47 protein-coding genes (2 of these 47 cut by a window edge) are annotated in these 57,671 nt (G+C 68.6%); 32 read left to right on the top strand and 15 right to left on the bottom strand.

What is annotated here, in order from left to right; translation table 11 throughout:
- The 3 genes from AB0H49_RS04085 to AB0H49_RS04075 form a co-directional block, all read right to left on the bottom strand.
- Window positions 1–812, bottom strand: partial view of a diiron oxygenase gene (locus tag AB0H49_RS04085; RefSeq protein WP_357246943.1) — the 5' portion only. 178 nt of this gene lie to the left of the window's left edge; only the first 812 of its 990 coding nucleotides appear in the window; its start codon is at window positions 810–812; the stop codon falls past the left edge of the window.
- A gap of 122 nt (window positions 813–934) precedes the next feature.
- Window positions 935–1,630, bottom strand: a complete 696-nt coding sequence (locus AB0H49_RS04080; protein ID WP_355003483.1) for a WHG domain-containing protein — start codon at window positions 1,628–1,630, stop codon at window positions 935–937.
- Between the two features lie 35 nt (window positions 1,631–1,665).
- Window positions 1,666–2,349 carry a MerR family transcriptional regulator gene (locus AB0H49_RS04075; RefSeq protein WP_357246940.1) on the bottom strand — a complete coding sequence of 228 codons (684 nt, stop codon included), beginning with the start codon at window positions 2,347–2,349 and terminating at the stop codon, window positions 1,666–1,668.
- A 101-nt stretch (window positions 2,350–2,450) separates the two neighbouring features.
- Between AB0H49_RS04075 and AB0H49_RS04070 the strand changes: the two genes are divergently transcribed.
- Window positions 2,451–4,184, top strand: a complete 1,734-nt coding sequence (locus tag AB0H49_RS04070; protein WP_357246937.1) for a GMC family oxidoreductase — start codon at window positions 2,451–2,453, stop codon at window positions 4,182–4,184.
- Window positions 4,185–4,255: 71 nt separating this feature from the next.
- On the opposite strand, the gene AB0H49_RS04065 is transcribed toward AB0H49_RS04070, so the two are convergent.
- Window positions 4,256–4,912: a cyclase family protein gene (locus AB0H49_RS04065; RefSeq protein WP_357246934.1), complete on the bottom strand. Its 657-nt coding sequence runs from the start codon at window positions 4,910–4,912 to the stop codon at window positions 4,256–4,258.
- A 278-nt stretch (window positions 4,913–5,190) separates the two neighbouring features.
- Between AB0H49_RS04065 and AB0H49_RS04060 the strand changes: the two genes are divergently transcribed.
- The 4 genes from AB0H49_RS04060 (at window position 5,191) to AB0H49_RS04045 (ending at window position 10,351) form a co-directional block, all read left to right on the top strand.
- Window positions 5,191–6,354, top strand: a complete 1,164-nt coding sequence (locus AB0H49_RS04060) for a lipase family protein (RefSeq protein ID WP_357247925.1) — start codon at window positions 5,191–5,193, stop codon at window positions 6,352–6,354.
- A gap of 268 nt (window positions 6,355–6,622) precedes the next feature.
- Complete coding sequence (locus AB0H49_RS04055; protein WP_357246931.1) at window positions 6,623–7,537, top strand: serine hydrolase; 915 nt, start codon at window positions 6,623–6,625, stop codon at window positions 7,535–7,537.
- A gap of 76 nt (window positions 7,538–7,613) precedes the next feature.
- A complete protein-coding gene (locus tag AB0H49_RS04050) occupies window positions 7,614–8,948 on the top strand; it encodes a hypothetical protein (protein WP_357246928.1) in 1,335 nt (444 codons plus the stop codon).
- Complete coding sequence (locus AB0H49_RS04045) at window positions 8,948–10,351, top strand: PQQ-binding-like beta-propeller repeat protein (protein WP_357246925.1); 1,404 nt, start codon at window positions 8,948–8,950, stop codon at window positions 10,349–10,351. The genes AB0H49_RS04050 and AB0H49_RS04045 overlap by 1 nt, the downstream gene beginning before the upstream one ends.
- Before the next feature lie 29 nt (window positions 10,352–10,380).
- Here the strand turns inward: AB0H49_RS04045 and AB0H49_RS04040 are convergent, their stop codons facing one another.
- On the bottom strand, window positions 10,381–10,617 hold the full coding sequence (locus tag AB0H49_RS04040) for a hypothetical protein (protein WP_357246922.1): 237 nt from the start codon (window positions 10,615–10,617) through the stop codon (window positions 10,381–10,383).
- Window positions 10,618–10,830: 213 nt separating this feature from the next.
- Here AB0H49_RS04040 and AB0H49_RS04035 point away from each other — a divergent pair, with 213 nt between their 5' ends.
- Window positions 10,831–12,420 (top strand): GMC family oxidoreductase N-terminal domain-containing protein, encoded by a 1,590-nt coding sequence (locus AB0H49_RS04035; protein WP_357246919.1) that lies wholly within the window; start codon window positions 10,831–10,833, stop codon window positions 12,418–12,420.
- A 21-nt stretch (window positions 12,421–12,441) separates the two neighbouring features.
- Here the strand turns inward: AB0H49_RS04035 and AB0H49_RS04030 are convergent, their stop codons facing one another.
- Window positions 12,442–12,918: an HAD-IIIC family phosphatase gene (locus tag AB0H49_RS04030; protein ID WP_355003492.1), complete on the bottom strand. Its 477-nt coding sequence runs from the start codon at window positions 12,916–12,918 to the stop codon at window positions 12,442–12,444.
- An 873-nt stretch (window positions 12,919–13,791) separates the two neighbouring features.
- On the opposite strand from AB0H49_RS04030, the gene AB0H49_RS04025 reads away from it, so the two are divergent.
- Window positions 13,792–15,012, top strand: coding sequence for a helix-turn-helix domain-containing protein (locus AB0H49_RS04025; protein ID WP_355003493.1), 1,221 nt, complete (start codon window positions 13,792–13,794; stop codon window positions 15,010–15,012).
- 247 nt (window positions 15,013–15,259) lie between these two features.
- A complete protein-coding gene (locus AB0H49_RS04020) occupies window positions 15,260–15,919 on the top strand; it encodes an HAD family acid phosphatase (protein WP_357246914.1) in 660 nt (219 codons plus the stop codon).
- 81 nt (window positions 15,920–16,000) lie between these two features.
- Here the strand turns inward: AB0H49_RS04020 and AB0H49_RS04015 are convergent, their stop codons facing one another.
- Together AB0H49_RS04015 and AB0H49_RS04010 are read right to left on the bottom strand one after the other, a co-directional pair.
- Window positions 16,001–16,672: a hypothetical protein gene (locus tag AB0H49_RS04015; RefSeq protein WP_357246911.1), complete on the bottom strand. Its 672-nt coding sequence runs from the start codon at window positions 16,670–16,672 to the stop codon at window positions 16,001–16,003.
- Between the two features lie 46 nt (window positions 16,673–16,718).
- On the bottom strand, window positions 16,719–16,877 hold the full coding sequence (locus AB0H49_RS04010; RefSeq protein WP_357246908.1) for a hypothetical protein: 159 nt from the start codon (window positions 16,875–16,877) through the stop codon (window positions 16,719–16,721).
- Between the two features lie 227 nt (window positions 16,878–17,104).
- On the opposite strand from AB0H49_RS04010, the gene AB0H49_RS04005 reads away from it, so the two are divergent.
- The 19 genes from AB0H49_RS04005 (at window position 17,105) to AB0H49_RS03915 (ending at window position 46,557) form a co-directional block, all read left to right on the top strand.
- On the top strand, window positions 17,105–18,262 hold the full coding sequence (locus tag AB0H49_RS04005; protein ID WP_357246905.1) for an FAD-dependent oxidoreductase: 1,158 nt from the start codon (window positions 17,105–17,107) through the stop codon (window positions 18,260–18,262).
- 485 nt (window positions 18,263–18,747) lie between these two features.
- Window positions 18,748–19,560 (top strand): 2-amino-3,7-dideoxy-D-threo-hept-6-ulosonate synthase, encoded by an 813-nt coding sequence (locus tag AB0H49_RS04000; protein WP_357246902.1) that lies wholly within the window; start codon window positions 18,748–18,750, stop codon window positions 19,558–19,560.
- An 839-nt stretch (window positions 19,561–20,399) separates the two neighbouring features.
- Complete coding sequence (locus AB0H49_RS03995) at window positions 20,400–20,657, top strand: acyl carrier protein (protein WP_357246899.1); 258 nt, start codon at window positions 20,400–20,402, stop codon at window positions 20,655–20,657.
- A 4-nt stretch (window positions 20,658–20,661) separates the two neighbouring features.
- Window positions 20,662–26,598 carry an aminotransferase class III-fold pyridoxal phosphate-dependent enzyme gene (locus AB0H49_RS03990; RefSeq protein WP_357246896.1) on the top strand — a complete coding sequence of 1,979 codons (5,937 nt, stop codon included), beginning with the start codon at window positions 20,662–20,664 and terminating at the stop codon, window positions 26,596–26,598.
- A complete protein-coding gene (locus AB0H49_RS03985) occupies window positions 26,595–27,440 on the top strand; it encodes a hypothetical protein (RefSeq protein WP_355003501.1) in 846 nt (281 codons plus the stop codon). Before AB0H49_RS03990 ends, AB0H49_RS03985 begins: the two co-directional genes overlap by 4 nt.
- On the top strand, window positions 27,437–27,688 hold the full coding sequence (locus AB0H49_RS03980) for an acyl carrier protein (RefSeq protein WP_355003502.1): 252 nt from the start codon (window positions 27,437–27,439) through the stop codon (window positions 27,686–27,688). The genes AB0H49_RS03985 and AB0H49_RS03980 overlap by 4 nt, the downstream gene beginning before the upstream one ends.
- Window positions 27,685–29,406 (top strand): AMP-binding protein, encoded by a 1,722-nt coding sequence (locus tag AB0H49_RS03975; RefSeq protein WP_357246893.1) that lies wholly within the window; start codon window positions 27,685–27,687, stop codon window positions 29,404–29,406. Before AB0H49_RS03980 ends, AB0H49_RS03975 begins: the two co-directional genes overlap by 4 nt.
- Window positions 29,403–30,788, top strand: coding sequence for a cytochrome P450 (locus AB0H49_RS03970; protein ID WP_357246891.1), 1,386 nt, complete (start codon window positions 29,403–29,405; stop codon window positions 30,786–30,788). Before AB0H49_RS03975 ends, AB0H49_RS03970 begins: the two co-directional genes overlap by 4 nt.
- Before the next feature lie 43 nt (window positions 30,789–30,831).
- Window positions 30,832–33,567 (top strand): PEP/pyruvate-binding domain-containing protein, encoded by a 2,736-nt coding sequence (locus tag AB0H49_RS03965; RefSeq protein WP_357246888.1) that lies wholly within the window; start codon window positions 30,832–30,834, stop codon window positions 33,565–33,567.
- Complete coding sequence (locus AB0H49_RS03960) at window positions 33,568–34,872, top strand: pyridoxal phosphate-dependent aminotransferase family protein (RefSeq protein ID WP_355003506.1); 1,305 nt, start codon at window positions 33,568–33,570, stop codon at window positions 34,870–34,872.
- Window positions 34,869–36,269, top strand: a complete 1,401-nt coding sequence (locus AB0H49_RS03955; protein WP_357246885.1) for a nucleotidyltransferase family protein — start codon at window positions 34,869–34,871, stop codon at window positions 36,267–36,269. Before AB0H49_RS03960 ends, AB0H49_RS03955 begins: the two co-directional genes overlap by 4 nt.
- On the top strand, window positions 36,266–37,003 hold the full coding sequence (locus tag AB0H49_RS03950; RefSeq protein WP_357246883.1) for an HAD family hydrolase: 738 nt from the start codon (window positions 36,266–36,268) through the stop codon (window positions 37,001–37,003). The genes AB0H49_RS03955 and AB0H49_RS03950 overlap by 4 nt, the downstream gene beginning before the upstream one ends.
- Window positions 36,988–37,941: a diacylglycerol kinase family protein gene (locus AB0H49_RS03945; RefSeq protein ID WP_357246880.1), complete on the top strand. Its 954-nt coding sequence runs from the start codon at window positions 36,988–36,990 to the stop codon at window positions 37,939–37,941. Before AB0H49_RS03950 ends, AB0H49_RS03945 begins: the two co-directional genes overlap by 16 nt.
- Window positions 37,938–38,732, top strand: coding sequence for an SDR family NAD(P)-dependent oxidoreductase (locus AB0H49_RS03940; RefSeq protein WP_355003510.1), 795 nt, complete (start codon window positions 37,938–37,940; stop codon window positions 38,730–38,732). Before AB0H49_RS03945 ends, AB0H49_RS03940 begins: the two co-directional genes overlap by 4 nt.
- A 44-nt stretch (window positions 38,733–38,776) precedes the next feature.
- Entirely contained in the window at window positions 38,777–39,226 is a 450-nt protein-coding gene (locus AB0H49_RS03935) for a helix-turn-helix transcriptional regulator (protein WP_357246876.1), read from the top strand.
- Window positions 39,227–39,231: 5 nt separating this feature from the next.
- Window positions 39,232–39,642 carry a VOC family protein gene (locus AB0H49_RS03930; protein WP_355003512.1) on the top strand — a complete coding sequence of 137 codons (411 nt, stop codon included), beginning with the start codon at window positions 39,232–39,234 and terminating at the stop codon, window positions 39,640–39,642.
- A 227-nt stretch (window positions 39,643–39,869) separates the two neighbouring features.
- A complete protein-coding gene (locus AB0H49_RS03925; protein ID WP_357246873.1) occupies window positions 39,870–42,290 on the top strand; it encodes an excinuclease ABC subunit UvrA in 2,421 nt (806 codons plus the stop codon).
- A gap of 185 nt (window positions 42,291–42,475) precedes the next feature.
- Complete coding sequence (locus AB0H49_RS03920; RefSeq protein WP_357246870.1) at window positions 42,476–44,827, top strand: arylsulfatase; 2,352 nt, start codon at window positions 42,476–42,478, stop codon at window positions 44,825–44,827.
- Window positions 44,828–44,949: 122 nt separating this feature from the next.
- A complete protein-coding gene (locus tag AB0H49_RS03915) occupies window positions 44,950–46,557 on the top strand; it encodes an AMP-binding protein (RefSeq protein ID WP_357246867.1) in 1,608 nt (535 codons plus the stop codon).
- Here AB0H49_RS03915 and AB0H49_RS03910 read toward each other — a convergent pair.
- Window positions 46,524–48,524, bottom strand: a complete 2,001-nt coding sequence (locus AB0H49_RS03910) for an MMPL family transporter (protein ID WP_357247922.1) — start codon at window positions 48,522–48,524, stop codon at window positions 46,524–46,526. The genes AB0H49_RS03915 and AB0H49_RS03910 overlap by 34 nt on opposite strands.
- Window positions 48,525–48,700: 176 nt before the next feature.
- Between AB0H49_RS03910 and AB0H49_RS03905 the strand changes: the two genes are divergently transcribed.
- The gene (locus tag AB0H49_RS03905; RefSeq protein WP_357246864.1) at window positions 48,701–49,222 is read left to right on the top strand and encodes a MarR family winged helix-turn-helix transcriptional regulator; all 522 of its coding nucleotides are present in this window, start codon (window positions 48,701–48,703) and stop codon (window positions 49,220–49,222) included.
- Window positions 49,223–49,290: 68 nt separating this feature from the next.
- Window positions 49,291–49,497: a hypothetical protein gene (locus AB0H49_RS03900; RefSeq protein WP_357246862.1), complete on the top strand. Its 207-nt coding sequence runs from the start codon at window positions 49,291–49,293 to the stop codon at window positions 49,495–49,497.
- A gap of 286 nt (window positions 49,498–49,783) precedes the next feature.
- Here AB0H49_RS03900 and modA read toward each other — a convergent pair whose 3' ends face one another.
- Both modA and AB0H49_RS03890 read right to left on the bottom strand, forming a co-directional pair.
- Entirely contained in the window at window positions 49,784–50,575 is a 792-nt protein-coding gene (gene modA / locus AB0H49_RS03895) for a molybdate ABC transporter substrate-binding protein (RefSeq protein ID WP_357246859.1), read from the bottom strand.
- A gap of 100 nt (window positions 50,576–50,675) precedes the next feature.
- Complete coding sequence (locus AB0H49_RS03890) at window positions 50,676–51,884, bottom strand: molybdopterin-binding protein (RefSeq protein ID WP_357246856.1); 1,209 nt, start codon at window positions 51,882–51,884, stop codon at window positions 50,676–50,678.
- Between the two features lie 305 nt (window positions 51,885–52,189).
- On the opposite strand from AB0H49_RS03890, the gene AB0H49_RS03885 reads away from it, so the two are divergent.
- Window positions 52,190–52,594, top strand: a complete 405-nt coding sequence (locus AB0H49_RS03885) for a pyridoxamine 5'-phosphate oxidase family protein (protein ID WP_357246853.1) — start codon at window positions 52,190–52,192, stop codon at window positions 52,592–52,594.
- 147 nt (window positions 52,595–52,741) lie between these two features.
- On the opposite strand, the gene AB0H49_RS03880 is transcribed toward AB0H49_RS03885, so the two are convergent.
- From AB0H49_RS03880 to AB0H49_RS03870, 3 genes are all read right to left on the bottom strand, one after another.
- The gene (locus AB0H49_RS03880) at window positions 52,742–53,224 is read right to left on the bottom strand and encodes a hypothetical protein (RefSeq protein WP_357246850.1); all 483 of its coding nucleotides are present in this window, start codon (window positions 53,222–53,224) and stop codon (window positions 52,742–52,744) included.
- Between the two features lie 492 nt (window positions 53,225–53,716).
- Window positions 53,717–53,878, bottom strand: a complete 162-nt coding sequence (locus AB0H49_RS03875; protein WP_355003522.1) for a hypothetical protein — start codon at window positions 53,876–53,878, stop codon at window positions 53,717–53,719.
- Between the two features lie 1,106 nt (window positions 53,879–54,984).
- Window positions 54,985–55,734, bottom strand: a complete 750-nt coding sequence (locus AB0H49_RS03870) for a hypothetical protein (RefSeq protein WP_357246847.1) — start codon at window positions 55,732–55,734, stop codon at window positions 54,985–54,987.
- Window positions 55,735–56,303: 569 nt separating this feature from the next.
- On the opposite strand from AB0H49_RS03870, the gene AB0H49_RS03865 reads away from it, so the two are divergent.
- Window positions 56,304–56,771, top strand: a complete 468-nt coding sequence (locus tag AB0H49_RS03865; protein ID WP_355003525.1) for a hypothetical protein — start codon at window positions 56,304–56,306, stop codon at window positions 56,769–56,771.
- Window positions 56,772–56,785: 14 nt separating this feature from the next.
- Here AB0H49_RS03865 and AB0H49_RS03860 read toward each other — a convergent pair whose 3' ends face one another.
- A complete protein-coding gene (locus AB0H49_RS03860) occupies window positions 56,786–57,445 on the bottom strand; it encodes an SRPBCC family protein (protein ID WP_355003526.1) in 660 nt (219 codons plus the stop codon).
- Window positions 57,446–57,599: 154 nt separating this feature from the next.
- Between AB0H49_RS03860 and AB0H49_RS03855 the strand changes: the two genes are divergently transcribed.
- Window positions 57,600–57,671, top strand: partial view of a TetR/AcrR family transcriptional regulator gene (locus tag AB0H49_RS03855; protein WP_357246843.1) — the start only. 570 nt of this gene lie beyond the right edge of the window; 72 of the gene's 642 nt are visible here — the first part of the coding sequence; it begins with the start codon at window positions 57,600–57,602; its stop codon lies off the right edge, out of view.

Genomic DNA, 57,671 nt, shown 5'->3' with positions numbered 1-57,671 from the left:
TCGCGGAACACCTCGCGCGGGATGTCGAAGTCCTTGGCGAACGAGCGCGGCGGCACCATGATCTCCCCGGCAAGCCAGCGCATCGCCAGCGGAAAGGCCAAGGCGCACACGGCTTTACCCGCCGGGCTCATGCGTTCGATGTGCGCCTTCAGGAACTCGTTGGCGAAGGAGATGTGCCGCGCCTCCTCGGCGATGTGGATCTCCATGGTGCGCAGCACGGCGGGCGGAATGTTGCCGCCGTCGCGGATGATCGCCTTCTGGTAGTGGTCGATCGGTTCCTCGCCGCCGAGGATGCCGATGAACAGGATGACGTGCGCGTAGCCGCCCGCCACGCCGATCAGCGGAGAGAGCGCGCGGAAGACCGGCCGCATACCGGGCACATCCACGCCGATCCGGTTGACCAGCTCCTGGAACATCTGGATGTGGTTGCACTCTTCGGTCATCTCGTGCAGGCAGTAACGGAACTCCGGAGAGCCGTTGGGCAGCTTCATGATGTACTGCATCATTCCGCGGATCAGCACGCTCTCGAAGGCCGCGCCCACCTTGATCACGTTCGCGGTGCGCCATCGGCCGATCTCGATCTGCCGCTGCGGCGGCAGGTTTCGATACCAGTCGGTCGCGCCGAGCGGATCGAACTCCGGGGACAGGATCCATCGTGGATCGTCCTTGTCGATCGCGAATTCCGGTCCGTCCCAGTCGATGTCCAGGTAGGGGTCGAATTTCCGGTGCACCGAACCCTCGGACAGGGTGTCCAGCGTCTCCCAGTACTCCCGATCGAACAGTCCGGTACGAACCGATTCGGACAGCGTCATCGATGCCTCCTCGCTCAGGCCGACGCTGGGCGCCGGCACCGCGCACGCTCCTCGCGTGTTGCGATCCAGAATATATGGGACCGGCGGTCCCACACAATGGGCGAGAGAGGTTTGTCCGGCGGTCAGGCGGGGAAACCCAGCAGGTCCAGCAGGTTGTCCAGGACGAGCTCGAACAGCTCGGTGCGGTCGGCGAAGGTGTCGCGGCCGTACATGTCGAACACGTCGAAGCTCACCGCGCCGAACAGCGCGCTCCAGACCCCGACGCCACGCACCACCAGCCAGTCCGGCACGTCCAAGTCGAATTCGTCGCGGACACCGGCGAAGCTGCCCGCCAACGCGGTCGACACGCGGACCGGGCGGGTCGGCTCCCGCAAGCGGCCCGCCCCGTGCGCGTCGGCGAAGATCCTCATCAGCGTGGCGATCACCCGCACACCGGGATCGACGGTCTGCTCGGCGGGCGCCTCGTACCCCGGGACCGGCGAGCCGAAAAGCAGTCCGTACCAAGCGGGTTCGGCCAGCGCCCAGGCGCGCACCGCGCGGCCCGCCACCCGCAGCCGCTCCGCGGGATCGGTGGGCGCGGCGGTGAGGGCGTCGTCCACGGCGTCGCCGAGGGCGTTGTAGCCGTCCACCACGAGCAGGGTCAGCAACTCGTCGCGGCTGCGCACATACCGGTACACCGCCGAGGAGACCACTCCGAGATCGCGGGCCACCGCGCGCAGCGACAGCGCCGCGGCGCCGTGCGTGGCGAGATGCTCGCGGCCGATCCGCTTGATGTCCTCCATCGTCTGGGCTCGTGCCCGCGCGCGCGGCGTCGTCATGGGTGTCACTTTAGTGAACACCGCTCGCGGATCCGTCAGCCGTCCAGTTCGCGGACCGCGCGCTCGATCTCGTCGGCCAAGGTCGCGCCGCCGACCTCCCACGCGGCGGCGCGGAAACGTTCGCGGAACCGGCTCAGGTCCGTGCCGATGCCCTCACCGCCGTAACTCGTCGCGGCCGCGTCGCGGAACGTGCGCACCATCTCGTCGGCGAGATCGGCGATCCTGGCGCGGATGAGTTTGCGCAGCGCGCCGCTCAGGGTGATGTCGGTGCCGACGTCGTACAGGATCAGCGCGCCCTTGAGCATCGGCTGATCGGGAATGCGCCAGCCTGCCCCGCATCGCTCGACGTATTGGGCGGCGACGAGTTCGTCGAGGATGTCGGCGCGGCGATCGCCGAGCAGGGACGACAACTCGTCGTCGTCGATCACCACCGACTGATCCGCCGCACCCGGATACCGCGGATCGAGCACCGAGCGCCAGTCCGCGGTGGCGCCGCGCTGGGCTTCGGCGTCGAACACCTCCCGGATCGCCTCCAGGCGCAGTCCGCGCGCCTGCATACCGGAGATGTCGCGCAACCGATCCAAATGCTCGTCGGTGTAGACGGCCTCCTTGCCCGCGCGGCCGGGTTTCGGCAGCACACCGAGCGAGTGGTAATAGCGGATGGTGCGCGCCGGTACACCGCTGAGATCGGCCAGCTGAAGACGGCTGTATCGGGACACGCGACTCAGCATAGATACCCCGGTCGACTCCTCGTTGACAGCTCCTACTGTCCGCATTAGCGTAACGCGGGTCACTGCCGACCGTTCGAGGAGTTCCGCGCATGTCCCAGCGAGCAACCGACTTCGATGTGCTCATCGTCGGTTCCGGTTTCGGCGGCAGCGTCACCGCGCTGCGCCTGGTGGAGAAGGGGTACAAGGTCGGCGTGCTCGAGGCGGGTCAGCGCTTCGCCGACGACGAACTCCCCAAGACCAGCTGGGACCTGCGCAAGTTCCTGTGGGCGCCCGTGCTCGGCTGCTACGGCATTCAGCGCATCCACTTGTTGCGCGACGTGCTGATCCTCGGCGGCGCCGGTGTCGGCGGCGGTTCGCTGAACTACGCCAACACCCTCTACGTGCCGCCGGAGCCGTTCTTCCAGGACCCGCAGTGGCGCGACATGACGGACTGGCGCTCGGAACTGACGCCCTACTACGAGCAGGCCCAGAAGATGCTCGGCGTGGTGCGCAATCCGCACATGACACCCGCCGACGAGGTCTTCAAGAAGGTCGCCGAGGACATGGGCGTCGGCGACACCTTCGTGCAAACCCCGGTCGGCGTGTTCTTCGGTGAACCGGGCAAGACCGTGGCCGATCCGTACTTCGGCGGTGTCGGCCCTGAGCGCACCGGCTGCGTGGAATGCGGCGACTGCATGGTCGGCTGCAAGTTCGGCGCCAAGAACACTCTCGTCAAGAACTACCTGTACCTGGCCGAGCAGGCCGGCGCCGAGGTCGTCCCGATGACCACGGTCACCGCGCTGCGGCCGCTGCCCGACGGCACCTGGGATGTGGAGACCAAGCGCACCGGCAAGCTGGTCCGCAAGCAACCCAAGACCTACACGGCCGCGCACGTGGTGCTCGCCGCGGGCACCCGCGGCACCCAGAAGCTGCTGTTCGACATGCGCGACAAGGGCGTGCTGCCCGGCCTCTCCGAACGGCTCGGCGTGCTGACACGCACCAATTCCGAGTCGATCGTCGGCGCGGCGACCAGGAAGGTCACCCCCGGCGTCGACTTCACCAAGGGCGTGGCGATCACGTCCTCGATCCACCCGACGCCGGACACCCACATCGAACCCGTCCGCTACGGCAAGGGCTCCAACTCGATGGGCCTGCTGCAGACGCTGATGGTGGACGGCGGCGGCCGCATTCCGCGCTGGCTGCGGTTCCTGCTGCTCGTGCTGCGCCATCCGCTGCACCTGTTCCAGTTCCTGAGCACCAGGAACTGGAGCGAGCGCACCATCATCTCGCTGGTGATGCAGCACCTGGACAACTCGATCACCACCTACACCAAGCGCGGCGTGTTCGGGCGCAAGCTCACCTCGAAACAGGGCCACGGCCAACCGAATCCGACGTGGATCCCGGTCGGCAACGAGGTCACGCGCAAGGTGGCCGACGAGATCGGCGGCATCGCGGGCGGCAGCTGGGGCGAGATATTCAACGTCCCGCTCACCGCGCACTTCCTCGGCGGCGCCACCATCGGCGCCGACCCGGAGCACGGCGTCATCGACGGCTACCACCGCGTCTTCGGCTACCCGACGCTGAGCGTGGTGGACGGCGCGGCGGTCTCCGCCAACCTCGGCGTGAACCCGTCGCTGACCATCACCGCGCAGGCCGAGCGGGCCGCCGCCTACTGGCCGAACAAGGGCGAGGTGGACACCAGGCCGTCGCAAAGCGAGGGGTACCAGCGGATTTCGCCGGTCGCCCCGGTCGCGCCGGTGGTACCGGCCGGTGCCCCCGCCGCGCTCGTGTTGCCGATCGTTCCGGTGCGCCCGGCGAACCAGGAGACCCCGGCCGCCGGCTGAGCGCGGTCGGCCGACGGAGTATCGGCGGCCCGTGGTCGATTCGACCGCGGGCCGTCCTACGTATACCGGCGCTACCAGTCGGTCCAAGCGACGGCGCGCAGCGGAAACGAGCCGGTTCCGCGCACCGGCGCGGGCAGCGCGACCAGCTCGGCGCCGATGTCGGGCACCGCGTCGAGGTTCGTCATCTGCTCGATGATCGGGATTCCCGCGCCGAGCAGCGTGTGGTGACACGGCCGCGTCGGCAGGGACGTGTCGTCGATGTCGAGCGAGTCGATGCCGACCAGCGCCACATTGGCGGCGACCAGCGCGTCGGCGACCTCGCCGACCAGGAACGGATGTCCGGGGCCCTGGTACGAAGCCGAACCCCATCGCGAGGACCACCCGGTGTGCACGAGCACCGCCTTGCCCCACAACCGGGCGGGGTCGCCGAGCAGATTCGGTCCCACCGCGCGGATCCCCGCCGCACGGATCATCACGATCGGCACGTTGAACAGCCGTTCCAGCGGCAGTTCGGCGATGTCGCCGCCGTCGGCGTGGAAATGGAAGGGCGCGGCGAGGTAGGTGCCGGTGTGGCCGACCATGTCCACGCGGGCGATCTCGTAGGCCATGTCGATCAGCGGCGACTGCGTGCGCGGAATATCCGGGGTGATTCGTGGACGAGGCAGGCCAGGGTAGGTGAGCATGCCATCCGAGATCGGATGGGACAGCTCCACGACCGACTTGCTCATGCTGGCGACCGTACCGGCCGCTCCCGCTGTGATCTATCGATCCACACGCATCGTCGGATCGGCCTCCGAGGCGGCGCGGCCGAAACACGATTTTCCGGGGCGCTCGGACCCCTATCGGCGTGTCGCTGGGAGTTTGCCGACGAGGGCATTTGAATGCTGGTGGCTCGTCGACGTATCCGCGCTCCCCTTGGAGGTCAGAGGTCGTGACTCGTCCGTTTTCCCTGTTACCCAGCAATAGATGCCACCGTGTGACCCAGGTCATCGGCACCCTCGGCGGTATGGCGCTTGGTGTGCTGCTGGCAACAACGGCAACCGCGGCACCGCTGTATCCGATACCCGATCCGGACCCGTTCTACGCCGCCCCGGCGGACCTGGCGGCGCACCGACCCGGTGACGTGCTGGACGTGCGGGCATTGCCGCCGCTGCCGCTCTTCCCCGGCGCCACCGTCCGGCAGGTCGAGTTCCGGTCCACCAACTCACGCGGCACACCGATCGCCGCGACCACGACGATCCTCACGCCCCTCGGCAGCCGGCCGGACGCACCGCTGCTGTCGTATCAACATTTCATCAACTCACTCGGCACCCATTGCGCGGTATCGCGCAGGCTCTACGACGGCGATCTGAATCTGGGTATCACCACGCCGATTCTGAACGTCGCGTTGCAGCGGGGCTGGAGTATCGCACTGCCGGATCATCTCGGTCCGCAGTTCGCCCTCGGCGCCGCCCGTCTTGGTGGCCAGATCACCTTGGACGGCATCCGCGCGGCCAAGCGACTACCCGAACTCGGTCTGGCGAACAGTCCGGTGGGGATGGTGGGCTACTCGGGCGGCGGCATCGCCACTTCGTGGGCGGCGGCGCTGCAACCGACGTACGCGCCCGAGCTGAGGCTCGCGGGCGCCGCCATCGGCGGCGTGCCGATGAACTTGATGACCATGGCGGAGGCATTGGGCCCCGACCCGCACCCGGCCTTCGGGCTGGCCATGGCGGTGGCGATCGGTCTGGAACGCGAGTACCCGGACCGGGTACCGCTCAGCGCGCATCTCAACCAACGTGGCCTCGCGGTCCGTGACGCGATGGCCAACAGCTGCACCAATGAGCTGCTCGCCATCGGCGCCAACACCGGTGCGCGCGACTATGCCTCGAACCCCTCGATCTTCGACATGCCCGGCGACGCCAGGGCGGTCGTGGAGGAGAACAGCTTGGAGCTGTACCCCGGCGTGCCGGAAATCCCGATGTTCGAATGGCATTCGCCGAGCGACCCGCTGATTCCGATCGGTGCCATCGTGAACACCGACCGCCGTTGGTGCGAGTCGGGGGTGCAGTTGGAAATGCAGCGCGTGCAGATGCCCGAGCATCTGACCGCGGCGTTGATCGGCGCGCCCGCGGCGATGACGTGGATAGAGGCCCGGATCAAGGGTGAGCCGGCGCCGAGCAACTGCTGAGCGTCGATCGTCCGAACGTCATCGCCGGTCACGATCCCGATCGGCGTATCGCGCAGCGGCCCGTGTGGTGATGTCCCACCCGCGGGCCGCTGCGGCGTTTCGCAGGCCCCCGGGCACCCGACCGCGCGGTCGCCCCGTTCGACCGGAATTTCGCGCCGAGGGCCAGCGCGTGCGTGATTAGCCGTGCGTATGCTGTCGCCGGTGCCGTGCGGAAATACGGCCGGCGAAATCCCGCTCATCAGCGGGGATGAACGGCACAATGTGGGCCATGCGAACATTTGCCCGATTGTTGCAGGCTGCCGTCGTCAGTGCGTTGATCGTGGCGGCTGGTCATGGTGTCGGGGCCGCCCCCGCCGCAAGCATGCCCCATATCCAATTGCCCTGGCTGACTTCCGAACCGGACGGAGTTCAGGCGTCGGGGGCGGTGCTGGCGGACGGATTCACCGGCACGGCGCTGTGGTCGCGACGGCCGGACACCCCGGTCCCGATTGCCAGCATCACCAAGGTGATGACGGCAGTGGTCGTGGTCGACGCAGGCGATCTCGACCGGACCATCACCGTGCCGCAAGAAGCCATCTCCTACTGCATCAGGCACGACGGCAGTACCGCGGGATTGGTCCCCGGCGAGGTACTCACCGCGCGACAGCTTCTCTACGGGCTGATGCTGCCGTCGGGCTGCGACGCCGCCTATGCCCTCGCCGAGGCATACGGGCCCGGCCAAGACGGCTTCATCGCCAGGATGAACGATGTCGCGCGTCAGATGGGCCTGGCGGGAACGCATTTCACCGATCCCAGCGGACTGCCCGTCCCCACCGATCACTCCAACTCCTCCACACCGGCGGACCTGGTGGCCCTCGGCCTGCGCGCGATGCGCCAACCGGCATTCCGCGAAATCGTCAGCGCGCAAAGCCATCATGTACCCGCGGGCCCGAGCAACCGCGAGCACTTCTGGCGGACCACGAACCGGCTGCTGCGCGACTATCCCGGCGCCATCGGGATCAAAACCGGGTGGACCGACGCCGCGGGAACCTGCCTGCTGTTCGAGACGGTCCGGGCGGGAATACCGCTGATCGGCGTGGTCTTGGACAGCTCACCGCACAGCGACGTCATCGCGAAGGACGATGCCGAGCGCATGCTGAACTGGGCCTACGACCCGGTCCTGAGCGTGCTGCCGCTGCGTTAGGCAGGGCGGCAGCGAATCCTGTTGATCGGCTTGGCCCCCGGGCTGATCTAATGGTCGGGATCCGAGGGGAGCAACGGTGCCGGAGACAACGAGCGCGGACGCCACGCCGTCGCGCGCGGTCACCGCGTGGACGCAAGGCCTGCTCTGTGTGGCGATCGTGGCGAGCGGCGTGATCGTCGGCGGACTGCTGCACGACCCGGATCCCGACCTGACGACGACGCCGACGACCACGACCAGCACGGCGGACGAGGCCGAACCGCCGCGGGCGTCGGTCGTCACGCCGCCGGTCACGTATCCGACGCGCATTCCCGGCTGCGACGCCGTCGAACCGCCCGGCGAAGGCGGATTGACGGGCTTCGTGGTCAGCAGCGAATTCGGTTACGACAACCCGGCGTATCCATGGTTCTCCGGGCCCAAAGCCGTGGCGATGTCGACCGCGCTGCACGAGGCGCTGCCCGACGGAGTGGTCATCGGCTTCGAACCCGTCGACGAGTCGCTGTGGTTCCAGCCGATCGTCGCGAACTCAGGCGACTCACCCGAATTCGCGGAGTTCGGCGGCTTCACCGACGCGCGCGCCACGCTGCGGCGGGGCGATCTGGCGGGGTCGCTGTCGGTATCGGTGCGGCAATCCACCGCGCCGATACCGCCCTGTGTCGCCGGGCAACTCGACGAGCGTCGCCTGCTCGCCGACGGTACGACGGTCGACACACACGACACCTGGTCACAGGTCGACGGTGTGCGCACCCTGTCCCGCACCGCCCACGCCTACACACCGGACGGCAGCGGCGTCGTGGCCATTGCCACTGATGCGCCACACGAGCTCGGGCCCACCGGGACCGTGCCGTTGTCCGTCGACGAACTCGTCGGCTTGGCGAGCGCCCCGGGTGTACGGGTCGCAGCGCCCGTGCCACCCGGAACGCCGGACCCGCCCGAAGACTGCCGCCTGGCCGCGGAGGATGCCGCCGCTATCGATGAGGCCGAAGCGAGCAGGCTGGACGCGGTGCTTGCGCGGATCCCACTGGATGGCCTCACCCTCGACCGCCCGCTGGGGGCGTTGCGTCCCGGAGCGGACGACTCCGGCGGGGTTTGCCAGGCGGTGCGGGTCATCGCCGGTGACCACCGATCGCGGCTGAGCATCGCGATCGGCGCCGGTCGAACGGCGCCACTGGATTCCGGGCCGTCGAGCGGAGATCGGGTCACCACACGGCAACTCCCGGACGGAACAGTGGTCGAAAGCCGTGAAGTGCGAATATTTCTCGCGGCGACCTCGGAGATGACGCGCACCGTCGTCGTGACCCGCCCGTCGGGCGCCACGGTGCGTGTGGTTTCCGGCGCGGACAGTCCCCACGAGCCACTGAGCGTCGCGCAGCTCGAGGCGATCGCGCTGACTCCCGGACTGGAGGTGCCGTGATGGCGTGGCCGCCGGGCGTCCGCAATCTGGTGCTGGCCACCGTAGCCGCCGTCGTGACGAGCGCGGGCGCGGTCGCGGTGCTGTTGCACCCCGAGGACGGCACCCGCAAGATCACCGGAACCGGCGACGCCGCACCGGGTTTGGCGTGGTCGATCGACGCGGCGGCCATCGACGGGCGAGCGGCCGCGGAGTTCCGCGATCCCGTCGCAGGCACCGAATACGACATGGACACCACGGGTTTCGTCGACGCGGGTGACACCGTGGTGACCGTGGTCGGGGTGGTGGAAGACGGCACGGTGCGCGACCCGGTGATGTACGGCATCGACGCCGCGACGGGCGCGACGCGCTGGCGGGCGCCCGCGGCCGGGCTCGGCGGATGCGCGGGCACTCCGGTCGACGGCGACATCGTCTGCTTCACGTCTCCGACCGCCGACATACCGGCCCTGGTCGGCTACGACGTCGCCAGCGGAGCGATCACCCGCACGCCCACCGACTGGCTCGTCTTCGCGCTCGCGGCCACCGACGACCGCGTCTACCTCGCGGAGGGCGATGTCGAGTCCGACGACGTGCGGGTACACGCCGGGACGCTCGCGGACCCCGACGCCTACTGGACTCGCGCGTTCGAGATGGGCACGTTGTGGGAGGACCTTCCCTCCGACGCGCTGGACGTCTCGCACGGTCAGGGCGTGCTCACCCTCGGCGCCGACATCGCCGGTTTCGATCCGCGAGGCGGCGATCCGACCTGGACCGCGGAACTGCACGGATGTTCCCACGTCACCCAGACTTTCGACGCCCTCGTCCTACACGACCACACCGGGTGCGCCGGGTATTCGCCGACCGGCGCCGAGATCCTCGACCGCACCGGACGCACGCTCGTCGCGACCGACGGCGAGGACGAGGGCGTGCACGATCTGACGGTCGACAGGCCCGCGGACGCGACGATTCCCGTCCTGCTGGCCGACGTCGCGTACGACCGCCGCGACGGAACCATCCGGTGGACCAACCGAGACCTCGTGCGGACCGGCCCGGACCGCTACGGCAGCGGCGCGAACCGAGGCACCGCGACGGCTGTGCTCGGTGACGTCGCTCTGCTGCACGATCCGGCGACCCTGACCTCGACCGGGCTGGATCTCCGTACCGGACAACGTCTCTGGCGTACGAACACCGAGCGCTTCGGCGCGGTGCACGGCTGGGACGGTCACGTCGCCGTCCTCGCCGACACCACCGGCCTGTGGGCCATCGATCCGCGTACCGGCGAAATCGTCTGGGACATACCGTTCCTCGCGATCCATGCGGACCCCGACGCCCTCACCGGTGGGGGCGAGTTCAGCGCGAAAGGCGACGGCCGCTACATCTACGCCGCCCCACACACGATCATCGGTCTTCGCCCACTCGACGAATAGGCGCGATCGGGGCGGCCGGCGGCGGTGCATCACACGATCGGCTCGTGCGGTTCGACGTCGAGGACGTAGTCGAGCATCCTCATCTGATCCGCGAGAGCGCTGGCGCAGCAGACGACGACGCGGTCGGCGCCGCAGAGCTGGACGACCTCGGCGGAGGTGGGCTCGAGCCAATCGAAGAGTTTCGCCCGGTTTCCTCCCGCACCTTCGGCGTCGGCGAAGTGTGCGGGATCGAGTCGGACGAGGTAGGTGCGGCGCTGCGCTGGCATGGACCCACTCCTCGGTCGTTGGACAGACGTTGGATCAGGTTGGGCGCCCGGTGGGCGGCCACTGCTTCACGCTAGTCCAGAGCGCGGTAGCACCGCGGCACAAAGCCGCAGAAGCCTGTCGATGATCCGCCCGGGCGTGCTCTGCGCGAAACCTCGCCGCGGCGGGGTCGTTGGCCGTATCTTTGCCGTAAGCGGTGTGGATCGGAGTGAACAGTGGCAGCAGGGCAGCTCTCGGCCGACTATGTGATCGTGGGATCGGGCTCGGCGGGCGCGGTGATCGCCAACCGGCTCAGCGAGGATTCCGGGACCCAGGTGGTGGTGCTGGAGGCGGGCCCGCCGGACAAGGACAAATTCGCCCATATTCCCGCGGCGTTCGCGAAACTGTTTCGCTCCGAACTGGATTGGGACTACCTGACCGAGCCGCAGCCGCAGCTCGACAACCGGCAGGTGTACTGGCCACGCGGCCGGACGTACGGCGGCTCGTCGTCGATGAACGCCATGATGTGGGTGCGCGGCTTCCGCGCCGACTACGACGAGTGGGCGCTGCTGGCCGGCGAAGACTGGGGATTCGCGGCGGCCGTCGAACAGTTCCGCCGGATCGAGAACGTGGAGGACGCGCAGTACCCCGACGAGGGCACGGCCGGACCGCTGTACGTCTCGCACCAGCGCAGCCCGCGCTCCTCCACCGCGGCGTTCCTGACGGCGGCGCAGGAGTCGGGGTTCACCGTCGAAGCGCCGAACCGCCCGCAACCGGACGGCTTCAGCCAGACCATGGTGACCCAGCGCGCGGGCCGGCGCTGGAGCACCGCCGACGGCTACCTGCGCCCCGCGCTACGCCGGGACAACCTCACCGTGCACAGCGAAGCCCTCGCCACCCGCGTGATCTTCGAGGGCAAGCGCGCGGTCGGCGTCGAATACCGCCAGAACGGCGAGACGCACACCGTCACCGCGCGCCGCGAGGTGGTGCTGTGCGGCGGCGCGATCAACAGCCCGCAACTGCTCATGCTCTCCGGCATCGGCGACGCCGACGAACTGACCCGCCACGGGATCGAGGTGGTGGAGCACGCGCCGGAGGTCGGGTCCAACCTGCAGGACCACCTGGTCGCGGGAATCGGCTACGGGGTGGCCGAGGATTCGCTGTTCGGCGCCGACAAGAAGCCGCGGCAGCTGATCGACTATCTGCTGCGCCACCGCGGCATGCTCACCTCCAACATCGGCGAGGCCTACGGCTTCGTCCGGTCCAAGCCGGAACTGGAACTGCCGGACCTCGAGCTGATCTACGCGCCCGCGCCGTTCTACTACGAGGGTTTGGTCGATCCGACCGAACACGGCGTCATCCTGGCGACCGTGCTGCTGCGCCCGAACAGCCGCGGACGGATCGCGCTCGGGTCGGCCGATCCGACCGCCAAGCCGGTCATCGATCCCCGCTACCTGTCCGACTCCGCGGGCGCCGACCGCGCCGCCCTGCTCGCGGGCCTGCGTACCTGCGCGAAGATCGCCGACGCGCCCGCAATGAAGGCGGTGCTCGGCAGCCTCATCTATCCGCCGAACGCGCCGGACGAGCTCGAGGCCACCCTCGAACTGGCGATCAACGGTTACTCGCACACCCTCTACCACCCCGTCGGCACCTGCCGGATGGGCACCGATCCGGCCAGCGTTGTCACACCGCGGCTGGAAGTGCGTGGCGTGCAAGGACTCCGGGTCGCCGACGCGTCGGTGATGCCGCTGCTCATCCGCGGCCACACGCACGCGCCGAGCGTGTTCGTCGGCGAGCAGGCGGCCAAGTTTTTGCGGGAGGCCTGACGTTCCCGGCGGGGTCCCCAGCTAGAAGACTGGCACCCGGTCGAAACCGAGCGGCGGCGTGGGGGTCGGGCCGGTGCCGAGCACCGGCTTGAAGTCGGGCAGCGCGGTCAGTACGTCGATGTTGCGGGCCGCGTAGCAGCGCACTTGCGGCAGCGCGCGGGACACTTCGGCTCGCTCCACCGGCTCGTCGTCGACGAACGCGATGGTGTCCAAGCTCAGGCCGAGGGTTCGGGCGATCCGGACGATGCTGGCGGATTTCCGGCCCCAGCCGATCTCCAGCGCCGAGAACATCTCGTAGAGGCCGTGCCGGTACAGCAGGTCCAGCGTGAGATTGCGGTCGCTGCGGCTCGCCACGGCGTGCCAGATGCCGCGGTCGCTCAACGTGCGCAACGTGCGCAGGGCCGCGGGCCTCGGCGTGGAGCTGGTCGCGTCGCACACGACACCGTCCCACATGGTGTTGTCCAGTTCCCAGACAAGACATCTCAGAGCCGGTCTCATCGCCTGCCCCTATCGTTTCGTCAGCGCTGCCTTCCCTGCCGTGGCGTGCCCGGCAGACGGGCTATTGCAACCATCGGGGCACGACACGTGCCGGGCAAGCCCCAGGTTTCTGGGTGGCCGGTCCGGCCCGGGTGATACTACCGGCCGCTCGGCGGAGCGGCACCCGACCCGATGGGGCAAACCGTCAGCTCCCCGCGTCGCGCGAACGACGTTGTCGCGCTTGTACGGTCGGCGCGGTAGGGCGTTCCGGCACCCGAGCCTTCGACCGCACAAGCGCTCGCTTGGGACGGAAGGTGATGCGGGGGTCGATGCCGTGGCTGTTCGTGCCGCTCCTCCCCCGTGGACGATCTCGGTCAGTGAACCTGCGTGCGAGGCGGTTTCGCGCCCTCCCCCTCGAGTGAGCGACCGCCGAGTAAATCCCGAGTCGGGCGCCCGGTGCCATATCGGAAGATGCGCTAGAGGGCCGCCCGGCCGGGTCGCCGAAGGCTCGCGGTCACGCCGCCCGGCAGCCGTGGATGGACGTGTATCCGCTTGCTCGCCAGACCGTCTCGGTCCACACCCTCGATGGGGCCGAGTGGATCGAATAGGGGTATAGCCGCGTCCGTTGCGAGGCGTGACGGCCATATCGTCCCAGACGATTTCGGCGACAATTCGACTCGCAGATATTCCACTTCGCCCGGCCTACGAATTGGCCCGCGGCAAGCCCGGAACCGTATCGGAAACGTCGACTCCTCCCCGTCCTGTGAGCGCTCACAAGGCCGCGAATTCCGCCGCGTCGTCATCTCACAGAACCTGACGAATCGATCCGCGCCGGAGATCGTGCAGTTAGTGTGAATGCGCCGCACAGCAAAATCCCGGCGGAAGGAGTCGCCAATGACCGTCGACAGTGGGGCCAGACCGAGCTTGACTCTGTCCGGCCGACCGATGTCTTCGCCGTTGCAGGACGTCCGGAGCCTATCGCGCCAGATGGTGGGGCATTTCGTCGAGAACGTGATCCCCTGCGGCACCCTCCCCGGCGACGCCATCAGCGGCGACGTCACGACGATCACCCGGCTTTGCCTCGAGTTCGCCGTGAGCATGCTCGACGGGCAGGACATTCCCGCCAAAATGCAGCGGCTACAGGACGCCGCGGCGGGCTGGGCGCGCGAGGGCGTGCCGATCGACACGATCCACCACTCGATCCACGAGGGCTTCAAGATCGGGCTGGATCTGGTGGTCTCCAATGCCACCATCAAGGACTACGGCAACCTCGTCGACGGCGCGAAGATGGTCGTGGAAATGCTCGACCAGATCACCTCGGCGATCTCGGTGGCCTATGTGCGCGAGTTGCGTGCCGTCGTCAGCGAACACCACACCGCGGTACACACTCTCACCTCCGCGCTGCTCGGCGGGCACAGCACCTCCACGATGGCGCGCGAATGCGGCATCGCCATCGCCTCGTCCTACGCGGTGATCGCGGTCGCCATCCCCCAGCATCGCGACGAACGCAATCCGGCCGTGGACGGTCAGGTCGTGGCCAGGCGCAAGCTGCGCCGGGTGCAGGCCGAGCTGGCCACCCGGTGCGGCAACACCGCGCTGTCCTTGCTCAGCGTGGACGGCGGCACCATCCTGATTCCCTCCGGCGCGCTGGACAAAGGACAGCTGGACGCGCTGATCACCGAGCTGTCCCGGTCCGCCCAGGTGGGCATCACCGCGACCATGGTCGAGGCCGGTCCCGAGCAGATACCCAACGCCGCCGACCAAGCGCACGAACTGCTCGACATGGTGCAGCGCCTCCAAGCGGTGGCCGGGCTCTACCGGTTCGACGAGCTGGCGCTCGAATACCAGTTGACCCGACCGGGTCCCGGCCGCGAGTACCTCGGATCCCTGCTCGATCCGCTCGACGAGCACCCGGAACTGCTGGAGACGTTGCAGCGGCACATCGCCAACAACCTCAACCGTCAGCGCACCGCCCGTGTGCTGCACGTACACACGAACACCGTCGACTACCGGCTCAAACGGATCGGCCAGCTGACCGGCTTCGATCCGTCGCAGCCCTCCGGGCTCTGGTATCTGCGTTCGGCGCTGGTAGCGCGCACCTACCGCACCGCGTGATTCCGGGCGGGTGCGTGCACGCTCTCCCCTGTCGGGCGTGCACGCACTCGCCAGCGGCGACGCGGGCGCGCACGCCGTGCCGGATCGGGAATTCGCGGCATCGCGGTCACCCCCGAATTCGCGCCTGTACCACGAAATCGTCACCGCGCCTTGCGTTTCCACGACCTGTCCCACTGAACGGGAAATCCTGAGCGAGACAATGTGAAACACCTGCGCGTCTGTTTCGTCGCCGATAACGTCCCCGCCCATGAGACGCTCTGTTGCAGGCATCGCCCTCGGCATCACCATCACCGCCGTCGCCCCACTGTCCGTCGCGCAGGCCGACACCGGCTCGTCCTCGCTGTCGGGGAGCTCCGGTTCGTCGTCGCTGTCGGGCGGCTCCGGTTCCTCCTCGCTCTCCGGTGGCGGTGGGCTTCCCCCGTACTCGCAGTGGATCACGGAGGTGCAGACGGTCGCCGCCCAGGCTCAGGACTACTTGGCCGGACGACTACCCGGCGCCACGCGACCGGCCATCGTCCTCGACATCGACAACACCTCGCTGGAAACGCAGTACAACCCCGGCCCCGTCACACCCGCGATGGCGCCCGTCCTCCAACTCGCCAAATGGGCCAAATCACAAGGCGCGGCGGTCATTTTCGTCACCGGCCGCCCCGCGCTGACGAACCTCTACACCCAGACCAACCTGACCGCCGTCGGCTACCCGGTGGACGGGCTCTACGGCAGTCCCCTCACCACCCTGTCCGCGGGCTCGGCCGGTCTCGAGCAATACAAGACCAACGCCCGCATCGACATCGAAGGCGACGGCTACACCATCGTCGCCAATATCGGCAACAGCGCGTCGGATCTCGCGGGCGGGCATGCCGAGCGGACCTTCAAACTCCCCGATTACGACGGCAAATTGTCCTGAAACGCGAACGGAATCGGCCGGTTTCGCCGTCGAGCGAGATCGGCCATCGGGCGTCGCGGCCAGCGCACCGGGGCCGCGACCTCAGTTGTAGGCGACGCTCTCGAACCAGACGACGGTGTGGCCGGAACGGTCGAATACGCTCACACACCGGTTGTTTCGGTCCAGAACCCAGCCCTCGTCCCGGCATCCGGACCAGTCGCCGCCGCGACCTCGGTACAAGGACCAATCGTGCGCGCTCTCGAGATGGCGACGAATACGGTCGCTGACGTCCTCGGCGGACACATTCGCGGATGACCCGATCTCGAAGGCGCGCAGACAGATCGTCGACGAATTCCCGCCGCAACCCCGGTCCTGGTTCTCCAGCAAGACCAATCCCTCGGGCAGCGGCAGCAGCGCGTCACTGGGCGGAACCGAGGCCCGTTGCCCTTTCATGACCCCGACCACGGCGAGGGCGCCCAGCACGCTGAGAACGCAATACCAGATCACCAGCTTCCGCCCGATACGGCGCACCGCCGGGTTTTCCGCGTCCTGCGCGCGATCCGACATCAGACCCCACACCACGGCAACGCAATTCAGCACCACCAACAAGACCATCACCGTCATCGTCCCGCTGCGCAGCACCCACCCCAAGCTCACCAGCATCTCGGCAACGGCGATCGCTCCCAGAACGACTCCCACCCGAACCCGAATGCGCGGCGTCGCCGCGGCGATCGGCCAACACAGCAAAGGAACGAGGAACAGCGCTCGAATCACGGTGTCAGCCTATGGTTCTCGCGCGCGTCGGCGAAGCCGACCGAAGTCAGTACGCGTTGGAGGTGCAGAGCACCTCGCTGATCTCCGCCCCCGACTTGTCCGCGGAACCGACATGGGCAAGCAGCGCAGGCGGGTAGTACTCGGCGAGGCTGGTGTAGGCGGCGAACAGCGCGTCCGAGCGGGTCGGACCCGCGCCGGTGCCCACCGCGGCGGACGACTGTCCGATTCGCCCAATTCGTCTGAGGAATCACGTTCAGGCCCGACGGCTATCACCACATCGACGAGAACTCCGAGTTCGCGCTGCCCAGGGCCGTGGCATGCCGGAAGGCGGCGCTGGGAACAGGCCGGTTCTCGGGGAGGGGGATGTTCGAGGTGCGGGCGGAGAACTCGGAATGCCAGCGAACGAGGGGCTAACGGGTGGAGAATGGGCGTATGCGAACCGTGCTCATTCTCGGCGCCGGGTTCGGGGGGTTGGAGCTGGCCACGCTCCTGTCGCGTTCGCTGGCCGAGGAGGTCCGGGTCGTTCTTGTCGACCGGAACGACTCGTTCACCTTCGGCTTCGCCAAGCTGGAGATCCTGTTCCGGGATGTAGCGCCGGAGGCCGTTCGGGTTCCCTATGCCGACCTCGCGCATCCAGGTGTCGAATTCCGGCGTGAGGAAGTCACCGAGATCGATCCGAGGACCCGCCGCGTGGTCACCGATCGGTCCGAGTACGAGCCGGACATCCTCGTCGTCGCGCTCGGCGCCGACTACGACCCGGCCGCGACCCCGGGCTTCGTCGAAGACGGCTACGAGTACTACTCGATCGAGGGCGCCGCCAGGCTGCGCGACCGGCTCGACAGCTTCGACGGCGGCTCCGTCGTCATGGCGATACTTCGTGTTCCCTTCAAGTGCCCGCCCGCGCCGTACGAGGGCGCGATGCTGTTGCACGAGAAGCTCGCGCGGCGCGGTCTCGGCGGCAACACGCGCATCCGGATGATCAGTCCGATGGATTCGCCGATCCCGGTGTCAGCGGACACCTCCGCCGCGCTCGTCGAGGCGCTGACCCGGCGCGGGATCGAGTACACGCCCGGGCAGCTGGTCCACGGCCTGGATCCGGATCGTCACGTCGCGCTCACCCGTGCGGGCGATATCGCCTACGACCTTTTCATCGGCATCCCGGCACACCGCGTGCCCGCCGTCGTCGAAGCGTCGGGGTTGACCGTCGGCGGCACGGACGGCTGGGTGGCGGTCGATCCGGCCACCCTCGAAACGCCGTATCCGAACGTCTACGCACTCGGCGACTGCGCCGACGCGCCGGTGCCGCGGGCCGGGGTCTTCGCCGAGGATGCCGCCCGCACGGTCGCCGCGGGCATCGCGGCGAAACTGCGCGGATCGGACGCGACCGACCGGTACCGCGGCCGAGGCGCGTGCCATATCGAATTCGGAGACGGGTTGGTCGGCAAGGTCGACGCCGATTTCCTGTCCGGTCCGGCGCCGCGCGCGCCCTTCACCGCGCCCTCGGTGGCACTCGCCCGCGAGAAGGCCGAGGCAGCCGCCGCTCGAATCCACCGCTGGTTCCCGGGTTCGCTGGACCGCGCCTCGGAATAGCCGGGCGACGCGCGCTCCGAAATCCAGGCGGTCAGGGGCTCGCAGAGGAAAGGGCATGGCGAGCCCGCCGCGATAGCCGAAGCGGCACCCGAACCGAATTGTGTACCGACACCGATTTCCGACCGCGGCGTTCACCTCCGACACCACTATTCCGTCCTCGGAAACTAAATTTCCGGGGAAATATTGTGATTCGCGACGAATTCCACGTGCGCCGGGCGCACCCCAACGCGGACAGGGGACAATTCGCGCGAATCGGGGGTGGAGCGGGGTGGCGGCCTCGCTTCGTGCGCGAGATCACCCTCGCGCCGGGTCGCGCGCTCGGCGGTGGCGGCATAGTTTTCTCTGAAACCTCCAGTAGGTCAACAGCTTCCGCGCTCCCGACACGACGCCTCGCACGGCGGTGCAGTCGGGCTCATGCGTCACGCGGGATGGGAGACGACCGGTCCGCGTCTGCGGCGCAGGGGGATACGACAAGGGAGGCACGCGTGACCAAGACGTTCGCAAGACACGATCGAACCGAAAACCTACATCGCTACGGCGATTCGAAGCTGCTGATCGTCCCGCTCGATCACACTGTCGGCGAAGGCGCGCTGTTGCGTGCGCACCGCCTGCGCGAGGTGCTCCACGCACTGCGCGTCGGCGGCGCGGACGCCACCGTGCTGCACAAGGGCGCGCTCGATCACGTCGACCCGGCGGTCTTCGACGACCTCGCTCTCATCGTCCACCTGTCGGCCAGTGCTCGCTGGGGCGCCGATCCCGATGACAAGGTCATCGTCACCGGCGTCGAGGAGGCGTTGCGGCTGGGCGCCGACGCTGTCAGCGTGCACGTCAACCTGGGCTCACGCACCGAGTTCCAGCAGCTGGAAGACGTCGCGCAGGTCGCGCGGGCGTGCGACCGCTGGAGCGTTCCGCTGTTCGCGATGGTCTATCCGCGCGGTCCGCGCGTCGCGAACCCCACCGATCCGGAGCTGGTCTGTCACGCCGCCGCGGTCGCGGCCGAACTAGGCGCCGACATCGTGAAGGTGCCCTACACCGGCGACCCGGCGAGCATGTCCGAGGTCGTGGCCTCGGTCGACATCCCCGTGGTCGTGGCGGGCGGACCCGCGCAGCGCACCGACATGGCGGTCGCGCACGCGGAACGCATCCTGTCCAGCGGTGTCGCGGGTTTGGCGTTCGGCCGCAATGTCTTTCAGGCCGACGACCCCGCTTCGTTCGTCCACCGTCTGCACACCGCGGTGCACACCGATCGGCCGCACGCCGCCCCTGCGCCCCACTCCCCCGCGCTCGCGCGATCATGACGCGATCGCCGGAATACCCGGCCGAAGCGACCGCGCCCGATGTTCTGCGCGGGCCCGGCATGCGATTGTCGAAGCGGGGACGACAAACCGATTCCACGATTTCGGCGGATTTCCGAACAAACCGTACGAGTTGTGACACCCATTACAGACGTTTCTGCTACCAGACGGTAATGAAAGCGGTCACATTTTCCATCGCTGATGAAGGTTTGCCGAGCTCCGCAATAGCGCGCCGCACATGCGGCGTCGAGTAAAAACGTCGTGAATCGAGTGGGATTCGGCAATGAGATGTGGTACCGCCCAATTCAATTGGAAAGTACCGATAGGTTGGTTTCAATTTTCACCCGTCCGTTCGGTGAACCGATCGTGAACAGCGAACTTTCCCGTGAGCTACCGACCGGCGGTCTACCGCTGCCGATTCGGACGCATACCCGTAACTCGCACTCGCAGCTTCCACGGTTCGCCACGACGCGCCGTCATACCCCATTTCTTATGGGTTACAACACGTTTCACACACTGCGAACACGCTGATTAGCCACTCGATTGCTCGTCGGCCAGAGCCGCTGCGGGACACCGCTTTTCACATTGCAGCGCGCTGAGTACCGGTGTACAGATTGGTCGAAAGCGCGACTGTGATCGGTGACAGTTGTGCACAGTGACGAGATATGAGGCATAACAGTCTTGGTTGTCGATAGCGGAAGGCAAGTTTTCGAGGTTTCGGCAGTCGCCGAAACCTACGCTGACCAGGGAGAAGTCAAGCTCTGGCCACCACGGTCGAGCACTGCGGCGGTAGTCGTGCCGCTCGGGTACGGGGAAGACCCGAGCGCGACGGGGGGCTGGATATGAGCGCGCACGGAGACGTGTCCGAGCGCGTGCGAGAGCTGTTTCGCGCCGGTTTGCAGGTGCGCGACATCGATCTCGACACACCGTTGCTGGATTATGGCTTGGACTCGGTTCGATCGGCCGAGATCATCATCGAACTCGAGCGCGTCTTCGGCGTGGAGATCTCCGACGAGGAGGCCTCCGCATTGCATACCGCGCGTGACGTGATCGAGTGCGTGACGACCAAGACCGCACATCGCAGCGGGGTCGGTGCGTAACGGCATGGCCCCGAGAGCGCAAGACCATGATGCCGCGGCGTCCGGCTCGGACGCCGCGGCGCAGCAACTGTTCGACGACTTCGCGCGGCACAACCGGCCCGGGCTGGCACGCTTGCTGCGCGCCTGCCACCTGGACGTGGTGTACGCCGGAGCCGAGGGCGACCATCTGATCCGAGCGGACGGTGCGCGCGTGCTCGATCTGGTCGGCGGCTTCGGCGCGGCACTGTTCGGGCACAACCATCCGGCACTGGTGCGGGTTGCCACGGCGCGGCTGAACCAGCACACGCCGTTCGTCTCGCAGGGCAGTGTCCGTCCCGGCGCCGCCCGGCTGGCCCATCGGCTTTCGGACCTGGTCGGGGCGAGCACCGGGGGCGAGTACGTCGTCACCTTCGGGTCCACCGGCGCCGACGCGGTCGAGGCCGCCGTCCGGCACGCCGCGGTCGCGCACAACCGCCGCCTCGCCGAGTTGCGCACCGAACTGCGACGGACGCTGCGTCGGCTGCGTCGCGACGGACTGCACGCGGTACGTCCGCTCCAAGGACGCACTTCCGATCCGGAACAAGAGGAAACACGCTCGGCCGCAGCGGTTCTCGAAGACTCACTGCGTGTGGTCGAGGAAGTCGCGCGGCGCGGTCCGGTGTACGTCTCGCTGGCCAACGCCTTCCACGGCAAGACGGCGGGCGCTTTCGCGCTCACCGAGCAGGCCGACACGCCCGCGGACCTGGTGGTGCCCGGCCCCGAACGGCGCAAGCTCGACACCTGGGCGCCGGACGAAATAGCGGCGGCCTTCGCGGACGAGCTGCGACCGATCGACCGGATCAGCGTGGACGCCGCCGGACGCCCGGTACTGTCCCGGACCTCCCTCTCGCCCATCGCCGCGGTCTTCGCCGAGCCCATCCAGGGCGAAGGCGGGGTGCGCGAGGTACCTGTCGCGACGCTGCGCGCGCTGCGCGAACTCGCCGACCGGCACACGGCCGCGCTGGTTTTCGACGAGATCCAATCCGGCATGGGCCGCACGGGCACCTTCTTGGCCTCGGCGCCGTCGGGGGTCGCCGCGGACTACTACCTGCTGTCCAAATCGCTGGGCGGCGGACTGGTGAAGATCTCGGCGCTACTGGTCGAGCGCGGGGGGTCGGTCTCGGACTTCGGCAGGTACCACACCTCGACCTTCGCCGACGACGACCTGTCCTGCGCGGTCGCCGAAGCCGCGTTGGACCTGTTGCGCGACAACCAGATCCGCATCTCCGATACCGGTGTGCGGCTGCGGTCCCGCTTGGAGGCGGTGGCGCGCCGCTGGCCGCGGGTGCTGGCGGGCGTGCGCGGGCGCGGGCTCCTCCAGGGCATCGAACTCGTCCCGCCCGCGACGGAATCGGCCCTGCTGCGGGAGATCTGCGAACCCGACATGTTCGGCTACGTGGTCGCGGGCTATCTGCTGCACACCCACCGCATTCGGATGCTGCCGACGCTGTCCGCGCCGACCACGCTGCGCATCCAGCCTTCGGCGTTCCTCGCCGAAGCGGATCTGGCCCGGTTGGAGTCCGCGCTCGACGAACTCGCGGCCGTGCTGCAGCGCGGCGACATGGCCACGCTGCTCGCCCACCTCGCGGCACCGGTCACCACGAATTGGCAAGTGCCGGACAGCAAACCACTCACCGATCGGCACACCGCCGTGGTGGCGCGGGATTTCGGCGCACCCAATCGGGTGGCCTTCCTCGCCAACCTGCCCGAGGCGGCCGATCTGCGCCGATTCGCACCGGAGCTCGCCGAGTGGTCGGACGCGCAGTTCGCCGCGCTCTTCGAGCGACTGCGCGGTGTCGCCGAGCCCTTCGAGCTGACCAGGCAACTCGTCACCTCGCCCACCGGCGCCACGGTCGAGGTCTGCCTGATCGCGGTGCCGATCTCCGCGGAACAGATCATCGAATGCCAGCGCGCCGGGCACCGGGCCTGGCTGCGCGATCTGGTGCTCGACGCCGTCGAACAGGCGATCGCGCTGGGCGCCACGGTGATCGGTCTCGGCGGCTACACCTCCATCGTGACCAACGCCTCCCGCGACGTGGTGGAGGACTCCGTCACGGTGACCTCCGGCAATTCGCTCACCGCCGCCTCCGCCTACGAGGTGGTGCGCGGTGAACTGGCCCGGCTCGGTCCCGGGCGACGGCACGTCGGCATCCTCGGCGCGCTGGGCAATATCGGCGCGGTCATGGCGGAACTGCTTGCCCCGCACGCCGATTCGATCACGTTGGTGGGGCGTCCCGGCTCCGCGAGCCGACTGCGCCGCGTGGCGGACCAGCTCGGCGCGGGCGCGGTCGAGGTCAGCGAGGACCTCGCCGCGCTGCGGGACTGCGACGTCGTGCTCACCGCGACCAATTCCGCGACGCCGCTCGTCACCGCGGACCTGCTGGCGGCGGACCATCCGGTGCTGGTGTGCGATCTGGCGGTCCCCGGCGACGTGGATCCCACCGTCGCCGAGCGCCCGAACATCACCCTGGTCTCCGGCGGTCGCATGGCGCTGCCGCTCGGCCAGACACCTCCCTTCCCCGAAACCGGACTGCCCCCGGGCATCGTCTACGCCTGCATGGCCGAGACGGTGCTGCTCGGCTTCGAGCCCGACACCGCGAGCCCCTCGTACGGCGGGCTCACCGCCACGGGCGTGCACGCCGCGCGCGAACTGGCGGCTCGCCACGAGGTGCGCCCGGTTCTGCTTCCGACAGGAGCTTCCACCGTGTCCGACAACCCGACACTTGCGCCGATGTTCCTCGGCGCGGCGGATTTCGTCCCCGAACGAGCCGGCGGCAAGGCCGCCACCCTGCACGACCTGATCGTCGCGGGCTTCGAGGTGCCGCCGGGATTCGTGGTGCCCGCCGAACTCGACCTCGACGCGATCGGCGACGACGACCTCACCCGCTGGGTGCAGGCGCTGGGCGGATTCCCGGTCGCCGCGCGTTCCAGCGGCGTGCTCGAAGACCTCGACGATGCCAGCTTCGCCGGGCAGTACGAGTCCTACCTGGACATCACCGACATCTCGGCGCTGCGCGACTACATCGGGCAGTGCCGCGCCTCGGTCCACAACGACCGGGTGCGCACCTACCTCGCCAAGCACGGCTACACCGAGGCGAAAGCCACCGTGGCGGTGCTGGTGCAGCGAATGGTCGACGCGCGCTACGCCGGTGTGGGTTTCAGCATCGACGCGCTCACCGGCATCGAGGAACACGCGGTCGTCGAATGCTGCGTGGGTCTCGGCGAACGACTGGTCTCGGGCCAGCTGACGCCGACCCGGTACACGCTGCGGCTGTTCGACGGCACCGTCGTCGAGCGGGACGCGGGCGGTGAGGACGTGGAACTCGCGCCGACCGACACCACGGGACTCGCCGCGCTGATGCTGGCCGTGCAGGCGCACCGGCACCGTCCGCAGGACATCGAGTGGGCGATCGACGGTGCGGGCAAGCTGTGGCTGCTCCAGGCCAGGGCCATCACAGCGATCACCTGGCGCACCGACATCGACCAGTTCTCCGACGCGGATTTGCGCGACGGCGGTGTCTCGGCGCGTGTCTGCACACCGATGATGTTCTCGTTGTACGACAACGCCTTCCAGCATTCGATGCAGCGGTTCTTCGAGCGGCTGAAGCTCGCCGACCCCGGTGTGGAACGGGACTGGATGGCCATGTACTACGGCCGCGCCTACTGGAATGTCAGCGCGGTGAAGAACTGCTTCTTCAAGATCCCCGGCTTCGATGAGCAGCACTTCGACGACGACCTCGGCGTGCTCAACGAATACGGGCCCGAGGGTCCGCACCGCACCCCGAGCAATGCCAAGACCATCGCCAAGGCGCTGCCGGCGGCGCTGGCCGTCCAGCAGAGCTATCGCGACCAGCTGGCCGCGGTGGACGCCTTCGCGGCGGAATGGCCCGCGAAACACGCGCTCTGGCGGGAACGGGTCGCCGGCCTGGCGCAGACCGACGAGGCCACCTTCGCCGCCGACCTGACCGACTGCCTGCTGACCTTCCACGCCGGCACCGAACGCACCTACTTCACCACCATCTACAACAACTCGAGCGTGCAGACCGACTTCAAGCAGCTGCTCGACAAGGTCGACGCCGCCACGCAGGGATCGACCTCGGCCATCGACCTGATGGGCGGACTGGCCGAGATCAGCCACATGCAGTTGCAGCGCGGCATCGTCGAATTGCACCGCGTGGCAACCGAACACGGGCTCGACAGCGCCGCGTGGGACACGGCGCTCGCCGAATTCGTCGCCGAGCAGGGCTTCCACGCCGACGCCGAGCTTGATCTGACCTGCCCGCGCTGGTCCGAGGCGCCCGACCGGGTGCGCTCGATGATCGCGGTCATGCTCCAGCACGGCACCGCGCCCGCGGATCCCGACGTGACACAGGTGGAGCAGCGCAAACGCTACGAGGCCGAGCTCGCCGCACTGCGGACCAGGGTGCGGTCCAAGCCGCTGACCCGGGTGAAGTACGCCAAGGCGATCGACAAGCACGTCGACCGGATCCGGCGCTATCTGGTCGCGCGCGAACGGATGCGCGAGTTCTCCTCGCAGTGCTACGCGATCGTGCGGGCCTACGTGGTGGAAGCGGGCGTCCGGCTGGCCGCGGCGGGCACGCTCGAACACGCCGACGACGCGTTCCAGCTGAGCATCCACGAGTTGAGCGATCTGGTCGCGGGCCGCGTGGACATCGACGAGCTCGCGCCCCGAATCGCCTACCGCCGTGCGATGTACGCGGGATACCGGGATCTGACGCCGCCGCACGAACTCGGCGGCGGGGTCACCGTCGGGGCGGTCCGCGAGATCGGCGACGGCGACCTGACCGGGCTCGGTTGCAGCCCCGGCGTCGCCGAGGGCACCGCGAGGGTGATCACCTCGCTGGCCGACATCGATCAGCTGCGCGAGGGCGACATTCTGGTCACCCGCTTCACCGATCCGGGCTGGACCCCGGCGCTCGGCCTGGTGGCGGCCGTCGTCACCGAGGTGGGCGGCATGCTCTCGCACGCCGCCGTCATCGGGCGCGAATACGGGATTCCGGCGGTGCTGAACGTCGCGGGCGCGACGAGCGCGGTGCGGTCGGGTCAGCGCATCCGGGTCGACGGCAGCGCGGGCGTGATCAGCGTGCTCGACGCGGCGACGGATACTGGTGCGGGCGAAAGTGGCGGGACGGTCGCCCCGGCAACCGCGAGCGCCGAAAATGCCAGCGGCACAGCCGAATTCGACCGATCCGCAGCCGCGGCAACGTCGACCACCCCCTCCGAAGAACCACTCCGCCCGGCGCCCCCGCGCCCGGCGCCTAGAAGGGATGAACCACTGACCGCACGCAAACGCCTGATCTGCATCGCGGGGGGCGACGGGTCGGGCAAGACCACGCAGGTGGCGCGGATCGCCGCCGAGTTCGAGGCCCAGGGACAGAGCGTCGCCGCGGTCACGATCTGGGACGCCTTCCTGGATCCGAAGGTCTCCTCGAAGCTGCCGTGGCAGAGCCCGTCCGAGATCTACGGCTACCTGAAGCTGCTCACGCCGTTGAGCCGCGCGCACTTCCTGTTCCACGCCATGCAGCTGTCCTTCGATCTGGCCGCCGCGCGCGGCGTGGACATCGTGCTGGCCAACGCCTACTGGTACAAGTACTACGCCACCGAGGTCGCGCACGGCGGTGATCCCGCGGTGTTGCGTCAGCTCACGGCGGGTTTCCCGGAGCCCGACCGCACCTTCTATCTGACGGTGAGCCCGCAGGACGCGTTGGGGCGCAAGCAGTTGCGCAGCGATTACGAGAGCGGTTACGGCGACGAGAAGGCGTTCCTGGACTTCCAGCAGCGCAGCCACGAGGCGCTGGAATCGCTGTCCGAGGAGCTGGGCTGGGTGCGCTTGGACGGCACCGCCGCGCCCGCCGAGATCACCAAGGCCGTGCTGGCCCAGCTGCGGGAGGACGACCGATGACCCGCCGCGTCGCCATCGTCGGCATCGACGGCGCGGGCAAGTCCTCGGTCATGGCGCGGTTGCGCGAGCTGGCCCCGGCCGGGGATCACGTCTCGTTCGCCTCCATGACCTGCCCGGACTTCCACAACACCCGCGACGTTCCGCTCACCGATCTGTCCAAGCAGCTCAGGGCATTCAGCGTCGGCTGTGACGAGATCTCCAGCCTGGAGATGAAAGCCACCGCCATGTACCTGCAGATGACTCTGTTCGGTCCGGTGGAGCGGCACTTCCTCGACACCTGGGCGCCGGATGTCCTTGTCTTCGAACGGCATCCACTGATCGAGCTGCTGGTCTACGGCCCGCTCTACGTGGCGCTCGCGCGCCCGGAGTGGAACGGCCACGATCGCGAGGCCGAGATCGCCGAGGTGCTCGAACGGCACCGGCCGGGCACCTTCGACGACATTCTGGCCTGGCAGCGCTCCGAGTCCACCCGGCTCGGCAGCGCACCCGACATCTGGCTGCTGCTCTCCGAGATCGCCGACTTGGTCGGCCGCGACATCACCAGCTCGGTCGCGGGTTTCGCCGCCCGCTTCCGCACCACGCTGCCCGACGCCGTGCTGTGGCTCGACGTCCCGCCCGCGCAGGCGGCGGCCCGTTGTGCTGAACGATCCGGCGACGGCCCGACGGAGGCGCACGAGACCGCGGAGCGCCTCGCCGCCCTGCGCGACGGCTACCTGCGGGTGCGCGACACCCTGGCCGCCGCCTACCCGGAGGTCGGCTTCCATCGCATCGACACCGGCGACGGCGTCGATCTGGACGAGTCCGTCCGCGCCTGCGTCACGGAAGGAAAACTTTTCGGATGAGTGCACAAACCCGTTCCACCGCCGAGATCGAGGCGCGCGTCCGCGTCATCGTCGGTGAGGTGCTGTGGGTCGCGGCCGACGACATCGACGCGGGCACGCAGCTGATCGACTACGGGCTCGACTCGCCGACCGCCATCGAGCTGACCATTCAGCTGGAACAGGCGTTCGCCATCGAGATCCCCGAAGACGTGGCGGCACAGTTGAATACGGTCGCCGAGATCGTCGAGTACGTGCGGGGCGAGTCGTGAACGCGCGCCTGGCGCCGCGGCATCCGAGCCTCGTGCACGCGCTGCTCGCGAACGCCGAACGCGGAACCGACGGCCCGTCCACGATCTTCGTGCCGGAACGCGGCACGGACGGCGAATTCTCCTGGCGGCACGATGATCTCGCGCTGGCGGCTGGACGCGCCGCGGCCGCGCTGTCCGACGCCGGGGTACGCCCCGGCGATCGGGTGGTGCTGTCGCTGCCCACCTCCCCCGAGTTCGTCACCGCGTTCTTCGGCGCGCTGCTGCTCGGTGCCGTGCCGACGGCGGTGGCGACGCCGGGCGGATTCGGTTCGGCGGAGCTGTTCTACGAGAAGTTCCACCGGCTGATCGGCTACCTCGAGCCGAAGGTGGTCGTCGCCACCGCGACCGTGCTTGCGGCGGCGGAACTCCCGTCGGGGCTGACCGGCCTCGACGGCGCGGCGCTGCACCGGCGCGCGGGCGATCCGGACGCGCCCGCGCTGCCGCCACGTCTCCCCGACCCCGGCGACCTGGCGTTCATCCAGGCCACCTCGGGCTCCACCGGGACGCCGAAGGGGGTGCAGATCACCCACGCCAATCTGGCCGCGAACTGCGAGCAGATCGCGCTGGCCGCGGCGATGGGACCGGGCGACACCTGGGTCGGCTGGCTGCCGCTGCACCACGACATGGGACTGATCGGCGGCTTCCTCACCCCCATGTTCCGCGGCATCGACGCGGTGCTCATGCCGCCGAGCCGGTTCCTGCGCAGCCCGGGCGACTGGCTGCGCGCGGTGAGCAAGTACCGCGGAACATTCACCGCCGCACCGAACTTCGCCTACGGCTACGCGGCGGCGCGGGTCACCGACGCCGAACTGGCCGGGGTGGACCTGTCGAGCTGGCGTTTCCTGTTCTGCGGCGCGGAGCCGATCCACCCGCCCACCGTGCAGCGCTTCGTCGATCGTTTCGGCGCGTGGGGACTGCCGTCGGACGCCCTGGTGCCCTGCTACGGCATGGCGGAAGCCTCGCTGGCCGTGACCGTAGCGCGCCCGCACGCGCCGGTCGCCTACGACTCGGTCTCCCGGCGAGGGCTGACCGGAGACGGTGTGGCACTGGATGTTTCGGCGGGCGATCCCGACGAGTTGCAGATCGTGGACTGCGGCGCGCCGGTGCTCGGCACCGAGGTCCGGATCGTCGACGGCGACGGCGTACCCTGCGGGGAGGATACGGTCGGGAGCATTCAGTTCCGCGGTCCGTCGACGACCGTCGGCTACTTCCGGCTCCCCGAGGCGACGGCCTCGGCGCTGTCCGACGGCTGGTGGGACACCGGCGATATCGGCTATCTGCGGGCGGGCAGGCTGCGCATCACCGGCAGGCAGAAGGACCTGATCATCATCCGCGGCGCGAACTACCTCCCGACCGATTTCGAGATCGCGGCCGAACAGGTGGACGGCGTGCGGCTCGGCGGAGTCGCGGCGGTCGGCCACGCGGATGCCGCTGGCCTGTCGGAGGAACTGCACCTCGTGGTCGAAACCGCCGTCGCCACAGACGAACACGAGGCGCTGCGGCGCGCGGTGCGGGTCGCGGTGAGCAAACGCACCGGCGTGCTGGCCGCCGATGTCCATGTGGTGGCGCCGCGCAGCATTCCCAAGACCACCAGCGGGAAGGTGCAGCGCGCCGAAGTACGTCGCCTGTTCGTCGAGCGACCCGCGCCGGAACTCGTCGACGCGGGAGGTGCGGTATGACGGCTCGTGCGCTCGCCGGTCCCGCGCTGCGGCATCCGCTCGGCGCCTACCTCGACTACCGCGCCGACCCGCTCACGCTGTTCTACGAGCAGGCCGTCGCGCACGGCGGCAGCGTCCGGCTGCGGCTGGTCCATCAGCAACTGCACCTGCTGGTGAATCCCGACCACATCAACCAGGTGCTGGTGACCAACGCGGCCAAGTACGCCAAGGGCATCAGCTACCAGAGCCTGAACTATCTGCTCGGCCCCGGCCTGCTGACCAGCGGCGGCGAACTCTGGAAACGCCAGCGCGCGTTGATCAAACCGGCGTTCGCGCGCAGGCACGTCGACACCGAGATCCCGCTGATGATCGCGTGCGGGCAGCGGATGCTGGACCGGCTGGACAAGCGCGCCGCCGACGGCGCGGCGTTCGATCTGGTGCCCGAGGTGATGGGTTTCGCGGCGGATGTGGTGTGCCGCGCGACCATGGGCGCCGACATCGACGGTGTGCTGCCGCAGATCGAGGACGACGTGCGCGAGGGCGTCTCCTGGGTGATGCGGCACATGGCCGCGCCGATCCAGATCCCGCCGAACGTGCCCACCCCGGCCAACCGGCGCTTCCAAGGCGTGCTGAACCGCTTGCACCGGGTCGTCGACGACGTCGTCCAGGGACACCGCGCCGCCGCGTCCGGCGCGGCCGATTCGCTGCTCAGCCGCCTGCTCGTGGCTCGCGACGACGCGGGCCACGCGATGGACGACGAACAGCTGCGGCACGAGGTCCTGACCTTCCTGCTCGCCGGGCACGAGACCACCGGCGGCGCACTGGCCTGGACCATCTACGAGCTGTGCCGCAATCCCGCCGTGCTGGAACGGGTTCGGGCCGAGGTCGACGCGGCACTCGGCACCGGAGACGTCGCGGGCGCGTTGCCCGCGCTGGAACTGACCGGCCGGGCCATCGACGAATCGATGCGGCTGCACCCACCGGCGTGGGCGTTCAGCCGCACCGCTCTCGAGGCCGACAGTTTCGACAGCTTCGATGTGGAACCGGGCGCGATCGTGGTGATCAGCCCGTTCGTCAACCACCGATTCCCGGACTTCTGGGACTCCCCGTTGACCTTCGACCCGGACCGATTCACCAAGGAGCGCAACCGGGCTCGTTCGTCGTTCAGCTACTTCCCGTTCGGGTGGGGCGCGCACCTGTGCGTCGGCCAGCACATGGCGCTGACCGAGCTGCGCGTCGGTCTGGCGATGTTGCTGGCGCGGTACGACATCGAACTGGTCAACGGTCTGCGGGTGCGGGAGAACCCGGAGATCTCCAACACCCCCGATCCGGTGCTGGTGCGACTGACGCGGCGCGAACCGGTGGCCGCGACCACCGACAGCATGGCGGAGCCGGCCCGATGAGCGCACGCCCCCTTGCCCTTTCGATACGCAGAGGCACATACCTATGAAACCGACGAACACCGGCGCGGTGGTGCCCGCCGCGACGCTGGCCGCCCGGCCGGACGCGGCGCCGGAGCACACCGCGCGTTTCGGGGCCAAGGCCGCGAACCTCGGCCGCCTGCTGGCGGCCGGTCACCGGGTGCCGCCGTTCGCGGTGGTGACCACCGAGGCGTGCGCGGAGATCCTCGCACCCGTCACCGAGGGCATCGCCCAACTGCTGGAGACCCTGGACCACACCGACCCGGCGTCGCTGCGGTCGGTGTCGGCGGCGATCCGCGGCCTCATCCTCGGCCTCGCGCTGCCCGCCCAGACGGCGGCCGAACTCGACGCCGCGGTCGCGGAGTGGTCCGCCGACGTGCGGCTCGCGGTCCGTTCCTCGGTCAGCGGCGAGGACTCCGCTACGGATTCCTTCGCCGGGCAGCTCGATACCATCCTCAATGTGGCGCCGGACGGGGTGGCCCACGCCCTGCTGGAGGTGCTCGCTTCGGCCTATTCGGAGCGTTCGCTCTTCTATCGGGCGCATCGCGGCCTCGACAACGGCGGCGTCGAGTGCGCGGTCCTGGTTCAGGTGCTCGTGGACAGCGCGGTCGCCGGCGTGGTCTTCAGCTGCAATCCGCAGACCGGTGACCCGTCCGAATCGGTGGTCTCGGCGGCGTTGGGTCTCGGCGAAGGCGTGGTGGCGGGCACGGTGGAGTGCGACACCTACTTCGTCGACAACGCTTCGGGCGCCATCGTTTCCCGCAACGTCGTCGACAAGCGGAGCCGGGTCGTCGCCGAAGCCGGTTCCGGCACCGCCGTGGCGGAAATCGCCGGCGGCAGTGCCGATCCCGCGCTGACCGACGAACGGATTCTTCAGCTCACCCGTACCGCCGCCGCGCTCGCCGAAACCTTCGGCGCGCCACAGGACGTCGAGTGGGCCTATGACGCGGACGGCACGCTGTTCCTGTTGCAGGCCCGCCCGGTCACCGCGACGGGAGCCCGCGAGACCATCTTCGACAACGTCAATGTCGCCGAGTCCTACCCGGGACTGTCCAGCCCGCTGACGTTCTCGATCCTGCGCGCCGCCTACGAGCAGGTCTTCCGCGCCTGCCACCGGGATTTCGGCGCGACCGGGGCGATCGTGGACCGCAACGCGGCTAGTCTGTACCCGTATCTGGTCGGCACCGCGCACGGGCGGATCTACTACAACATCAGCAACTGGTACCGGCTGTTCCTGCAGATTCCCGGCATGGAGTTCGCGATCGAGGGCTGGGAGGCCGCCCTCAACATCGAGAACCGCTACCAACGCCCCGCCACACCGAAACGCGGTCTCGCCCAGCTGCGGATGTACGCGCTGCGGGTGCGGGTCTTCGCGATCATCGGTGCCGGTTGGCTGCGGCTGCCGCGCAGGCTGCGGGCGTTCTTCACCGAACTGGCCGCCTTCACCGCGGACCTCGACTACCGCCTCGACCCCGAAACGCCGGAGCGCGAACGCGATCCGGAGGCGCTGCTGCGGTGGATGGAGCGCTGCCTGCACGAGCTGGTGCCCGCGTACTCGGTGCAGATCTTCAACGACTTCCTCGCCCAGCAGCTGTTCCACGTCGTCGGGCTGCTGCTGGAACGCCAGGGGCTGGACGAGACCGAGGCGATCACGCTGCGCAACGAATTGTTCTGCGGCGAGGAAGGTGTCGACAGCGTCGACCCGGTGCGCTCGGCGCTCGCGTTGACCGCGACGATCCGCGACGACTCGGCCCTGCGCGAACTGTTCACCGGCCCGTTGGACGCGCCGACAGTGTGGAAGACATTGGCACAGCCCGAATTCACCGCCTTCCGCGCGGCCTGCCTGCGCCATATCGCTCTGTTCGGCGATCGCACCGTCGACGAGCTCAAGCTCGAGACCGACCCGCTCGGCGAGCACCCCGAGCGTCTGGTGCCGTTGTTGCGCAACTACCTGCGCGGCGGGCAGAACATCGACGAGATGGCGGCGCGCGAGAAGGCGATCCGCCGCGAAGCCGAGCGGACCGCGGCCACGCTGTTCCGCGACAGCTTCCCCCGGCGCCTCGCCTTCCGCCTCGCGCTGGGCCGCGCACGCGAGCACGTGAAGCAGCGCGAGAACATGCGATTGGGCCGCAGCCGTTCCTTCGGCTTGGTCAAGCGGGTGTTCCGGGAGTTCGGCAAGCAGATGCACGGCGCGGGCCTGCTCGACGATCCGCGCGACATCTTCTGGCTCACCTACGAGGAGATCGCGGCGCTGACCCGCGGCACCGCCGTCGACACCGACGCCGCCCGCACCGTCGCCACCCGCAAACGCGATCACGAGCGCTGGCGCGGCACCGAACTCCCCACCCGGATCGTCACCACCGGCATCGCCGCGGCGAGCATCGACGACCCCGCCTTCGACGCCTCGATTTCGGCAGTCGACGCGACGGCGCAGACCGTGCTGCGCGGCATCGGTTGCGCGCCGGGGCGTGTCGAGGCGCCCGCGCTGGTGCTCGGCACCCCGGATCCCGAAGTGGAGATCGACGGGCAGATCCTGGTCGCCGCGACCACCGATCCCGGCTGGGTCTTCCTCATGGTCGCCGCGGGCGGCCTGGTGAGCGAGAAGGGCAGTGTGCTCTCGCACACCGCCATCATCGGCCGCGAACTCGGCATTCCCACTGTCGTCGGCGTTCCCGGCGTCACCCGCCTTGTCGCGACCGGAGACCGCCTGGTGCTCGACGGACGCGCGGGCACCGCAACCATCGTGCACGAGGACAACTAAATGGGCGCCACTACTACCGCTACGACCGCCGGTCACGGCGAGAACTTCAGTCTCGAACACTATCTCGACCCCGCGGCGCACACCTTCGAGCAGCGCTTCGAGGAATTCCGGCCGTACGTCACGAACGCCAGGGGCAGCGGTTTCGTGCTGCGCGAGATCACCGGCCCGGCCGGGCCGGTCGTCCAGGTGCGCGACCCGGACGGCGGCGAGGTCCGGGAACTGATCATGCTCGGCTCCAACAACTATCTCGGGCTCGGCAGCGAGCCGGAGATCATCGAGGCCGCGGTCGCCGCGACCAGGGAGTTCGGCGTGGGATGCGGTGGACCGCCGTTGCTCAACGGCACCACCTCGCTGCACCGGCGGCTGGAGGAGCGCCTGGCGGAGACCAAGGGCTGCGAGTCGGCGATGGTGTTCTCCTCCGGCTACGCGGCGAACGTCGGCTGGGTGACCGGCCTGCTGCGCAACGGCGACACCCTGCTCTACGACGAGCAGAGCCACGCCAGCCTCTACGACGGCATCCAGCTGGGACGCGTCCGATCGATGGCCTTCCAGCACAACGATCTGCGCCACCTGCGGCACCGCCTGATGCAGGTGCGCTGGCGCAATCCTGGCGCGAACATCGTGGTCGCGGTCGAGGGCGTCTACTCCATGGACGGCGACATCGCCCCGCTGCCGGAGATCCGCGCGCTGTGCGATTCGTTCGGCGCCTGGCTGGCCATCGACGACGCGCACGGCACCGGCGTGCTCGGCGCGAAAGGCCACGGCACCGCCGAGCACTTCGGTCTCGGCGACGGGTCGGTGGAGCTGTACATGGGCACCTTCTCGAAGGTGTTCGCCACCACCGGCGGCTTTGTCGCCGGGTCCAAGGACCTGGTCGACACGCTGCGCTTCTTCGCACGCTCCTACATGTTCTCGGCGTCGCTGTCGCCCGCGGTGGTCGCGGCGGTGCTCGCCTCGATCGATTTCATCGACGCCCATCCCGAGCGGGTCGCCCAATTGCACGACAACACCGCCTATTTCGCGCGGGAATTGCGCCGGATGGGTTTCGCGGTGGATCCGCAGACGGCGATCATCCCGATTCTGGTGCCGCAGCGCCTGGCCGTCGCCGAGGTGGTCGCCGCGCTGCACCGGGCGGGCGTCTTCGTCAACGGCGTCGAATTCCCCGCGGTGCCGAGGGAGCAGCAGCGGTTGCGGGTCTCGATGATGGCCACCCTGACTCGCGATCAGCTCGACTTCGCGCTCGAACAGATCTCGACCGTCGCCAGAAGCTTCGGTTTTCATCCAGAACAGGAGGGTGCGGCATGACCGGAACCGAGATCGCCGCGGGCGGCACCGCCGTCGAACGGCTACTGGTGCACGCGGCACTGGCCGCACCGAGCGCCGACGAGCGCGCCGAGATGGCCAAGCTGGCCCACGACGTCACCGATTGGGCCGAGTTCTTCGCGCTGGCGAAGGTCAACGCGACAGTGCCGCTCGTACAGCGCAGGTTGGAGGCCGAGGAACTCTACGAACTCGTGCCGGACGCGATCCGCGCCGAGTTCGCCGCCGTCACCGACCACATCGCCGCCGTCAACGAGCGCAGGCTGGCCGGGGCACTGGAGTTGTTGCGCCGCTTCGACGCACGCGGCGTGCGGTGCGTGGTGCTCAAGGGGATGCTCTTCTCGACCGAGATCTACGGCGACCCGCGCTACAAGCGGATGAACGACCTGGACATCCTGATCGAGCTGGATCAAGTCGACACCGCCATCGAGATCTACCGGGAGCTGGGGCTTTTCGCCACCTCCGAGCTGCTGGGCAAGGCTCCGAAGGTGCGGTCCGAGCGCTCGCACCATCTGCCCTCGTTCGTCTCGCGCGACGGCGCGCTGGTGGTCGGCACGCACTGGGGACTGATCACGCCGCTGGCCCCGTACACGATCGATTACGCCGCCATCTGGGATCGGGTGCGCCGCATCGACTTCTACGGTGTGCCCGCCTGGGCCATGGCGCACGAGGACAACCTGCACCACCTCGGCGTGCACCTGCCGTACTACAAGACCGGCGTGCGCGAACTCGGCGATCTGTGGAACCTCGCCCGTTACGCCACCGATCTCGACTACGACCTGCTCGCGGGCGAGATCGCGAAGGCGGGCACCGAAAGCCTGATGTACCACGCGCTCTCACTGAGCCACCGGCTGGTGCCGAACCCGGCGTTCGCCGCCCTCGTCGACCGGGTGCGGCCGAGGATCAACCGCTTCACCCGCTACGACACCGCGCGCAAGACCGCCGACATCCACGCGCTGCTGCACAGCCGCTCCACGCACACCTCGCGGATCGAGAAGGCCTACACCGAATTCAACATGACGGCGCAGGCGCACGAGAAGCGCGCCAGCTTCGGGCGGCTGTGGTCGGATCTGCTGCTGGTGCCCGCCGACGAGGCGGAGCGCATGAGTTCGCTGCGCGAGCCCAAGGCGCTCGCGGCACTCGGCGCGCGGGTGTCCGCCCCCTACCGGCTGACCCGGGTGTTCCAGCGCGATCTCGGCCGCTGGCTGTTCCCCGCGGCGCTGGCCAAGACGGTCGTCGACCTCGGGGCGGCCTACGGTGCGGAGCTCGCGCAGCGCGCGGGCGTGCGGACGGCCACCGCCCGGCCCGGGATCGACGAGTACGCCGCGGAACTCGGGCTGACCCGCGCCGACCTGCAAGCCGTGCTGGACAGTCAGGAATGACCGGGGCACACCGCACCGTGCTGTGGGACCTGGACGGCACCTTGGTCGGCCTGCGCAGACGCGGCTTCAAGACGCTGATGCCGCTCACGGCGGCGCTGGCCTTCCGCGACCTGACGCCGCCGCACCGGTTCCTCCGGGTGCTCTCCGGTGTCCTTCCGGAGGTGCGTCGCAACGAAACCGACCGCACCAATACCGAATTCATGGTCGACCTGCTCGCGGATCGGCTGGACATCGGACGCGAGCGGGTGGACGATCGGCTACGGCGGCTGGCCGAGCACGATTTCGTCCGGCTGCGCCGCTGTTTCCCGGCGCTGCCCGAGGCGGTGTCGACGGTGCGCGAGCTGCGCGAGGCGGGCGTCCCGCAGATCGTCGCCACCAATCCGCTCTGGCCGCTGAGCACCGCGACCACCCGATTGCGCTGGGGCGGCCACGATCCCGGCGTCTTCGAGTTCATCACCAGCGGGGAGAGCATGCGCCGGTCGAAGCCGCGCGTGGAGTTCTACAGCGAGCTGCTGGACCGGCTCGGCCTCGCGGCGCGGGACTGCGTGATGATCGGCAACGACGCCGCCAACGACGCGCCCGCCGCCCGGATCGGTATCCCGGTCTTCCTGCTGGGTGTCGCGGAAACCGCTGTGCCACACGATTGTTCGCGGACCGGTCTGGTCACAACGGGAGATTGGACCCGGCTGCGCGTGTGGCTGGGCAACGAGGAGAAGTCATGCTCGTCATCTTGAATCCGCAATCCAACGCGGGGACCGCCCTGCGACGCTGGCAGCCGGTGGAACGTGCCCTGCGGGAACGTCATCCCGGCATGACCGTCGAACTGCCCGCCGATGCCGACCAAGCGGTGAAGCTGGTGCTCACCCACATCGAAACGGCCGACGGCGCGAAGCCGGAGGCGATCGTCGCGGCGGGCGGCGACGGCATGGTGAACCTGGTGCTCAACGCGATCATGGATCCGGAGACCGATCGGCCGCGCCGCGGCGCGGAAGAACTCGCGCTCGGCGCCATCGGACTCGGCAGCTCCAACGACTTCCACAAGCCGGTGCGGCCGTCGGCCCTCGTCGACGGCGTCGCGGTCCGGGTCGACGCGGCGCGCGCGGAGGCGGTCGACGTCGGCAAGGCGACGATGCTCCTGCCCGACGGCACCCGCGCGGTGCGCTACTTCCTGCTCAACGCGAGCATGGGACTGGTCGCGGCGGGCAACGATTCGTTCAACAACGCGACCGGCGCGCTGGCCTGGCTGAAGTCGCGAAACGTGGAGGCCGCCATCGTCGCCACGGCCCTGCGCAATATCGCCACCCATCGCCCGCTGCGTCTCGAGGTGCGCGGCACCGACTGGACGCACACCGCGCCGATCACCAATATCGGGGTGCTCAAGAGCGTGCACTTCGCGGGCGGCATGTACTACGACACCCCCGTCACCCGGACCGACGGCCGGTTCGACGTGAACATCTGGGCGGCCGCGGGACGACTGCGCGTCCTTGGCCTGATCGCCGGGCTGTACCGCGGCGCGTTCACCGGATCGCCGCTGGCGGTCTGTCATCGCGACACCGCCGTGGAGCTGCGGCCCGAACGGCCCGTCCCCCTGGAGCTGGACGGCGAGATCACCGTGGTCGAATCCGCGCGGCTGGAAGTGCTGCCGCGGGCGCTGAAGGTGTGTGCGGCATGAGCAAAGTCGTTTTGCTGACCGGCGCGGCCAACGGCATGGGTGCGGCGACGGCGGAGCATCTGGCGCGCGCGGGCTACACCGTGGAAGGTTCCGATCTCGTCGCCGGGCCGTCCCACGCGACCGTGGACGTCCGGGATACGGAGGCAGTGCGCGCCTGGGTGAAAGACGTGGTCGCGCGGCACGGCCGGATCGACGCCGTGGTCACCTTCGCCGCCTACGGCGTGGTCGGCTCGGTGGAGGAGACCGAACCGGACGAGGCCGCCGCCCTGTTCGACACCAATGTCCTCGGCACCCACCGGGTGGTGCGCGCGGTCATGCCGATCATGCGCGCGCAGGGTGGTGGCCGGGTGATCGTGGTCAGCTCCGGCGCGGGCGCGATCGCCGAGCCCTACGGCGGCTGGTACTCGGCCACGAAGGCCGCGGTGGAGCGGATCGGCGAGGCGATGCGGATGGAGGCGGCCGGGTTCGGCATCGCGGTGTCGGTGCTCGCGCCGGGGTGGACGGTGACTCCGATCATCGAATCGGCCGTGCGCGTGTCCGCGCCGCTGCCGGAATACGACGCCGATCGCCAGGCGGTGCTGGAACGGGTCAGCGGGTATCTGGCCGAGGGCCAACCGGCCGTCGCGGTCGCCAGGAAGGTACAGGACATTCTGGAGACCTCGCGGCCGCGCCAAACCTACTTGTGCGGCAACGATGTTCGACTGTCGTTCTGGACCCGCCGTCTGGTTCCGGGCCGGTTGTACGAACGGCTGGTCCTCGACTACTACGGACTCCCGCGCGCGCGGAGCTAGACCGTGTCACCCATGATCCGCCTCGACGTGGGACGATCGCGGAGGTGAGCAGCAATTCCGCCTCGGAGCTGTACCTGCGCGACCTCGCGCGGTTGCGCCGCGTCCGCGATCGTATCGACCGGGAGTACGCCCAGCCGCTGGACGTCGAGAAGCTCGCCCGCGACGCGCACATGTCGGCGGGGCACCTCAGCCGCCAGTTCAAGCTCGCCTACGGCGAGTCGCCGTACTCCTATCTGATGACGCGGCGTATCGAGCGCGCGATGGCGCTGTTGCGGCGCGGCGACCTCAGCGTCACCGAGGTCTGCTTCGCGGTCGGCTGCTCGTCGCTGGGCACCTTCAGCACCCGTTTCACCGAGTTGGTCGGCGTGCCGCCCAGCGTCTACCGGCGCGAGGCGGCGCAGGCGACCGAGGGGATGCCGTCGTGCGTGGCGAAACAGGTGACCAGACCGATCAGGAATAAAGAAGCGTCGGCGACCGCGCCGCATCTAGCCTGATCAGCATGGATATCAGCATTTGCGCGAGCTTCCTTCCGCAGAACGACCCGGACGCGGCTCTGGCCTTCTACCGCGACACCCTCGGCTTCGAGGTCCGCAACGACGTCGGGTACAGCGGGATGCGCTGGATCACCGTCGGCCCCGCCGACCAGCCCGGCACGTCCATCGTCCTGTACCCGCCGCAAGCCACGCCCGGCATCACCGACGAGGAACGCCGCACCATCGAGGAGATGATGGCCAAGGGCACCTACGCCACCCTGCTGCTGGCGTCCAAGGACGTCGACGCCGTCTTCGATCGGATCCAGGCCGGTGACGCCGAGGTCGTCCAAGAGCCGACCGATCAGCCCTACGGCGTCCGCGACTGCGCGTTCCGCGATCCCGCGGGCAACATGGTCCGCATCCAGCAGGTGAGCTGACCGGCCGGGCGGCACCACGAGCCGTCCGAACCGCATCGTGAAGTAGTCCCCGCCCACAGACGGTGGCCGCCGCCCGGCGACCACCGCGATGAGCAGGACCCCTGCTTCCGACATCCCGGCCGGGCGGCTATGAAAAAGACACGACGCACTGCTCGAAGCTGGTTGGATCGAGCCAGGCCACTTCGACGGAGACCGCGAAACCGGTCCCCGAACCAAAGGGAGAAACGATGGCGACGGCCGCGAGGAAGAACACCGGAAAGGCCACGAAGACGGGCACGACATCGCCCGCACGGCACGCTGCCGACAGCCACGATCTGATCCGTGTGCACGGAGCGCGGGTGAACAACCTCCAGGACGTCAGCATCGAGATCCCCAAACGCAGGCTCACGGTGTTCACCGGCGTCTCCGGCTCCGGCAAGAGCTCGCTGGTGTTCGGCACGATCGCCGCCGAGTCGCAGCGGCTGATCAACGAGACCTACAGCGCGTTCGTGCAGGGTTTCATGCCGACACTGGCGCGGCCCGAGGTCGACGTGCTCGACGGCCTGACCACCGCGATCACGGTCGACCAGCAGCGGATGGGCGGCGACCCCCGCTCCACGGTCGGCACCGCCACCGACGCCAACGCGATGCTGCGCATCCTGTTCAGCAGGCTCGGCGATCCGCACATCGGCCCGCCCAGCGCGTTCTCCTTCAACACCGCCTCGGTCAAGGCGGCCGGCGCCATCACGGTCGAACGCGGCGAGGGCAAGACCAAGGCCGTCAAGGCGACCTTCTCCCGCACCGGAGGCATGTGCACCCGCTGCGAAGGCCGCGGGACGGTCTCGGATATCGACCTCACCCAGCTCTACGACGATTCCAAGTCGCTGGCCGAGGGCGCGTTCACCATTCCCGGCTGGAAGTCGGACAGTTTCTGGACGGTGCGGGTCTACGCCGAGTCGGGCTTCGTCGACCCCAACAAGCCGATCCGCAAGTACACCAAGAAGGAGATGCGCGACTTCCTCTACAAGGAGCCGGTCAAGGTGAAGGTCGACGGCGTCAACCTCACCTACGAGGGACTGATTCCCAAGGTGCAGAAGTCGTTCCTGTCCAAGGATCCCGAGTCGATGCAGCCGCACATTCGCGCGTTCGTCGAGCGGGCGGTCACCTTTGCCACCTGCCCCGAATGCGACGGCACCCGGCTCGCCGAGGGCGCGCGCTCGTCGCGGATCAAGGGCATCAATATCGCCGACGCGTGCTCGATGGAGATTCGCGATCTCGCCGAGTGGATCCGCGGCTTGGACGAGCCGTCGGTCGGGCCGCTGCTCGAAGCGCTCGGGCACACACTGGACTCGTTCGTGGAGATCGGCTTGGGCTACCTCTCCCTCGACCGGCCCGCGGCCACGCTGTCCGGCGGTGAGGCGCAGCGGGTCAAGATGATTCGCCACCTCGGCTCCTCGCTCACCGACGTCACCTACGTCTTCGACGAGCCGACCATCGGCCTGCACCCCCACGACATCCAGCGGATGAACGGCCTGCTGCTGCGGCTGCGCGACAAGGGCAACACGGTCCTCGTCGTCGAGCACAAGCCGGAGGCGATCGCGATCGCCGACCACGTCGTCGACCTCGGGCCCGGCGCGGGTTCGGCGGGCGGCACCATCTGCTACGAAGGCACGCTCGAGGGGCTGCGGGCCAGCGACACCGTCACCGGCCGCCATCTCGACGACCGCGCCTCGCTCAAGCCGACGGTGCGCAAGCCGACCGGCAAGCTGGCGATCCGCGCCGCGGCGACCAACAACCTGCGCGATGTCGACGTCGACATCCCGCTCGGCGTGCTCGTCGTCGTCACCGGCGTCGCCGGGTCCGGCAAGAGCTCGCTGATCCACGGTTCGATCCCTGCCTCGGAGGGCGTGGTCGCGGTCGACCAGGCGCCGATCCGCGGCTCGCGGCGCAGCAATCCGGCGACCTACACCGGACTGCTCGAGCCGATCCGCAAGGCGTTCGCCAAGGTCAACGGCGTGAAGCCCGCGCTGTTCAGCGCGAACTCCGAAGGCGCGTGCCCCACCTGCAACGGCGCCGGCGTCATCTACACCGATCTGGGGATGATGGCCGGTGTCGAGTCCCCCTGCGAGGACTGCGAGGGCAAGCGGTTCCAGCCCGCCGTGCTGGAGTACAAGCTCGGCGGCCGTGACATCAGCGAGGTGCTCGCGATGTCGGTGAGCGAGGCCGAAGAGTTCTTCGGCTCGGGCGAGGCGCGGATTCCGGCCGCGCACGCCATCCTGGACCGGCTCGTCGACGTCGGGCTCGGCTACCTCGGCCTCGGCCAGCCGCTGACCACGCTGTCCGGCGGCGAGCGGCAGCGGCTCAAGCTGGCCACCCACATGGCCGACAAGGGCGGCGTCTACGTCCTCGACGAGCCGACCACCGGCCTGCACCTCGCCGATGTGGAACAGTTGCTCGGCCTGCTGGACCGGCTGGTCGACTCCGGCAAGTCGGTCATCGTCATCGAGCACCACCAGGCGGTGATGGCGCACGCCGACTGGATCATCGACCTCGGCCCCGGCGCAGGCCACGACGGCGGCAAGATCGTCTTCGAGGGCACACCCGCCGAGCTGGTCGCCGGTCGTTCCACCCTCACCGGCGAGCACCTCGCCGACTACGTGGGCGGCTGACCCGAGACCTTCCGGTGGCGCTCCGGCGGTTTCGCCGCGGGCGCCACCGGCCCGCGCAACTCGTAACTGAATAATTGCTGATATCTCGTCCGAGGCGGTGATTTCCGCCTCGAGCGGGGCGTAGTGCGCGTTATCCTCCAAACAGCGCGTCGGCAGCAATCTTCCAACAACGATCGGGGTGCTCGATGGCGACCGATTTCAAGGGCAAGATCGCACTGGACATCCGCGACTCCGAACCGGATTGGGGCCCGTTCGCGGCGCCCACCGCGCCGGAGGGGGCGCCGAATGTGCTCTACCTCGTCTGGGACGACATCGGCATCGCCACCTGGGATTGCTTCGGCGGCCTCGTCGACATGCCGAACATGACGCGGATCGCGGAGCGCGGCGTGCGGCTGTCGCAATTCCACACCACCGCGCTGTGCTCGCCCACGCGGGCGTCGTTGCTCACCGGTCGCAACGCCACCTCCGTCGGCATGGCGACGATCGAGGAATTCACCGACGGCTTCCCCAATTGCAGCGGCCGGATTCCCTTCGAGACCGCGTTGCTGTCGGAGGTACTCGCCGAACGGGGTTGGAACACCTACTGCGTCGGCAAGTGGCACCTGACGCCGCTGGAGGAGTCGAATCTGGCTGCCACCAAACGGCATTGGCCGCTGGGCCGGGGTTTCGAACGCTTCTACGGTTTCATGGGCGGCGAGACCGACCAGTGGTACCCGGAGCTGATCTACGACAACCACACCACCGCGCCACCGGCCACCCCGGAGCAGGGCTACCACCTGTCGAAGGACATCGCGGACAAGACCATCGAATTCATCCGCGACGCCAAGGTCATCGCGCCCGAGAAGCCGTGGTTCTCCTACGTCTGCCCCGGTGCGGGCCACGCCCCGCATCACGTGTTCGCCGAGTGGGCCGACCGCTACGCCGGTCGGTTCGACATGGGCTACGAGGCGTACCGCGACATCGTGCTGGAGAACCAGAAACGGATGGGCATCGTCCCGCCCGACACCGAGATGTCACCGGTCAACCCGTATCTCGCCGCCAAAGGTCCCAACGGCGAGCCGTGGCCGTTGCTGGACACGGTGCGCCCATGGGACTCGCTGAACGCCGAGGAGAAGCGGCTGTTCGCCCGCATGGCGGAGGTCTTCGCGGGGTTCCTGAGCTACACCGACGATCAGATCGGCCGGATACTCGACTATCTGGAAGAGTCGGGCCAGCTGGACAACACCATCATCGTGGTCATCTCCGACAACGGCGCGAGCGGCGAAGGCGGACCCAACGGATCGGTCAACGAGGTGAAGTTCTTCAACGGCTACATCGACACCGTCGAAGAGAGCATGCGGTTCTACGACCAGCTCGGCGGCCCGCAGACCTACAACCACTACCCGATCGGCTGGGCGATGGCGTTCAACACGCCCTACAAGCTCTACAAGCGTTACGCCTCCCACGAGGGCGGCATCGCCGATCCCGCGATCATCTCCTGGCCCAACGGAATTCGCGCGCACGGTACGGTCTGCGACAGCTACGTCAACGTCTGCGACGTGACGCCTACCGTCTACGACCTGCTGGGCATCACCCCGCCCGACACCGTGCGCGGCATCCCGCAACGGCCACTGGAAGGCGTGAGTTTCGCAGCGGCGCTTCATGATCTGTCGGCCGAGACCGCCAAGGACACGCAGTTCTACACGATGCTCGGCACCCGCGGCATCTGGCACCGCGGCTGGTTCGCCAACACCGTGCACGCGGCCACCCCGTCCGGCTGGAGTCACTTCGACCAGGATCGCTGGGAGCTCTACCACATCGAAAAGGACCGCAGCCAGAACCGCGACTTGGCCGCCGAGAATCCCGACAAACTCGAAGAACTGAAGGCCTTGTGGTTCTCCGAGGCCGCCAAGTACAACGGGCTGCCGCTGGCCGATCTCAACATCCTCGAGACGCTGAACCGCTGGCGGCCCTACCTGGTGGTCGACCGGACGAACTTCACGTACTACCCCGGCACCGCCGAGGTCGGCGTCGGCGCCGGGGTCGAGATCCGCGGCCAGTCCTATTCGGTGCTCGCCGAAGTCACCGTCGACTCCCCCGCCGCCGAGGGCGTGCTGTTCAAACAGGGTGCGGGACACGGCGGACACGTCCTCTTCGTCAAAGACGGCCGGTTGCACTACCTCTACAACTTCATGGGCGAGGACGAGCAGTGGGTGTCGGCGCCGGACGCCCTGCCGCTGGGCAGCCACCTGTTCGGCGTCCGCTACGAGCGCACCGGCACCGTCGACGGCAGCCACACCCCGCTCGGGGAGGTCTCGCTGTATGTCGACGACGCGGTCGTCGCGTCACGGTCCGGCATGCGTACCCACCCGGGCACCTTCGGACTGGCGGGCGGCGGAATCGGCGTGGGACGCAACGGCGGACAGTCGGTGTCGAGCGCCTACACAGCGCCGTATCCGTTCACCGGCGGCACCGTCGCCAAGGTGATCGTCGACACCTCGGGCACCCCGTACATCGACGTCGAACGGGAACTCGCCGCGGCGTTCGCCAAGGACTGACGGCCGCGTCGCCGACTCCCCCGACAACTAGAACATGTTCTACAGTTGGGCGTCGGTCGGCGCCCAACGAGGAAGATCCCGAACCTCTGCGGCCCGGCCAGCCGGTCTCGCGAGGAGTGGATGTGCAGTTCAACCTGGCCGATGTCTTCGAGACGGTCGCGGCCGCGGTCCCCGACCGCGTCGCGCTGACCTACGAGGGCGAGCACCACACGTACGCCCGGCTCGACGCCGAGGCGAACACGGTGGCGCGATTGTTGTCGGAGGCGGGCATCGGCGCGGGAGAACACGTGTCGCTGTTCCTGAAGAACAGCGTCGAACACGTCACCGCCATCCTGGGCCTGATCAAGATTCGCGCGGTGCCGATCAACGTCAACTACCGCTACACGCCCGCCGAGCTCGAATACATCTTCACCAATTCGGACTCCGTAGCCGTGCTCGTCGAACTGCCCGAACATCAGCGGACGCTGGCCGGGCTCCTCGACGCGTGCCCGCTGGTGCGGACCGTGATCGTGATCGGTGCGATCGAGGGCGAGCTGCGCGCCGCCGCGGACGCGCGCTCGATCGCCGTGGTGCCGTTCGCCGATGCCGAAACCCTCTCCCCCGCCGTGGAATTCGCGCCGCGCACCGGAGACGAGCTGTATCTGCTATACACCGGGGGCACCACCGGGTACCCGAAGGGGGTGATGTGGCGGCACGACGATTTCTTCCGCAAGCCGCTCTCCGGCGGCAACCCCTACGGCGACGATGCCCGTCAGGATCTCGCCGAGATCGCCACCGCCGCCAAGGAATTCCCGGAACTGGCTTTCCTGATCGCCGCGCCGCTGATGCACGGCGCCGCGCTGTACTCCCTGTTCACCTTCTTCACCCTCGGGGCGCGCGTCGTCCTCATGCGCGACTTCGATTCGCGCCGTGTCGTGGAAGCGATCGAGCGGGACAAGCTCCAGGTAATCCTCATCGTCGGAGACGGTATGGGACTTCCGCTGGTCGACGAGATGGAACGTCGCCGGGGCGAGATCGACTTCAGCTCGCTGTTCTCGATCACCTCGGGCGGCGCGATCTGGTCGGTCGGCGTGCGCGAACGCATGCTCGCGATCAAGCCGGATCTCCTGCTGCGCGACAACTTCGGAGCCTCGGAGTCCGGCAACGACGGCGCCTTCACCGTCGACGAGCACGGCAATCTGCGCATGCCGCCTTCGCCGACGATGCTGCTCGTCGACGAAGACCTCGACGACATTCCCCCGGGCAGCGAGCGGATCGGATACATCGCCCGCGTCGGCAACATCCCGCTCGGGTACTACAAGGACGACGAGAAGTCCGCCCGCACTTTCCGCACGCGCGCCGACGGCACACGCATGTCGATCCTCGGCGACATGGGGCGCGTGGAGGCGGACGGCACCATCGTGTTCCTCGGCCGCGGCTCGCAGTGCATCAACACCGGCGGCGAGAAGGTCTTCGCCGAGGAGGTCGAGGCCGCACTGCACGACCACCCGTCGATCGCCGACGCGCTCGTCGTCCCCGTGCCCGACGAACGCATGGGGCAGAAGGTCGCCGCGGTCGTCGCGACCTACCCGGACGCACCGGCGCTCGAACTGGAGGAAGTCCAGCAGCACTGCCGAAAGACATTGGCAGGCTATAAGATACCGCGAACCATGGTCGTGGTCGACGAGGTCCGGCGCACACCGGCGGGCAAGGCCGACTATCGCTGGGCGGCCGCGGTCGCGGCGGGATAGAGGGCGCGCGCGGCAGGCTTGCCGGGCCACCAGACCCGGTCGCCGAGCATCGCGAACAAGGCCGGCACCACCAGTGTGCGCACCACGAAGGTGTCCAGCAGGATGCCCACGCCGACGACGATGCCCAACTGGGTCAGGGTGATCAGCGGCAGCACACCCAGGACGCAGAACACCGCGGCGAGGACCACGCCCGCGCTGGTGATGACCGCGCCGGTCGAGGCGACCGCGCGGACCATCCCCCGCGTGGTGCCGTGCGGGTTCGCTTCCTCCCGCGCCCTGGTCACCAGGAAGATCGTGTAGTCCACGCCGAGCGCCACGAGGAACAGGAAGCCGAACAGCGGGACGTTGGTGTCCAGCGCCGGGAAGCCGAACACGTTGTCGCTGAGCCAGCTGCCCGCGCCGAGCGCGGCGAGCGCGCTGAGCACCGTGACACCCACCAGCAACAACGCGGCGGGCAGCGCACGCAGCAGCACCACGAGCACCAGCAGCACGACGGCGAGGATGAGCGGGATGACCAGAGCCTGGTCGCGGCGGGCGGCGTCGCGGATGTCGAGCGCTTCGGCATCGGATCCGCCGACCAGCGCCTCAGCACCGGGCACCGCCGCCATCGCCGACCGGATGTTCTCGATGGTGGTGAACGCCGCGGCGGAGGCCGGAGCCGCGTCGAGCACCACCGACCAACGGGTCCACCCGTTTTCGGATGTTCCCGTCACCGTGGCGCGCGAGACTCCGGAGACCGTGTCGAGCGCCGACTGGACCTGCGCGGTAGCGCCGCTCCGCGCGATCACGAGGGCCGGGTCCGACGCTCCGGACGGAAAGTGCTCGGAGAGGACGTTCAAACCGTCGACCGACTCCGCTCGGACACGGAACTGTTCGGTGCGCGAGAGTCCGATGTCGGTGGCCGCCAGACCGGCGGCGAAGACGACGAGCACCGCCGACGCACCGCAGGCGACGACGGCCGGGCGGCGCACCACCCGCGTCGCGACCGCCGCCCACGCCCCGTCCTCGGCGGCGTCGCGGCCATCCGGCCGCGGCACGAACGGCCAGAACACCCGTCGTCCGCACAGCGCGAGAGCGGGCGGCAGGGCGGTGAGCACGAAGACGACCGCGACCACCAGGCCCGCCGCCGCGAACGCACCGAGGCTGCGGGTGTTGGGCAGCAGGGCCAGCAACAGGGTCAGCAGGGCGAGGACCACGGTGACGTTACTGGCGACGATGGCGGGTCCGGCGTGCCGCACCGCCGCACGCAGCGCGTCCCGATGGTCGGTGTGGCGGTGCAGTTCGTCGCGGTAGCGCGACACCAGCAGTAGCGCGTAATTGGTTCCCGCCCCGAAGACCAGCACGCTGGTGATGCCGGAGGTCGATCCGTCGAAGGCGAGGCCGGTGAGGTCGGCGAGGGCGGTGCCGACGCTGGTGGCGACCCGGTCGGCGAGCCCGACCACCGTCAGCGGCACCAGCCACAGCACCGGCGAGCGGTAGGTCGCGATCAGCAGCACCATCACCACGATCGCGGTCACGGCGAGCAGCAGCGTGTTGGCACCCGAGAACGAGTCGGCGATATCGGCACCGAACGCAGGTCCGCCCGTCACCTGCATTCGGAGTCCCTCGGGCGCGTCGGCGGTGACGGCGGCGCGCAATTCCTCGATGCGGTCGGTGAGCGCGAAGCCGTTGAGATCCGCGGGCACCGCGACACGGCCGAGGGCTGCTCGACCGTCCGGGGCCACGATCACGCCGGTCGGTCGCGCCCCGGCATCGGCGCGGGTGAGCGCCGCTTCCAGCGCGGCGAGATCCGCTTGCGTCAATTCGCCGTCGTCGGAGCGAGTCGCGACCACGATGGCGGCGGCCGTTCCCGCGTCCGGGAACTGGTCGGCGACCACCGCGGCGCGGGCGGACTCGGTCGAGGCGGGTAGCGAATCGGGCGCCTGGCCCGCGCTGTCGTTGCCGCCCGCCAGCACCATGACCGCCATGGCCGCCGCCACGACCGCGAGCAGGACACCCCACGATCGTCGCCCGGTGACCAGCCTCGCGAATCCGTCCCATGCGCTCCCGTTCACGTCGGTAACTATTTCAGAAACTTAACTAATAGGCAACGGGCGCCTACCCGAGTGACTAAGCTCTGAGCCGGACAGACAGGAGGCGGCCGGTGGGCGACAGCGTCGCGAACACGACGGACCCAGGCATCGAACGGACGGCATTGGAGACCGAGATCGCTCGGGACCTTCGCGCGCTCACGGCCGTCTCGGAGCAGATCGGTCATGTCTTCGCGCGGGCGAACGACCTGCGCCCCAACGATTTCCGCGCCCTGATGCACGTCGCGACGGCTGATGCCGAAGGCACGCCGGTCACCGCGGGGCAGCTGAGCAAGTTGATGGGGATCTCCGCGCCCGCCGTCACCTACCTGGTCGAGCGCATGCTCGACTCGGGCCACCTGGAACGCACGCCGGATGCCGCCGATCGGCGTCGAGTCCACCTGCGCTACACCGATCACGGCATGTCGGTCGCGGCGGGCTTCTTCGGTCCGCTCGGTGAGCGGACCCGCGCCGCGCTGGCCGAGTTGCCCGATGCCGACCTGCGGGCGGCCCATCGGGTCCTCGTCGGCGTCACCGCCGCGCTGCGCGAGTTCCACGCCGAATTGCCCGCGGCCGGAGGGCCGGTCCCGGAATAGTCGTCCGGCGGACATCGGCACGTGCGCGGCGGTTTCCGAAAGAGCAGAATGGAGCAAGGAAGGTCACCATGCGACTGCTCAAGGGTCTGCTCGACGTAGTGCTCGGAGTGCTGACCGCCGTGCTGGGCACGGTGGTGGGGATCCTCGCCGCCGTGGTGTGGCTCCTCGGCGCGGTGCTGTGCGTGACGATCATCCTTCTTCCGCTGGGCCTCCCCGTGGTGCGGCTCGCCCGCCGCCTGTTCGGCCTCTCCCGACAGCTGATGCGTCTGCCCTGAGCACGCGACGCCGTGTAAGCCCCCCCCCCGCGTCATCCCCGGAATCGAGTCAGTTGATCGCGGCGGCCCGCGCCGTACACAGTCGGCCGGGGTCAGCGATTTCGTCGTCGGCTCGGACGCTCAGGTGTGGCCGATGGTCGAAGCCGGTGCGGGCAACGATCTGATCATGGCGGCGCGCAATCTACGTCCGCTCTTCGAGAACTCGGATCGCCCCTGACGCGCGAACCCCCGCGGCAGCGGTCTGCGCGGGGGTCCGGTCACTCCTCGTCCCGAGTGATCCAAGCGCTCAAGGGGTGTCGAAACCGGCGGCGGCGAACACCTGCTTGGCCCGATCCGAACGGACGAAGTCGACGAAGGCGGCGGCCGCGTTCGGGTTGGGCGCCTTGGCCAGCGGCGCGATCGGGTAGGTGTTGACGGCCTGGGTCGATTCGGGGAAGTCGATGCCCTCCACCTTGTCCCCGGCGGCCTGGACATCGGTGCGATACACCAGGGCGGCGTCGACCTCGTCGAGCGTCACCTTGGTGAGCACGGCCTTGACGTCCTGCTCTCGGGTGTCGGGTTGGGGTGCGATGCCCGCGATCTCGAAGACCTTCTTGGCCGCGGCGCCGCAGGGCACCTGCTCGGCGCACAGCGCGATGCGCGGCTCGGTCTTGCCGAAGTCGGCGAGACCGGTGATCTTGCCCGGATTACCCTTGGGCACCGCGATTTTCAAACGGTTGCTCACGAACGCCGTGGGCTGGGCGGTGATTTCGCCACGGTCGACGACCTGCTGCATATTGGCGGGCGCCGCCGAAGCGAAGACATCCGCGGGCGCGCCCTGCCCGATCTGCTGGGCGAGCGACGAGCTGGCGCCGAAGCTGTACACCACCTTCACCCCCGGATGCGCGGCTTCGAACTCCTTGCCGAGCGCGGTGAAGGTCTCGGTGAGCGACGCCGCCGCGAACACCGTGACGGTGCCGGAGACCTGATCAGATCCCGTCGGCGTCTGCGTGTCGTCCGAGCCGCAGCCCACCAGTCCCGCGGTGACGGTGAGCACGGCAGCGCCCGCACTCAGCGTCCGGAATGTCTTCATCCTCATCAACTTTCTGTAGTTCGACCACGAACTGGGCCGAGTTCACTGTCCCGCGGATTCGTCACGGCTGGCCATATTTTGCCGCGTCTGCGGCACATAGGCCGGGTCATTGCGGAATCGGCAGGACTTCCACGAGCGCGCCGCGACCAGACCCGGGCGGAAGTAGGGCCAACGCCTGCGCGGCGAGGAGATCGGCCAGGTGTGGGGTCCGCGCCGCGCCGACGGTTCGCCAGACGCCGCCGTCGACCTGCCGGGCGGGCACGACGCGGGTGCATCCGAGCTCCAGCGCCAACGCGTCGGCGATCCGGCCCCAGCGTGGTGGCGACGGACTACGGCCGGTCAGGGCACGGACCAACGATTCGCCGGTGACCAGCAAAGCCGAGATCGCGGCCAGCGGATTGCCCGGGAGGGCCAGCAGTGTGCGACCATCGGCGAGGCGCGCCACGATCTGCGAGCCTCCCGGCCGCATGCGCACACCGTCGATCAGGATTTGCGCGCCGATCTCGGCCAGCACATCGCGCAGCCCGTCGGCGGCGCCGCGTCCGGTCGCCCCGACCGAGACCACGAGTTCGGCATCGGTGTCGAGGTCGAACCAGGACCGCAGCACCGCACGGTCGTCGGGCAGCCGCCAGACCTGTCGGCAGTCGATGTCGCGACCGCGCAGATAGTGCGGCAGCACCGGGCCGAGAGCGTCACGCACCCGCCCCTCGGCGCGGAGGCCGGGCGCACGGATCTCGTCGCCGGTGATGAGTACATCGGCGCGCAGCGGACCCCGGATCGCGGCGATCGGCGCGTCGGCACTGAACGCGACGGAGACGAGCGCCGGATCGACCCGCGCCCCGGCGGGGGCGAGTTCGTCACCGGCGCACCAGTATTCGCCGCGCCGTCGGATGTCGTTGCGGCGGGAAACCTCGGGCGCTTCGGTCACGACCCATCGCCTGCCACGCCGTTCGGTGCGGACATGCTCCCAGCGGACGACAGCCGTCGCGCCGGGCGGGGTCGGCGCCCCGGTGGAAATGCGGACGGCCTCACCCGCGCCGAGCGCGATCGGTGCGGGCTTGCCCGCCGCACAGAGCCCGGGTCGCAGCGTCCACTGCGGTCCGGGACCGCTGACCGCGAAGCCGTCCATGGCCGCGGTATCGGCGGCAGGCAGCGCGCAGTCCGCGACCAGTGGGCCGACGAGGGTCGCGCCGAGAGCGTCGACCAGTGGTGCATACCTGACCGGCACCGGCGGAAGGGCCGCCGCCAGAACCGCGTCGATGTCGTCCACACTCACCGCCGCGCCGGTGTCCTCCTCGAGGGATACCGCGCCCACGCATCGTCCTTCCCGTCGGCAACCATTCGGACGCACATCCTCGCATACGGAGACTTCTCGCCGAAACCGCCGCAGTTGCCGGTCAATTACCGAAATCTCACCCGCATACGCGGTCAGCGGTGCGGCGCCGGTTTCCTCACGATCCCGACGACCGGGCAGCCAGGCGAACGTAATTGAGCCGTTGACGAGCAGGTAACAGACCGTTCCTAGCGTGGCGCGCTCACATACGGCACGAGAACGCTAGCGAATCCGCATTCGCGGAGAAATCCGCGCGTTTCACCCTCGGTTTCGCCTACCCTTGGTGAATGAGCTCGCCGGACCTCCCGCCCGACCTGGTAGACATCATCGGCAGGTACGACCTCGCCTTTCTCGTCAGCATCGGCGACTTGGGGCCGCACACCACACCCCACCATCCGGTGCTGGAGGACAACCGCTTTCACATTCCCGCGCCGGGACCGGTCACCTGCCGCAATATCACCGCGAACCCGGCGGTCACCCTGCTCTGGCCGCCGGAGGCACCGACCGGCCACGTGCTGATCGTCGACGGTCACGCCGCGCTGTCCGGCTACACCCTCGAGATCGTCCCTACGCAAGCCGTCCTGCACCACACGGGCACGGCCGACGCCATGTCGCGGCGCTGTGCCGACTGCCGCCGGTTCAATCTCGCACCGCCGTATCTGCTCGGCGAGCGGCGCGGATTCCCGGCGTGAGCGAGCGTCAGCGAGCGAACCATAGGCACAGCGCGCATTCGCGCACGACGGAGCCGAGCGTCAGCGAGGTGCAGTCGTGAGCTGACCCGACCGCGCCGACCTCCATCGATTGCGCCGAGCCCATCGGCGATTGCCGACCAACCGGGCTCAAACAGCCTTGAAGGTACCGAGTCCCGAGGACACATTGATGGCGACGCCACCGGCGGTCGCGAGTGCGACGATCGAACCCGCTCCGGTGAACACCCGCACCGGCGCCGGGCGGCAGTCACAGGGCCGCTGCGCCGTTTCCCGATCCGGCACGTCCACTACACCGACCGCTCCGGTCGTCAGATTCGTCCAGTGGATCCGGGCGTGGGAGTCGAAAACGGTGCCACCGCTGAACGGTCCGGGGTTGGCGACACCGAAGGTGGTGACTCCGGGTTCGTCACCGACGGTCGCGGTCAAGTAGACGCTGAATGTCGATGGAACACCCCATGTTTGGGACAACTTGATCAGTGGGAGATGAAATGTGGTCGTCTCCGCGGCGTGCGCGACGGTGTGCTGCCCAAGCACCAAGGCACCGACCGCCGCACCGACGACACCCAGCTTGGCGCTCACGCCAGCAGCCCGGTGAACCACCTTGTTCGTCACTAGCCCTCCTCATAGTCGATTCCGGCCCGCATAGATGCTGGCAGCGCCATGACGATCGACGAGACGATCGCCGGATCGGCGCTGCCCACAGCCGCATTCACGGTGCCGCCTGCGCCTTCGACAGGGCTCCGTGAACGAGCAGCACGCCAAGTAAACAACCCGAGGGGCGATATTCACGGCATCGACCCGCCCCGACTTGTGGCTTGCTTGCCCAGTGGTGATCGAGCTCGATCTCGACCCCGCCTCGCCGCCCGGCGGCCAGCGAGACAGCGTGCCCCTCTTCGCGCAATCGGCGTCCCCGTCACTGGACATCCCTTCCGGTCCAGCGGCACGCCGATGACCGCGCGACCGGCGATCTCCGCCTGGGGTCGTGCGGCCCCAGGCGGAGACGCATCCCCAATACCTTGCGGCGGCCGCCATTCCAGACCGGTGAAGCCAGGCAGCTTCGTCACCGTGGATGGTTTCGCGACCGCCGCGGGCCGGGCCGAACGACTACAGGCAGAAGCTCAGCTCGATGTGACCGAGCGGGATACCGGTGCACACTTCCACCGAACCCGACACCGGTGTGGCCGCGGTGGCGGTCCCCGCGGTCAGCGAGCCCGCCGACAGCACCAGGGCGGCGATGGCAAGCGGGCGAACAATTTTGGAGGTCATACATCATCCTCTGGTTGTGCATTCAACACGTCCCGGGTTCGGGACGGGCCCATCAGACCACGCTTCGTTACCCGCCGGTAGCCATCCGCGATCGCCTCGTGGAGATCCCAAAGTGTCGGCGAAACTTTGTGTGAATCCGATTTGCAGACAACGGGATCCGCCGCGACGAACGATCCGCGGCATGTCGGCCGTCGCGGCCCTCAGCCTCGTGCACACCAACCGCCGACGAGACGGCGACTGGGCCCCGCGCTCCGAATACCGCGTTCCCATAACAGATTTGCTCTTCGACACCGGATACGGCACGACCGCGACAACGGTCGATTTCCGCGCGAACCGGACATTGCCCACGGACGAACCGTCAGCCGAAAAGCTGGCGCGCTCGACATCTCATCGGCGACACCTGTCCGCCGACTCGACGACGAGCACCCCGGCGTGAGAAGGACGTGAGCCGATGACCGGCGCGAACGAATTGCCTACGAGTTTCGGTCGACAAGTCCACGCACGGCGTATGCAGTATTGCGCAGGCCGGATTTCGATCGCCGAACTCGTTGGCGCACAACGCTAGTTCTGCGGTAACCCCCAGCAGGGGTAGTCGCGGCCGGCGTCGATGAGGCCGACGCTGGCCGGTGTCCGGCAAGTTACGTGCGGTTTGTGGCGATAATCGACCACCAAATGCAGGTTCGCGGCCTTCTCACCGGTGAACGTCTGATGGCATTGCGAACAATGGCACACATTGTGGGCGCTCAATGGCCACCAGCACTGACATCCCCGGCATTTCACCGTCTCCGGCGATTTCGTCTTCATGATCACTCACCTGCTCGCGCGAACACGCGCGGTCCACACCGACACCTCGGTCGTACCCGCACCGTGCTGCGTCACACCTTCATACTCGATCGCCGTAGCGGCGGCTTTCCCGGTTCCGAACTCGACGTGCTTGCGCGGTGAGCATCACCGATCGCGAGCGCGACGAACAGTGTATGCCTGATGTCCTGAGGGCTCGGCCTGGCGCGGAAATGCGTCCGGCACACGGTGTCCGGCGTTGGTTCGCGCAGCGTGGCGAAGACCGACGGCGCGGAAGTGATCCGCCGCCGCGGCGGGGTCTCCGGTCAGTGATGGCTCTCTGCTCGCAGGTCCTCGACCAGCGTGTCCAGGGTGTCCACGAGCCGCGCGATCGACCGGGCCTGCGGGTGCGGCAATTCGACTGCGACAGCGCTGCCGACAGCGGCTCGCAGCAGTTCGACCGCCTCGGCGATCAGCGCCGCGTTCCGCGCCAAGCGCTGCCGAGAGATACGGTGCTGGCCGACCGGGCTTGCCCAGTCCGGGCGCGGCAGCTCCTGCAGCATCTGGCTCACCCGGGCCCGGATCGCGCTGGCCAGTGCGATGGCTTCGGCCCACTGCTGGGCGAGCGCGGCGGCGCCGTGGGTGCGGCGCGGGTCGTTCGGTTCGGGGCACGCGTCGTCCAGCTTCGCCGGAAGCTGGCGCAGCAGCTCGATCAGCAGGTCCACATGGTGGCCGGTCAGGCTCGACTCATCGGTGAGAGTGGGATCGATGTCGAAGATCTCCGCCGCACTTCGCGATTGCGCGACGGCGTCGGCCAGCAGCGCCCGCGCGCGGCGGCGTTCCTCGTCGGTGCAGCCGGGGGTCGACGCGAGATGCCCGGCGGCCACGCGGATGGCCTCGAGCAGACGGCGTTGCTCCGGGCAGGGGCGGGCGATCGGGCGGTGATGCACGCCGAAATCTTCCGCACGGTCATCGCTCGTCGACGTCGGCGTCCACCCCGATCCCACCGCGGCGGGGTCGTGGGGACGACTCACGGTCACATAGCGGTCGATGACGCGGTCAGTAGTCGTGATCACCCAGCGACCTTCTCACCTGCGGCGACGGCAGCGGCTGATCCGAGCGCGTGTCTCGCCGACATTTTCGTGCGGCGTCGCGATCGACGCGGTCGGCGCGACGCACGGCCCGCGCCCACACACCCTCCGAAGCCGCGGTGACGATCGCGCGGCCCATCGAGCACGACCCACCCCGCCTGTAGTACGACAGGTACGACGCGCTTCGGAACATCGCGCGCCCGTCGACCTCGCGGCGGCATAGATCGGAGTTTTCTGAGAATTTCTCGAGATTGTGCCGACGTATGGTAACGAAGGTCACTCACTGCTATTTTTGTGACTCGCGAGTATCGCTCCAACTCACTTACATCAGGCCTTCACCTGCCGCTGCTGTCAGGTGTCGCGGAGGGTAGCGATCTCCATCCCTATCTGCAGAAGAATAATTCCAAGGCGTATGCCGCCATATCGGCGCGCCTTGCCCAGGAGATCATGTGACTGGCGAAAGAAATTCGAATCTCGCGCATTCACCGGCGACCCCCGCCAGGCCTGCCCGGCGAGCGTGACCGGAGATGGCGGCGCCAACTTCACGTTTACGTGTGCCACGGCAACACGGTCCATTTCTCGCACCGGACGATCTGCTGCGCGCGATCAGCGGACGTTCGAACTGCGATCGACCATTGTCGGGCTGGGCGCGGAAGCTCGGATCGCTGCACCGCGAGTGGCTCGGCGCGCCGTCCGAATGCCAAATCCGCCAGCAGGTAGCGGGAGTCGTCCACGAGATCGACGCGTGGATCACCGCGCAGCTTCCGCGCCCGCGGCCGGGCGCTCCCCGCGGGACCGATTCGGTGGGCGGGGTGATCGCGCGGGTCGCCGAAGCCGCGGCGTGCGCCCATTGGGCGCTGCACCACGTGGAGGACGCGGTCCAACGCCACCGGGCCTGGGATCATCTCGCTGAAATGCGCGAGGGTTACGAGGATTTGGTGGCGCTGGCATTGGACGGGTTGATCAGGCTGCCCAAATCCTGGCCCGGCATCGGCTGGCCCGCCACCGCTACCAAGAAGTAGTAGTCGGCGCCCGGTCAGGAGCTGGCTTCGGCGGCGGCCTTCAGATCCTTCAACCAGGCTTCGAGGCCCATACCGAGGAAAGCGGTGGAGGTGGGCACGTCGGCTTCGACCTGCGCGCCGGTCCAGTTCTCTTCGGTGCGCACCAGGACGCCGCCGTCGACCTCGGTGAAGGTCCAGACGTGCACGCCGTTGTCGATGCGCAGGCCGTCGCCGATGCCAGGGCCGCTCCAGCGGATGCACGTACTCGGCTGCATCTGGTGGACGCTGGAAGTGATGACCAAGGTGGTGGCCGGGGTCGTGGCGGTGGCGGGCGCCGGAGTCGTCCACTGGAACCGCGAGCCTTCCCGCAGCGGTCCCTGGTCCAAGAGCTTCATGCTCGTGACGGGCTTCTGCCAGGAGGGCCAGCGTTCCACGTCGGTCTGCAGTTCCCAGATGGTGCGCAATGGCGCCTCGATCAAGGTCTCCGTCCGGTAGCGGATCGGCGCATCGCGATCGATACCCGCCCCACCGCAAGTCAGGGGAGCCGGGTGCGCGGGGTCGGTGGTAGTCGCGGCTCGGCCCGCGGTTTCGTTCTCATCGCCGCCGCATGCGGTGACGGCAGTCAGCGCGAGCGCGGCGGCCAACGGAATGAGGAAGCGGGCGGCGCGGCGAGCGGTTCGCGGGGTGTGGGACATGAGGTTCTCCTCGTTCAGGGCTTGGAGCCGACAACCATCGAGTTAGAGTCACTCGATTTAGTTAGAAGCTATAACCGCGATCAAGTGAGTGTCAATAGTAAAAGTGATACGGTCTAACTGTCATGTCGCGGAGCCCGTGCGGAGGTGGTGGACGATGGTCGCCAGTGGGGCGAGTTCGCGCGAGCGCTATCGGACCCAGGTGCGCGAGGAGATCAAGCAGCACGCG

The organism is Nocardia sp. NPDC050713, from assembly GCF_040654315.1.
Taxonomy (GTDB): domain Bacteria; phylum Actinomycetota; class Actinomycetes; order Mycobacteriales; family Mycobacteriaceae; genus Nocardia.
Note: the sequence above shows the minus strand (reverse complement) of the source record. Positions and strands in the feature narration are given on the sequence as shown.

Excerpts from the sequence above, each read along its gene's own strand:
- AB0H49_RS04080 (WP_355003483.1), bottom strand. The coding sequence starts at position 1,630 with ATGACGACGCCGCGCGCGCGGGCACGAGCCCAGACGATGGAGGACATC.
- AB0H49_RS04070 (WP_357246937.1), top strand. The coding sequence starts at position 2,451 with ATGTCCCAGCGAGCAACCGACTTCGATGTGCTCATCGTCGGTTCCGGT.
- AB0H49_RS04065 (WP_357246934.1), bottom strand. The coding sequence starts at position 4,912 with ATGAGCAAGTCGGTCGTGGAGCTGTCCCATCCGATCTCGGATGGCATG.
- AB0H49_RS04060 (WP_357247925.1), top strand. The coding sequence starts at position 5,191 with ATGGCGCTTGGTGTGCTGCTGGCAACAACGGCAACCGCGGCACCGCTG.
- AB0H49_RS04055 (WP_357246931.1), top strand. The coding sequence starts at position 6,623 with ATGCGAACATTTGCCCGATTGTTGCAGGCTGCCGTCGTCAGTGCGTTG.
- AB0H49_RS04045 (WP_357246925.1), top strand. The coding sequence starts at position 8,948 with ATGGCGTGGCCGCCGGGCGTCCGCAATCTGGTGCTGGCCACCGTAGCC.
- AB0H49_RS04040 (WP_357246922.1), bottom strand. The coding sequence starts at position 10,617 with ATGCCAGCGCAGCGCCGCACCTACCTCGTCCGACTCGATCCCGCACAC.
- AB0H49_RS04030 (WP_355003492.1), bottom strand. The coding sequence starts at position 12,918 with ATGAGACCGGCTCTGAGATGTCTTGTCTGGGAACTGGACAACACCATG.
- AB0H49_RS04025 (WP_355003493.1), top strand. The coding sequence starts at position 13,792 with ATGACCGTCGACAGTGGGGCCAGACCGAGCTTGACTCTGTCCGGCCGA.
- AB0H49_RS04020 (WP_357246914.1), top strand. The coding sequence starts at position 15,260 with ATGAGACGCTCTGTTGCAGGCATCGCCCTCGGCATCACCATCACCGCC.
- AB0H49_RS04005 (WP_357246905.1), top strand. The coding sequence starts at position 17,105 with ATGCGAACCGTGCTCATTCTCGGCGCCGGGTTCGGGGGGTTGGAGCTG.
- AB0H49_RS03995 (WP_357246899.1), top strand. The coding sequence starts at position 20,400 with ATGAGCGCGCACGGAGACGTGTCCGAGCGCGTGCGAGAGCTGTTTCGC.
- AB0H49_RS03990 (WP_357246896.1), top strand. The coding sequence starts at position 20,662 with ATGGCCCCGAGAGCGCAAGACCATGATGCCGCGGCGTCCGGCTCGGAC.
- AB0H49_RS03985 (WP_355003501.1), top strand. The coding sequence starts at position 26,595 with ATGACCCGCCGCGTCGCCATCGTCGGCATCGACGGCGCGGGCAAGTCC.
- AB0H49_RS03980 (WP_355003502.1), top strand. The coding sequence starts at position 27,437 with ATGAGTGCACAAACCCGTTCCACCGCCGAGATCGAGGCGCGCGTCCGC.
- AB0H49_RS03970 (WP_357246891.1), top strand. The coding sequence starts at position 29,403 with ATGACGGCTCGTGCGCTCGCCGGTCCCGCGCTGCGGCATCCGCTCGGC.
- AB0H49_RS03965 (WP_357246888.1), top strand. The coding sequence starts at position 30,832 with ATGAAACCGACGAACACCGGCGCGGTGGTGCCCGCCGCGACGCTGGCC.
- AB0H49_RS03960 (WP_355003506.1), top strand. The coding sequence starts at position 33,568 with ATGGGCGCCACTACTACCGCTACGACCGCCGGTCACGGCGAGAACTTC.
- AB0H49_RS03955 (WP_357246885.1), top strand. The coding sequence starts at position 34,869 with ATGACCGGAACCGAGATCGCCGCGGGCGGCACCGCCGTCGAACGGCTA.
- AB0H49_RS03950 (WP_357246883.1), top strand. The coding sequence starts at position 36,266 with ATGACCGGGGCACACCGCACCGTGCTGTGGGACCTGGACGGCACCTTG.
- AB0H49_RS03945 (WP_357246880.1), top strand. The coding sequence starts at position 36,988 with ATGCTCGTCATCTTGAATCCGCAATCCAACGCGGGGACCGCCCTGCGA.
- AB0H49_RS03940 (WP_355003510.1), top strand. The coding sequence starts at position 37,938 with ATGAGCAAAGTCGTTTTGCTGACCGGCGCGGCCAACGGCATGGGTGCG.
- AB0H49_RS03930 (WP_355003512.1), top strand. The coding sequence starts at position 39,232 with ATGGATATCAGCATTTGCGCGAGCTTCCTTCCGCAGAACGACCCGGAC.
- AB0H49_RS03925 (WP_357246873.1), top strand. The coding sequence starts at position 39,870 with ATGGCGACGGCCGCGAGGAAGAACACCGGAAAGGCCACGAAGACGGGC.
- AB0H49_RS03920 (WP_357246870.1), top strand. The coding sequence starts at position 42,476 with ATGGCGACCGATTTCAAGGGCAAGATCGCACTGGACATCCGCGACTCC.
- AB0H49_RS03910 (WP_357247922.1), bottom strand. The coding sequence starts at position 48,524 with ATGGCGGTCATGGTGCTGGCGGGCGGCAACGACAGCGCGGGCCAGGCG.
- AB0H49_RS03900 (WP_357246862.1), top strand. The coding sequence starts at position 49,291 with ATGCGACTGCTCAAGGGTCTGCTCGACGTAGTGCTCGGAGTGCTGACC.
- modA (WP_357246859.1), bottom strand. The coding sequence starts at position 50,575 with ATGAGGATGAAGACATTCCGGACGCTGAGTGCGGGCGCTGCCGTGCTC.
- AB0H49_RS03885 (WP_357246853.1), top strand. The coding sequence starts at position 52,190 with ATGAGCTCGCCGGACCTCCCGCCCGACCTGGTAGACATCATCGGCAGG.
- AB0H49_RS03875 (WP_355003522.1), bottom strand. The coding sequence starts at position 53,878 with ATGACCTCCAAAATTGTTCGCCCGCTTGCCATCGCCGCCCTGGTGCTG.
- AB0H49_RS03860 (WP_355003526.1), bottom strand. The coding sequence starts at position 57,445 with ATGTCCCACACCCCGCGAACCGCTCGCCGCGCCGCCCGCTTCCTCATT.